This is a genomic window from Parapedobacter tibetensis, assembly GCF_024704835.1.
In the GTDB taxonomy this organism is placed as follows: Bacteria; Bacteroidota; Bacteroidia; order Sphingobacteriales; family Sphingobacteriaceae; genus Parapedobacter; species Parapedobacter tibetensis.
On sequence record NZ_JAMXBE010000006.1, the window covers coordinates 230,685 to 288,355 of the forward strand.

Sequence of the window (57,671 nt, forward strand, 5' to 3'; positions counted from 1 at the left end):
TTTTGATGTCTGTTAATGAGCCGTCGCGTTCCACGATAAACTGCAAGATGACCTGGCCTTTCACACCATGCTCGATGGCATTGACGGGATACCGATAATTTTGCTGTACATACCGGGAAAACGCTTCCATGCCGCCGGGGAATTCGGGCTCGATTTCCACGCGTATAAATGGGAGGTCGTCCGTTGCGGACGATTCGGTAATGGCGGCATCCCATTTGCCGTTACCTACAGGCAGGTCAATATGAATGTCCGCTTCAGGGTTCCCGTCGATGGTTTTGGAACTCGGGTTGGATAGTTTCAGTGCGGCTACCGTCGGAGGTTCCTCCGTTACCAAGTCAGCCCTGACTACCACAGGTTGGGGCATCCGTACTTGGCTGGTACGGGGTGCCGGCGGTACCGCCGCGGGTGGGGGAGATACAGGTGTATTAATTGGTGGGGGAGGGGTCAATTTAACGATATAACCCTCGTCAAATAGGTTTTTGGGGGCATGAATACCGGTATCCGGAAAAAAGCGCTCCTTGAGCAGCGGAATTGATAATGAAATAACGAACACGCTGGAGGCAACAAAAAGCGCCAAGTTGGCGGCTTTTGAGGCGTCTTTACGCAATACATAGGCGCCATATTGCTTGTTGCGCCCCATGAAAATGATATCCAGCCAATCTTGGCTGTAAATATCCTGTTTTGGATAGAACATAACGATAATGATTAAAAGTTGAACAAATACTGGACAAAAACGGCCGTTATGTCTTTCCAATCAGAAAAAAAGTTTCTCTGTTTATCTTATTGATGCAGTGGGATGGCTGATTCCATAATTGATAAACTTAACAGGTTTCCAAAACCTGTTAGGTTTGGGATGTAAAAATTAGTAACATTGCACGAAAAATTATTGGTTTTGACCAACAAGACAAAAAAGATACTGGGCATTGTATTGAAGATCACCATCTTGCTGCTGGTGGTCTGGGTATTGTACCACAAGCTCAATAACCACCGGAACCTGATAGAATTTAAAAGATTGATGCACGACCTTGGCACGGATACCGTGACGATCACGTTATCCGTGATTATGTTTCTGATGTTTGCCAACTGGTTTTTAGAGGCGGTAAAATGGCGGTATCTATGCCGGTACATCGAGCCAATAAGCCTATGGAAGGCCGTCCAATCCGTATTTTGTGGGTTGACCTGGGCGGTTTTCACACCCAACCGCATAGGCGAATATGGCGGACGCGTGATGTTTCTCCGTGCCCGAAAACGCATTTCGGGTGCAGTGGCCATGGGTGTTGGTGCGTTGGCGCAGTTGGTCCTTACAAGTGTGGCGGGATCCCTTAGTATCGCATGGTTTGTCAATCGATTCTTCGATATTGGATTTTGGGCTGGGGCGGGATTATGGCTATTGGCAGGGACGTATGCTGGGTTTTTCCTGATGCTGTATTTTAATGTAAAATGGATTAATACCTGGGTAAAGTACATCGCGTTTTTACGTAAATTCCATCGGTTTTTTGAAGTATTAACCCGCTATACCCGCAAGGAATTGGCGGTGATTTTCCTTAACTCGCTCGCTAGGTTTGTTATATTCACTTCACAGTATTGTATATTGATGCTGATCATCATCCCTGATATCGAATTTCTGCCTATGCTTCTGATGGTGTTCATCCTTTTTTTCGTGCAAGCAGCTTTGCCCACGCTCGATTTGTTCGATTTTGGTGTCAGGAGTGTTACGGCAAGTTATCTTTATGAACATATTACCGATCAAGACATTGCAGTGATGGCCATAGCTTCCTGTATTTGGTTTATAAACCTTATATTGCCCGCCATTTTGGGTTCAGTGTTTGTCTTAAAAATTAATTTCTTTGGCGATACAAATCATTAGTATTTTACTGGCAGTATTCGCGGGAGTGTATATGGTGCTAGTATGCTATATGTGCGCAGGTTGGTTTGCCTTGCCTTTCTTTTCACCGAAAAAAACACCCAAAACCAAAGTCAGTGTGCTTATTGCAGCCAGAAATGAGGAAGCCAATATCGGCCGTACCCTTTCGGATATATTGGCGCAAGATTTTCCCAAAGAATTGTTGGAGATCATAGTAGTGGATGATCACTCCACTGATAACACATCGGCAATTGTACAGTCTTTCGCAGGGCAAGGAGTCAAACTCCTAAAGCTGAATGAATCCGAACCCCTGAACTCGTATAAAAAGAAGGCCATTTCAGAAGCCATTGCCATGGCTACAGGCCAACTGGTTGTGACCACGGATGCTGATTGTCGCATGGGGCGCCATTGGTTAGCGTCAGTGGTTGGCTATGTAGAGGAAAACGACTCTTTCTTGGTTTCCTCCCCGGTCGTCTATTCAGAAGAGAAAACCTTTTTTGAGAAATTGCAAACGCTGGAGTTCCTTTACTTGATTGGCCTGGGTGCTGCTGGCATCGGCAATAGACGCCCATCCACATGCAACGGAGCCAACTTCGCCTACCTGCGTGATGTGTTCTATGAAATGGGAGGATTCAATGGAATCGACCACTTGGCCTCGGGTGATGATGAGTTGTTCTTGCATAAAGTGGCGGCTAAATACCCGGATAAAATTGGTTTTTGCAAGTCGCGAGATGCCATTGTATATACCGATGCAAAAAGCAATTTGTGTGGATTCATTAGCCAACGTAAACGTTGGGCATCCAAGAGTACACACTATAAGAATAAAGAGATTGTTGCATTAGGGGTAACTATTTGGCTGTTTAACTTCTTACTGCTATCATCCGGCATTGCTGCCCTGTTTCTACATACCAAACTATGGTTGGTGTTTACGGTCGCCATTGGATCGAAATTGGTTGTCGAAGTATTATTCTTGTATCCGCTCTGCCAGTTTGCCAAACGAATGGGGTTGCTGTGGTACCTGCCGCTGCTTACCTTTCTCCATATTGTTTATATCGTGTATATTGGAGTGGCCGGCAATATAGGCAAGTACCAATGGAAGGGGCGTAGGGTGAATTGAATGCGGACATATCCGACTGACATAAATAAGGCTGATCGACGCGCTGATATTAGCTGTTTGAACCTGTTGCGTCTGTGTTAATCTTTTCCCTGATTCTTGCCTCCACTTGAGCCACTACTTCTTCTCCAGTAAGACCTGCGGGCTCGATGGGAGGAAGCACTTCCCACGACATGTGCGTGAATGTATTGAGTGGAAAGAAGCCGTAACGAACCATTTGCCATGAATGGTTGATCGCTATAGGGACAACTAAAACGTTGGAAACTTTCTTCAACACGGTGGAGATGCCACCTACATTGAAGGGCTTGATTTTTCCAGTTTTCGCACGCGTGCCTTCCGGAAAAATGAATGCCGACCAGTTTTTGGTTTTCATGTTGTTAGCAAGTTTGAGGATTTCCGCAATGGATTGTTTGGGATCCTTACGATCGATGTTGGCCGCCCCTCCATGCCGTAGGTTGAATGAGATGCTGGGTATACCCTTTGCCAATTCAATTTTGGAAATGAATTTGGCATGGTGTTTACGAAGAAAAAAAATCAGCGGAGGAATATCAAACATGCTTTGGTGATTGGCCACGAAGATGATAGGTCGGTCTGTGGGGAGGTGTTGTTTATTTACAAATTTCACCGTGTTGCACAACACGTAATAGCATGCCAATAAACACCAATTAAGCATATCCACCGATTTTTTATGTGCCCCATATCCCCCAAGTTTTAGGCACAACCATTGTACCGGATGGAACAACACAATAACCAACCCAAATAGCAAATAAAAAAGCGGTGAAAGGATGTAGCCTAAGAACTTTCTCATCTAGTGTAATGTACGACAATAATGTGGTTTTCGGTGCAAAGATATTATTTAATGTCTGATTACCCAATAAGGCTTTGAACGGTAGCGCCGATGTGCAAAAACCGGTCAAAGAGAGCCGCTGAGGTATAGAAAGCGCCTTGTGGTAATTTTCAGCGGGCAAGGTTCTCTTGGTCAAAACTTTTGCGTGTATAGGCCCCCGGCCTCGCATGGTCACCTTCGATGAAACTAAAATTGATTACATGAATGTTTGGAAGCTCGGTATAAGCATATGTAGCTTCCAATAAATACATTTGCGCTCCTGAAGAACCCATTTGCTGTGTGAGGTATTGGGCACCTGGAATCTTAACATAAAGGGTGTCATTCGAAACTTTGTCTATTTCCAGTTGGATTTCTGGGTAATTGGTTAACAATGTCTCCGTGAGTGCGTCAACGCTCAATAATGAACGGTCAAAATCGGAGTTGGTTTCAGCGGTCAACTGCTCAGATTCGTCGTCGAATACAGCGATATAGGGCAATGAAGGTATAGGAACTTCCACCCCCTCGGTAGGAATATCAGCTAGTTTTTCATCAGAGGCAGCATCTTTGGATTCATTCCGGCATGACGATACCACAAACATGGCGCATAGCGCTATGGGCAACAGTCGGGTTATAATTGAAGTTTCCATCTTCCTTATCTGTTTTATGATCAAGGCGTGGTAACCGCCACTGGCAGTACCTTCCCATTGAAAAATCGATGGCCGGTGAGGGCAAAATCGGCAATATACTCACCCATTTCAAATGCGGCCACGGGCGACCTATATTGTGGAAACGCTTTTTCAAGCATTTCTGTTTGCGCCGAACCCAAAGCTAAGCAATTTATTTTTATTGCCCGGTCTATAAACTCTAACGCCAAACATTCTGTAAGTGTATGCATGGCGGCCTTACTGGCCGAATAAGCCGCCAATCCCGGGAATTTCAAACTTCCTTGGAATCCACCCATACTGCCGATGTTGACAATATGACTATCCGGCGGCATCAATGGCAATAGATGCTGGATCATATTCACATGGCCCATGAAATTGCTTTGCAGCATTTCAGAAAAATCGGCTTCCGTTGTTTCTTCAAACGGTTTATTGATCAGTAAACCCGCATTGTTAATCAACACATCCACCTGTCCAAGCTTTTCAACTACATACGGCAAGAGTACGTTTTCATAGTCACCATAAATAATATCAAACGAAAGAACATGAACAGTAGCTTTTGGATTCAATTGCCCGGCGATTTCCTGCAATTTCTGTAGCCCATCCTGTGAACGCGCCAGTGCAACGATCCGGTTTGTGGAAGTATTAGCCAACGCCAGCGCGGCTTCAAATCCTATGCCGCTGCTTGCTCCTGTAATGACGATATTTGCCATGTTTTATCTTTTTTAATCGTTTTCTTCACGTTCATCGGTCATGTCCATCTCCACCTCCTCATTGGTGGGTAGCTTATCTTCACCCAAACCTTGAGGCCGAAAAATGAAGTAGGACCCAAAAACCGCCAATGCGGCCGAGGTGAGGTAAAATAATAGGCTGATCAGTACAGCCAACTGTGTATCCATCTGGAAATATTGTGCACCATATACATAGACCATTTCCCGTGCGCCAAGGCCTCCGACCGTGAAGGGAATCACCGCCACCAACGATGAAAGGAGAAACATAAATAAATAAGGTGAAAATTTTCCTTGAAACCCTAGCGCATACAACAAGAGGATAGCACAGACAACTTGCATGGACTGTACACCTAGTGCTTTGAAGTGTGTAATGATAAAGTGCTGGCTATAGGTTGTAAAATACCTGCGAAGGACGATATAATAGGCTATGGAACCAAGGGCAACAGCAATGATGGGAATCTCATTAGGAATCTGTAACCGGGGGATAAAGATGACCAACGTGGAAATAATAAGGCTTAACGCCCATAACCCACTTAAACGATCGAAAAACACGGCCGATAGAAGTCTGCGCCCCTTGACCTTGAATTTACGACGAAGAAAGTAGATCTTATAGCCATCGCCGCCTACTCCGCCTGGTAAAAACAAATTATAAAACAAACCCAAAAGATATAATTTGAAATTATACCGTTCAGACAATTTCAATCCCATGCCGCTAAAAAAGCTATTCAACCTAGAGGATGCAATCATGATAGACGAGCAATAAGCAAAAAAGGCCAGCACAAGAAAAAAGGGATTTGAGCCCATTATTGCTTGTTTTATGAATTGTAAGAAACTAAGGGGGACTTCATTGGAATCTACGTCGATATCTTCTATCACCCTAGCGTTGTAATCGGATTCAACCTTGCTGAAAACCCAGTACAGCGCTGCGGCAGTGATGCAAATCTTAAGAATTGTCTTGGTTATACGCCAAAATTTTTTACGGACCATGAATGTAATTACGAATGTTATCTGGGCAAATACCTATTAATGATGACGCTTCAAAGGTATGAAAAAGGAGGTACCAATGGTAATCCGTATCAATCAAAGAGGATAGGGTACAGCCGTACATATACGAGGATAACATACATAACCAATAAGGCGGTATTCAAAGACAACATCCAGTTGAGATCGGTTTTTTGGTATTTGTTTCGTAACGTAAGGAAAAGCAAGACAAGGAAACTTAGGAAGAGTAATGCCGGGAATACCAAGGCCCATTTATTGGTAATGTAAAGGAATGTTTGTTCCATAGGTTTTACAGTTTCCTTCTCCAGGATGAATGGTGCAAATGCAAATAAAAGCAGCAGAATAAACAAACGGATCAATAATTTAACCGTAAATTTACTGATGGTATGGTTTTTGGATGGGAAAGTCATATGAAATCTATTATCTTTACAGCACAAAAATACAATTCGCAAACTATACTTCTTATATTATGAACAGATCATCATTCCCCCTTATCGCCATACTATCAAGTTTCTTGGTACTGGTATCATGCTCATCTCAACAAGGAGCCGTGGAGGGTTCACCTTCTGCAGCAGCCTGGCGAAGCGGCGTGAAAGGCCAATGGATATTGCACTCCGTTGACAAGGAAAATTTTCCCTCGGCATATTCTGTCAAAACCGTATTTGAAGAGGCCCCAGCGGAATGTTTTGTAGGCAGTGTTTGGAATCTCCCTAACAACGGAAAAGGAAGCATTACCTTTGATGCGGAGGGGACGCTTTGTGCCCCTGGCGCTGTACGTAACATCGTTTGGTCCGTCTACAACCCCGGAAAGGATAATGGTGAACCTCAATTCCAGTTTAAAAAGATTTATCCGGGAGATAAGGCAAGCAACGTGACCGCAGGCTATCGGTTGGATTTGTCATATGCCGATGCTGAACAAATGGTACTCCGTATGCCATTGAATTTAGATGGTAATTCGGGTTATTTGGTGTTTAACTTTGAAAGGCTTCAGTAATCGTATCGTAAGCATGTACCAAATAATATGACATTAACGAATACAGTAAGATAGATAGATTGTGAACCAAAAATTAATTGACATATGAAAACGAGCATTTTATCATTCCTCTTTATGGCGGGTTTTTCAATGATGGTTTTTGCCCAACAAGACAAAAGCCAACGTGCCAGCCCACCGGACAGTACCATCGTGACCACAGACGATGGCGTTATGATTGCCATCCACTACAGCAAACCCTCTCTGAAGGGCCGCCAATTGGGTGTGGATCTTGCACCAGTTGGCGAGGTATGGCGTACGGGAGCCAATGAGGCCACCACATTTGAAGTGGACAAAGATGTATTGGTGCAGGGGCAAGCGTTGCCGGCTGGAAAATACAGCTTATACTCCATCCCTGACGAGCATAGCATGACCATTATCTTCAATAAAATATGGGATCAATGGGGTACGCGGTATAACGAATCGGAAGATGCATTGCGGGTAATGGCCACTCCATCCGGCAATGGCGAGCCAGTAGAGCAAATGACGATCACTGCCGACAATACAGGTACCGTTACACTGCTTTGGGGTGATTGGAAGGTGCCATTTACCGTTAAGGTAGCCGATTGATTTATTCTTAAAAACCTCACCTCATAGGTTTACCTTCTGAGGTGGCACAGATGCATATATTAGGCCACTGTGCCAGAAAACCTATGGGGTTCCTATTTTGTCAGATGATGATTTTCCTCCACCATTAAAGAAACAAGAAATACGTGAAAGGTATTATTTTAGCAGGAGGATCAGGTACACGGCTGCATCCATTGACGTTGGCGGTAAGCAAGCAACTTATGCCGGTGTACGATAAGCCCATGATCTATTATCCCTTATCCACGCTCATGCTATCGGGCATCCGTGAAGTATTAATTATCTCTACACCACATGATTTGCCGGCTTTCCGAAAATTGCTGGGAGATGGTTCCCAAGTAGGATGTGCATTTTCGTATGCAGAACAGGCCGTACCCAATGGATTGGCCCAAGCCTTCGTAATAGGAGCCGAATTTGTGGGGAATGACGATGTGGCGTTGATTCTTGGTGATAACATATTTCACGGAGAAGGCTTGTCGCGTCTGTTACAGCAAAGTGCTGATTTGCAAGCTGACGGAGGCGTAGTATTTGCCTACCCCGTGTCGGATCCTGAACGTTATGGCGTGGTCGAATTCAATGAGCAGCGGCAGGTAGTGTCCATTGAAGAAAAACCTATACGGCCCAAGTCCAATTATGCAGTGCCGGGATTGTATTTTTATGACAATACGGTGGTTGAAATTGCAAGGGGTATCCAACCGTCTGCTCGGGGTGAATATGAGATAACGGATATAAACAAGGTTTACCTTGAGCAAGGACGATTGAAGGTAGGGGTATTCAGCCGTGGCACGGCTTGGTTAGATACCGGTACGTTTACCTCCCTCATGCAAGCGGGACAATTCGTACAGGTCATCGAAGAGCGCCAGGGGCTGAAAATAGGCTGTATCGAAGAGGTGGCGTACCGCATGGGTTTCATCGATGCCGAACAACTCGAAACCATTGCACAACCCTTGTTGAAAAGTGGATATGGGCAATACCTATTAAACTCAGTGTTGAAGAAGCAAAGGCAATAATTGCTTTCAAGGATAATCGTCCATGGCAGGTATAATAACAGCAAAAACCGCATTAATAACAGGTATAACCGGACAGGATGGCGCCTATTTGGCTGAGTTCTTACTGAAAAAAGGATACCATGTGCATGGTCTGAAAAGGAGGAGCTCCCTATTCAATACCGATCGCATAGACCACCTGTATCAAGATCCCCATGAATCAAACCGCCACTTTACCCTGCATTACGGCGATCTTACTGATGCTACCAACCTCATCAGGGTTATCCAAGAAACACAACCGGATGAAATTTACAATTTGGCTGCGCAAAGTCATGTGAAAGTGAGTTTCGATACTCCTGAATATACGGCTAATGCGGATGGTTTGGGTGCGCTCCGTATATTGGAGGCTATCCGTTTGCTCAACCTTGGAAGCAAATGCCGTTTTTATCAGGCAGCTACGTCCGAGTTGTATGGACTAGTGCAGGAAGTGCCCCAAAGTGAAAGGACACCTTTTTACCCACGAAGCCCTTATGCTGTGGCCAAATTATATGCGTATTGGATAACCGTTAATTATCGTGAGGCCTATAATTTATATGCCTGCAACGGCATTTTGTTCAACCATGAAAGCCCGATAAGGGGCGAAACATTTGTAACCCGAAAAATCACCCGGGCAGTAGCTAGAATTGCGTTGGGGTTGCAGGATAGGCTATTTTTGGGTAACTTATCAGCGCAACGCGATTGGGGGCATGCCAAGGATTATGTGGAGGCCATGTGGTTGATGTTGCAACAGGAGACACCAGAAGACTATGTAGTGGCTACAGGTGTAACGACCACTGTGCGTGATTTTGTGAAGATGAGCTTCGCCGAGCTGGGCATCGAGGTGGAATTCAGTGGGAAGGACGAACGTGAAAAAGGTGTGGTCATTGATGTCGATGAAACGCGGCTTAAGGAACTAAAGATCAATCCTGAACATATAAAATTTGGACAATCCGTGGTTAATGTAGACCCTATTTATTACCGACCAACCGAGGTGGATTTGTTGGTGGGAGATGCCACCAAGGCGCAGCACCAACTCGGGTGGCGACCTAAATACGACCTAGGAGCGCTGGTGGAAGATATGGTGCATTCAGACTTGAAGCTAATGCGGAAGGAAGAATACCTCAAACGCGGAGGATTTGATACCTTGAACTACTTTGAGTGATGCCATCCATGGCGCGACAACCCCAATCACGGTGAACCATGTTGGAACAATTTTTGCATACTTGTACTAGTGAAGTGCAATAGGATTTTGCGGTACATAAATCATGCAAGAAATACATACTATGCAAGAAACAGGTATTGACCCCAAACCTGACGAGATAAGGAGGGACTCCACTAAGATTTATTTTTTTGTGGTCGCCATAGTGGCATTGCTTGCAACCAATGTGTACTTCTATATCAAGTATAAGAATACAGGGGAAAGGGTATATGAGCTGAACAGTGAGAAGGTGAATATGCAGGCCGAAATTGATCGAATTGAAGCAGAATTGGATCGATTAGGCGAAGGTAACCTAGAACTCAGTTCGTCATTGAAAATGGCGCAGGACAGTGTGCGGGCGAGCATTGCTGGACTAAGGGGACGGCTGGCTCAACATAACCTCACCAGGGAGCAGCTATCCAATGCTCAACATGAAATCAACCAATTGAAGCTCGATTTATCGAAGTATTCGCGGGAAATGGATAGTTTGCGGCGCCAAAATGCTAAACTCATATCCGAACGAGATGAGCTGAGACAAGAGATTTCTTCCTCCACCAATCGCTTATCGGAACTCGAAGAACAAAATTCGGATTTGGCGGATAAGGTCAAGACGGCATCAGCCCTTAAGGTTTCCAGCATTAGTATAAATAGCGTTCGCGAGCGCAGCAGTGAGAGAGAAAGCGCGGAGACGCGCGCGCGGAGGGTTGATAAATTCAAAATTGATTTTACCATAGCAGACAATCCATTGGCCGAAACAGGCAGTCAGCATATTTATATACGGGTGATAGACCCTAACGGGAACTTACGCACCACAGACAATGCATTCTTCGATGTTAATGATAACCAAATCCAATATACATATAAAACGTCGATTGAATTCACCAATGATGGAGAATCTTACACCATCGAATGGAAAGACCCTAAAGGTTTCCAAAAAGGCACTTATACCATCTTATTATATACAGATGAGGCGGTCATGGGGCAAAGCAGCGTCGTGCTGAAATGAAAATTGATGTTGCCCATTTCTTCCTCAATGAGCAGCGGTTTGCAGTTGGTTCACATGCGTCATCGAAGGGATAAGTATATAGAATGTTGTCCCTTTGCCTACAAAGGTTTCATACCGTATACTACCTCCCATCCCTTCCACCGCTTGTTTCACAAAAGCCAATCCAAGACCCGTACCTGAGCTTTTAGTGGTAAAATTAGGTTGAAATAATTTCCCCCTTGCATCGAGACTTATACCATGACCGTTGTCCTTGATTGCTATGGATACGTTGTTATCCGTGTCATGGCCTATGGTAATATCAATTCGGCACTTGCGTTTCGCTATTGTTGCTTCAATTGAATTTTTTATCAGATTGTTGAATGACCTCAGTAACTGATCACGATCCCCTTGGATTTTAACGGTTGAGCCTTCGCATAAATTGGAGATTTGTATATCCACACCCACGTTGTTGTTGAACACTTCAACGGCTTTATTGACAATATCCAATACATCCACTTCTTTTAGCTCGGTGTCTGGCATCTTTGCAAATTCCGAAAATTCCGATGCAATATGCGAAAGGCTTTCGATTTGTTCGATGAATGAGGCACTGAACCTCGCAAACCGTTCATCAAATAGGGGGTCCTTTTCTCGCCAAGAGCGCTCCAACTGTTGGATACCAAGTTTTAGCGGAGTCAACGGGTTTTTGATTTCATGTGCCACTTGTTTGGCCATTTCACGCCATGCGGATTCCCGTTCCGAGCGCATGATGGTATTGGCACTTTGTTCAAGAGCGGCAATCATGAGGTTGTATTCCCGGATAAGGCTACCGATCTCATCGTGCCTTTTCCAGAAAATCGGTTCGTTTTGCTTGCCTATGGTGGTTTTGGCAAGGCTCCGTTGAACCAAGGCCAAAGGTGCTGTGATTTTATTGGCAACGAATACCGCAAATAGGCCTAACACTAAAATAACCAATGCATAAATGTTTATTAAGGTGTTGAGGAGTACACCCACGTTTTGATCAAATTCTTGCTGGTAGCTGTAATGAGGCAAACTTAGGAATGCGATCGGCTCATACATTTCGTTTCTGATTGGAGCGAAGGCCGCAATATAATTAAGCCCTCCGATTTGTTCATGCTGGATGAATTCAGAGCGTTGATGATGAGCCATATGCAGCCATGCCTGCGGATGCATATACCGGGAGATAAGCCTAAGGTCATAAATACGGGGTTGTGTAGAATAAATCAATTGCCCATCCGTACCATATAAGTTGAGGTCTGATGCGATGGATTCCGCTATCGTGTTAAATTGTTCATCTGTGGATATACCTCGGTTTATGTTGGTTTCCTTGAGCATTCGTGATTCCAATCTCCTGGCAATGTCTACCACATATTTCAATGTTCCATTTTCTTGCTGTTGTTTGAATTGGCGACTTATACTGAAGAATGTGATGGTGCCGGCTATAATTAAAGTGAATACAACGGCCACCACCATAAATGTCTGTATCCGGGTACTGTACAAGACTTTGTTCGTGAGGATTAAGAAACTCCACCTGAGATTCCGTAAACTGAAATCATTGCCGTTCAACGTTAAAACAAGCCATCGAGCGGTATAGGCTAAGATGGCAAAAAGGAGGAATACGAGGAAAATGAAAGATAACGACGCCAATTGCATCCAGTTGCTTTGTTGCGGTTTACTGAGTACAATTAATGTTCTACTGTTTGGTCGATACATCATATGTCCGAAACCGCCTTCATAACCGAGATGGTGAAAGTTGCGTTGCTTGGATGGATAAGCTTCATCAGACAAGGGATATACATAATTGCCAAATTGGCTCACTAAGTTTCCATCCCGGTAAAATGCGTATGCATATTGCGAAATCAGATCGGTTTGTTGCTGGTCAATCCTGCTATCCGCAAGGATATCTGGATAGGTGGAAAGTTGGCTGAACGACCTGTTCTGTAATTCTATGAGCAGAATGCCCAGTGGCTTGCCTTCTTCCTCAACCGGAAGCTGGGCGAAATATTCGAAGTTGCCATAGCTGCTGTTGCCACGATAGAAATTTTCGGATACCTTGATAGCTCCGGATATGACTTTATCACGATATTCTTCACGTTTGATTGCGGAACTGTGACCGATAGGGCTCCAGGTTGTATCGTATTCGTTGGCAACAAATTCATATTTTGATAGGTAACCGCTCAAATAGGTTCTTTTCAAATGCTCTTCGAGTAATTCGCGATTTTCATCCTTCGATGCCTTGAAGTATTTGATAAGTACGGAATCCTTGACGATTTCCTTTTCCAAATCACGGAACAGTGCGATAGCGTTGGCATCATCTACGGCTTCTAATTTTGAAATGGCCAACTTTTGTTCCTCCTGTTTTTTATAACGTTGTGATTGGCTATGTTCTAACGCTGTTATCGCAGCTAGCAATAGTAAGGTGGATATAAAAATAGCTAAATCGAACTGGCCTTTACGCCCAATATACCAAGTACGTAGCCCAATCAGCACCGCCAATAAAATGAAGGAAAGGGGGAAATTGCCCAGATAGATATATATTCCCGCTATACAAATAGCAATGAAAATTTCAATAAAAAATAGCCGAAGTATATTCGGTATGAGCTTATTGGCAAGTTCTACCAATAAATCAATAAGTAGGAGAAGGCTCATGATGCTGAGACACAATGCAAATATCCCTAACCAGCTGTATATGTTGAGATTAAGGATATTGGCTACATCAAAATTGATGTCCGAATTACTGATAAGGCCAGCGAAAATTTCTGCAATGGAATGGCCCACCAAATAGATTAACAACCCAAATATGAATATGATAACAATGCTTCCGGTCTTTGTATACCCAAAGGCTGGGATTTTCAATCGGTCCTTGAATGCATATACATATCCGATAAACCAGGAAAAAGCAATAATATTGAGTAGAAAACCACCCAAATGGGGGAAAGCAAAGCTGGAAGCAAAATTTCGCGGATTGAAGATGCCAGTATAAAAATGGGAAGCCAGCCAGCCATAGTGGAGATCCAGGTATCTAATCCCAACCAAGCAACAGGCAAATAACAGCACGGAGGACCATACCCAGCCTCGTTTAGCTACCCACATGCAGATAATGTTGAATAGCAGTGTTACTGAAAATCCCGCAAGCATCCACATGGCCAGTTCCAATTTGGAGAAAAAAGTTTCATGCTGCCCATCGCGCAATTTTACGGAAAACAGGTATTCACCAGTTATACTCCTGATGTTGTAAATAAAGCCGTCATCGTAATCCGCTATTTCTAGGTTGTCTGTCTTGATAAGATCCTGTGAAAACGTATTCTGTAAATACACGTTGTTGTTTTGAAAATCGGCTTTAATTGGAATCAAGAATAAGACGGAGAAATTCCCAACGCTTTTTTTTATAGATTCATACCACCCATTTCCAGCCTTTATGATACCGACCCCATTGTTTATACCGGCATCTGTCTTAGGAACGAATTTATCCGTTCCCCAAAACACAAGCTCATTGTTTATGTAGGTAAATGGATAGATGTTATTCTTCTTCGCAAAATAGGCAATGATGTCTTCGGTAAGTTTGACATCGTCCCCGATTGTTTTAAACACATTGAAATGGATCGTATCTTGGAGGAAATTGTTGATGAGCTGCTCTTTTTTATGGAGACTTCGCTGGAGGTTCCGGGCGTCGATAAGCAGCGTTTCTTCGTCGTTGAATGTGAGATTGATGGTAACAGCCGTACCTACAAAACATAATGTCAACACCAATAACAACAGCCTTATTTTAACGACAGTACTCACCTTTTCAAATGTTAATCCATGTAAAAATAGAAAAATCCCCGCAATTAACACCTTGCGGGGATAACAAATCAAAACTCCTAGGGTTTTGTTATAGCGTCAGCCTGACGCGCAAACCTGAGATCTTTATCAATGTGCTTCTTCTTGCTTGAAGAATTTCGCGGTTAGGTATTCGCGGTTCATGCGTGCAATGTTGGTAAGTTTGATGCCTACAGGACATTCAGCCTCGCAGGCGCCGGTATTGGTGCAACTACCAAAACCTTCTGCGTCCATCTGTGCAACCATGGCTTGCGCACGGCTATATCGTTCGGTTTGGCCTTGGGGGAGTAGGGTATATTGTGAGATTTTTGCGGAGACGAACAACATGGCTGACGCATTTTTACAGGCAGCTACGCAGGCGCCACAACCAATACAGGTGGCTGATTCGAATGCCTCGTCTGCCACTACTTTGGGGATGGGGATACTGTTGGCGTCGGGCACACCGCCAGTGTTGACATTGACGTATCCCCCTGCATGTTGGATGCGATCGAATGAGGTTCGGTCTACCGCCAAATCCTTAATAACCGGAAATGCTGCAGCTCTCCAGGGTTCGATGACGATCGTTTGTCCGTCATGGAAACTCCGCATATGCAGTTGACAGGTTGTGGTACCTTGTTTTGGCCCATGCGCTCTCCCATTGATATGCAAAGAACACATCCCACAGATGCCTTCACGGCAATCATGGTCAAAGTAGATGGGGTCTTCTCCTTTTCTCACCAAATCTTCATTGACCACATCCAGCATCTCTAAAAATGACATATCCGGTGATATATCATTGGCTTGGTAGGTCACGAATTTGCCCCTGGTTTTTTCATTTTTTTGACGCCATACTTTCAGCGTCAGATTCATGTTTCCACTCATGATGGTTCTTTTATTTGGGATTTTCGATTTGCATAAATTCGATGATTTGAAAAAAATCTAAAATCTAAAATCTAAAATCATAAATTACTTATAGCTCCGTTGCGTTAATTTCACGTTTTCAAACTCCAATGGTTCTTTGTGGAGCATTTCAGGCAGGTTGTCGCCTTTGTATTCCCATGCGGCCACATATCGGAAATTTTCATCATCACGCTTGGCCTCACCTTCTTCGGTTTGGCTTTCCACACGGAAGTGCCCGCCGCAAGACTCATTGCGGTTGAGGGCATCATCTACCATTAGTTCCCCCAACTCCAAAAAATCGGCCACACGGCCAGCTTTTTCGAGCGATAGGTTCATTTCTTCGTTCTCACCCAATACAGTCACGTCATTCCAAAATTCCTTACGAAGTTCCTGGATGAGTCCTTTGGCTTTTACCAACCCTTCCTCGGAACGCGCCATGCCACAATATTCCCATAGGATGTGGCCCAATTTTTTGTGAATGTCGTCCACCGTTTTGGTACCCCTCAGCGAAAGCATCTTGCGAACATTTTCTTCCACTTCCTTGCGGGTACGTTCGAAATTTGGATGATTTTTGTCCACCGGATCAAAGCCTAACCCAGCTAAATAATCACCTACGGTATAAGGAATCACGAAATACCCATCAGCAAGTCCCTGCATCAGCGCGGAGGCGCCCAAGCGGTTGGCACCGTGATCAGAGAAATTGCACTCTCCCAAAGCGTACAGCCCAGGAACAGTGGTCATCAGGTTGTAATCAACCCATACTCCCCCCATGGTATAGTGTACGGCTGGATAAATGCGCATGGGTTGTTTGTACGGGTTCTCGTCCGTGATTTGGTAATACATGTCAAACAAATTGCCATATTTGGCCCGTACAGTATCTTCGCCCAAGCGTTTAATGGCATCTTTGAAATCCAGGAACACGGCGATACCGGAAGCCCCTACACCTCGGCCTTCATCCACCACTTCTTTTGCATTGCGGGAAGCTACATCGCGCGGAACGAGATTGCCAAATGACGGGTACTTACGTTCCAAATAATAGTCGCGGTCCGCTTCCTTGATGTCGGCTATTTTGATCTCGCCTTTGCGAAGTTTCTGCGCCAGGTCCACGGTTTTGGGTACCCACACCCTCCCGTCGTTACGGAGTGACTCCGACATGAGTGTCAGTTTTGATTGGTGGTCACCGGTTACCGGAATACATGTCGGGTGGATTTGAGTATAGCAGGGGTTGGCAAATAACGCGCCGCGCTTATGCGCGCGCCATGCAGCGGTAACGTTGCAGCCCATGGCATTGGTAGATAGGAAAAATACATTGCCATATCCTCCCGTGCATAGGAGCACGGCATGCCCCTCATGGGATTCGATGGCACCTGTGACCATATTGCGGGTAATGATGCCGCGGGCATGCCCATCGATGGTCACCACATCCAGCATTTCATGCCGGTTATACATCTTCACTTTCCCTTTATTGATCTGCCGGTTTAAAGCAGAGTAAGCACCCAAAAGCAACTGCTGTCCGGTTTGCCCACGGGCATAGAATGTACGCGATACTTGGGCGCCGCCAAATGAACGGTTATCCAAGAGCCCCCCATACTCACGTGCAAAAGGCACACCTTGAGCCACACACTGGTCAATGATATTGACGGAAACTTCGGCCAAACGATGCACATTGGCTTCGCGTGCACGATAGTCGCCGCCTTTAATGGTGTCATAAAACAACCGGAATACGCTATCGCCATCATTTTGGTAATTCTTGGCTGCATTGATTCCGCCCTGCGCAGCAATGGAATGCGCCCGTCGCGGGCTATCTTGGTAACAAAAAGCCTTTACGTTGTAACCCAGTTCTGCCAGTGAGGCTGCCGCCGAGGCCCCAGCCAACCCTGTACCCACTACAATAATGGTATATTTCCGTTTGTTAGCCGGATTCACCAATTTGAGGTTAAACTTATGTTTCGACCACTTTTCGGCCAAAGGCCCTTCTGGTACTTTTGAATCTAACATAATTGCTGTCTATTATATCATTGTGCCCATGTGATAGAAGGGCATCGTGAATAGCTTAGTTGAAAAAATAAAAATACACGGGCAGAGCGGCAAACCCGATGGGAATGGCTATCGCAAATATCCATATACCTAAAAATCGGATAAAAGGTATATATTTCTTGTGGTCTAAGCCCAAAGACTGAAACGCACTCTTGAATCCATGGACAAGATGGAAAGATAATGCTACCATGGATATGACGTAAAACGCCACCAAATACCATTCTTTGAATGCAAATGCCACTTGCTTATATAAATCTTTTGCCTTGATGACTTCTACCTCATCATCGACATACTTCACATAATCGGTAAATTCACCAGCCACCAACTCGGTCACTTTCGTTTCGTTGGTATTCAGATCGGTGCGATACTCAACATAAGGTACTTCATCGTTATGGTATTTCCACCAAAAATTACTCATGTGAGTGACGATAAATACCAACAGTACCGTGCCAAGAATACCCATGTTCCGGGAGCTCCATGCGCTGTTGGCGGAGCCACGGAAAACAGCATATCCTTTTGGCCTCGCCTTCTTATTATGAATAGTTACTACCAAAGCCCAAACGGCGTGGATAACAATAAATGTGTAAAGCAAGTAGGAAATTACTTTGATGGGGGTGAAATGGGTCATGAAATAGGCATAGTCATTGAAGGCCTTGCCCTGATCATTGTAAAATAATTGAAGGTTACCAATCAGGTGGATAACCAGGAATGTACACAAAAACAAACCGGTTAAGCTCATGATTACTTTCTTCCCCAAAGAAGAAGATAACACATGTTTAGATCTACTCATTCTCCTTGATTATTTAATTTTGGTAAGCAAATCTACCAATAGATTTAATATCGGTGAAAGCAAACAAGTAAAATCAGTAATTTAGAACTGTTCTAAGTTTTGAGTGGATTGGAAAAAAATGCCATGCCGGAAGTCGGCATGGCATGGATTGAATACGAAGTTCTGTAATGTGCTAGAATAAGCGGTAACCTATTCCGATAGTCCAAAGATTTACCTTTTGGGGTGCGCTCTCATTTTTGCTCAGCTCGCTTAGTCCATGCTCATAACGCAAGTCCGCACGGAAATTGCTGATGTCGAGCCCAAGTCCTCCTGTTACAGCCCAAGCCTGATTTTTGTAATCATTCACGTTTAGTACGTCCTCTGTGAACGTATCGGCGATACTCTTGTCCACAACAAAAGAAACGACCGGACCGGCAACAATACGCAATCCGGCAGGTCCTAAGCCAATACGCGTGCCCAAAAGCAGTGGTAAATCTAATGAGGTGAAGCTCACTTTACCTTCTTCATTTTCTTGAATCAATTTGGCTTCCGAACTCTTACCCGTTAGATAAAGTTCAGGCTGGAAATGGATGCCGGCACCACCAATGCGTGCCCAAACACCTGCTTGGTAACCCGTACGCGTGCTGGCGTCTAACCAACCCCCATCTTCAGACTTCAAATTTGAGAAATTGAGCCCTGCTTTAACTCCTAACTGAAAGCTTGGCAATAGTTGCGCATTGGCAACAATCACCGTTGCCGATAAGAGGAAAGCAATAATAAAATACTTTTTCATGGTGATAATCATTTTAATTTTTACAATGTTAGCAACTGAGGCAAATCAAGTTTGCCATGAGGATATCCGCAAAATTCAAGCCGAAAATGAAACCCCGTTAAACTTGCACATAAATCCAAGTTTATCTAAGTTTGTACGAAATCATACGATATGGCGGATATCAAAATAAAACCTGGGGAGTGGGACGTGCTGAAAAGCAAATTTAGACGGAAGTACAACCACTTGACCGATGAAGATTTAATATTTAATGAAGGAAAGGAAGACGAACTTGTCGATAGGCTGGCTACCCTTGTTCGGCGCAATCGGGATTACATCGTATTCACCTTGAAGAAGGGGCTTGCCGATTTGGAGGGCAATAGGCTATAGTGCAATGGAAGAAATATCATGGAATGATTTTGAAAAGGTAGCATTGCGGGTGGGTACTGTCATTCAGGTGGCGGATTTTCCAAACGCAAAGAAACCTGCCTACCGAATGCATATTGATTTTGGAGAAGAAATAGGCATCCGCCAAAGCAGTGCCCAGATTACAAAGCATTATGCTAAGGATGAATTGCTGGGAAAACAGGTTATTGGAGTGGTGAATTTTCCGAAAAAGCAGATTGCTAATTTTATCTCAGAATGTTTGATAACGGGATTTGCCGATGAAAATGGGGATATCGTATTAAGCACGGTAGAACGCAAGGTGCCAAATGGCGCTAAGTTGATTTGAAAACTAGCTGACATCTCACATCTCGTAATGAAATACATCAATTTTGAAGATACTGGAGACACTGTTTCCGATGAATTTTTTATGAAAGAAGCGCTCAAGGAAGCACAAAAAGCATTGGAGCAAGATGAGGTGCCAATCGGTGCGATCATTGTACACAATGGCCGGATTATCGCAAGGGGCCATAACCTAACGGAACGGTTGAACGACGTGACTGCACATGCGGAAATGCAGGCATTTACAGCTGCCTCCAACTATATCGGAGGTAAGTATTTGCAGGGTTGTACCTTATATGTCACCATAGAACCTTGTGTAATGTGTGCTGGGGCCGCATACTGGACCCAGATTACCCGTATTGTATTTGGGGCGCAGGACGAAAAAAGAGGTTTTTCGATTTTTGGCAGCAAGGTGTTGCATCCGAAAACAGCTGTGATAGGTGGTGTTTTAGAAGGTGAATGTACAGCTTTGGTTACGTCATTTTTCCGTAATAAACGGATTGAATAATATTTCAAGGTTTATTCTACAAACAAAATGGCTATTATATTCGTTATATTAAATCTCGGCTGCTGTTTTTCAGTGGTTGATGTGAAATCGATAAAGTTGTATTTGTAGACAACTTTATCTAAGTTTGTCTAGTACTTATTTTTAATCTAAAAACAACATATATTATGGCTTTTGAATTACCGGCGTTACCTTACGCCACAGATGCATTGGAACCTCATATTGATAAGGAAACCATGGAAATCCATCATGGGAAGCATCACCAAGCTTATGTAGATAACCTTAATAAAGCCATTGCGGGCACGGACGCGGAAAACCTTTCCATTGAAGAGATCAGCAAGCATATTTCGAAATATCCAGCTGCTGTGCGAAACAATGGAGGCGGGCATTATAACCATTCGTTATTCTGGACCGTTTTATCCCCAAATGGTGGAGGTACACCCTCTGGCGATCTGGCAACTGCCATCGATGAGACTTTTGGGTCGTTTGATGAATTAAAGAAGAAACTACAGGAAGCAGGCGCCACTCGCTTTGGGTCGGGTTGGGCTTGGCTCATTGTTGATGGTTCGGGTAAGCTACAGGTGACATCAACCTCAAACCAGGATAATCCTTTGTTCGACATTGCCGAAACTAAAGGAACACCTATTCTGGGTATTGATGTGTGGGAACATGCTTATTATTTGAGTTATCAAAATAAACGCCCAGCTTATTTGGAAGCTATTTTCAATGTAATTGACTGGGATGCGGTAGCCAAGCGCTACACCGCTGCGAAGTAAAAAAGCAATAAGTAAAAAATAAAAAGGGTGGCGGATATTTAAGGGTATTGCCACCTTTTTTCTTATAGCAACTAGCTAAACAACCATGCAAGCACTTGTTCTCGAAGGCATCGGCCAGTCATTCACATTGAAAGATGTACCTGTTCCGATGTTAGCTGAAAATGAAGCATTGGTAAAAATCAAAGCAGCCGCATTCAACCGTAGGGATTGGTGGATTCGGCAAGGGCAATATTCAGGATTGAAATTTCCAATCGTTTTGGGTTCGGATGGGGCAGGAATCGTGGAAGTAACGGGAAGCGATTACACCAAAGTATGGACAGGCAAGGAAGTGATTATCAACCCATCTATTGCGTGGGGTGACCATGAAGCTTTCCAACAGAAGACATTCCACATTTTGGGTTTGCCGGAAGACGGCACATTCGCGGAGTATGTAAAAGTACCTGTAGCAAACCTGTATGAAAAGCCTAAACACCTTTCATTTGAGGAGGCTGCAGCATTACCACTTGGTGGCCTCACGGCCTACCGTGCATTATTTAGCCGTGCAAGACTCCGAGAAGGAGAAAAAGTACTTGTGGTAGGGATAGGGGGAGGAGTGGCCACTTTTGCTTTACAATGGGCTAAGCATGCTGGTGCGGAAGTTTATGTCACCTCCGGAAAGGGTTCAAAGATTGAACAGGCCATGGCATTAGGTGCCCAAGGAGGCGTGTTGTATACCGATGATAACTGGCCACAACAACTTCTGGAGAAAGCAGGAGGATTTGATGTCATTGTAGATAGTGCGTTGGGGGACGGTTTTGTGCATCATCTTGATTTGGCAAACCCCGGTGGACGGATTGTTTTTTTTGGAGGCACTGCGGGAGATATTCCCGAGCTTAATGCACGTAAGATATTCTGGAAACAACTTTCCATATTAGGTACCACAATGGGATCCGCTGCTGATTTTTCGGAAATGCTGGCTTTTGTGCATGAACACGGTATCAAACCCATTATGGATAGCATACATCCATTGGAAGATGCCGAGGCGGCGTTGAACAAAATGGATACTTCTACCCAATTCGGAAAAATCGTATTGCGAGTTGGGCAGTAAAAGCATATACCTAAAATGGTGTATTTTTGAAATACTTTACGGATAACCCGCCTACCTTTATATTTTTGTATGGAAAAAAAGATGCTATATGTTTAGGAGTATATTATTTTTAGGTGGAGTAATCCTATTCAACGGATGCCTCCAAACCACAGGCTATCACACTTCCCGCGCTACTGTTTTGCCTGATGATGAATATTCATCGTCAGCGGTAGATACAGCCACTTTTGCAGGAGGATGTTTTTGGTGTACCGAAGCCCAGTTTCAGCAATTGGAGGGTGTGGATACGGTTATTTCGGGTTATATCGGCGGCACAGTAGCAAACCCAACATATAAGCAAGTGACCTCAGGTAGGACAGGCCATGCAGAAGCGATCAACGTAGTTTATAGGCCTGATGTGATTGGCTATGAAGGACTGCTTGAAGCGTTTTTCATCGCGCACGACCCAACACAGCTCAATCGACAGGGCAATGATATCGGTACGCAATACCGGTCGGCCATTTTTTACCGCAACGAAACCGAACATAAGAAAGCTGAATATTATATCAACCGATTGAGTGAGGAGAAAGTCTATGATAAGCCAATCGTGACCGCGCTTGAGCCCTATACCACCTTTTATGTGGCTGAAGATTACCATCAAAACTATTTTACCCTCAATCCACAACAGGCTTATTGCCAATATGTGATTGTGCCGAAATTGGATAAGTTCAAAAAGGTATTTAAGGAACGGTTGAAGAAATAACCATCCCTAAAAGTACATATATACTAGGGGCATTTGTCAAACACATCGCTTGAGTTTCTCGAAGAATTCCTTTTCCCTTTTGGCAATGTCCAGTAGTTGATCAGCAAGCCGTTCATATACATCCTCCCCAGATTTGCGATTCTTATAGATTCGAGAGATATCGAGCGCGAAATCGCGCCAGGCATCACCGATGCCGGTCATTTCCTCCGAATGCTGGGTGAGTGCCGGATTATTAAGCAGTGTGCCGGCTTCCTGGAGGAAAGCGGCATAGATAAATCGAAATCCACCCCCACCGGTGCCAATTTCTTCCTGCATGCGGATGAGTTGTCCGAGGTAGTGGTTGGTCTTTTTCAATCCGATTTTTTGGGGCCATTTGCGGATGTTTCGGGCTACCCACCTCATGGCTGCCACACCGACGATAGGGACTGGAGCCAGCATATCGTTGCAGGTCTGTCGGATCCCTTTTTTGATGGCTTTTTCCAAGTCAAAGTTGTCAGGGAGCCTTTCGAGGTAATAGAGGTGCCCTTTTGGGGGGAGTGCCCCTTTTGCGAAGCGAACCCGTTCAAGCTCCTTTTCGGTAAGCATGGTGGGATAATCCATTACAGGATCACTGACTAGGTAATTTTCTGCCTCTTTTCCGTAGATTACTAAGTTATGGGCATTGAAATGAAACCGATATTCATCCGGGAAATAGGTGAGGTGGTAGACACCTACTTGTAAGCCCACGGGAATCCCCTGCCGGAGTTTTTCATCGAGTATGACCTTGGCCCGCTCAGGGGACGAAAAACGTTGGTGGTGTACCTTTATTCCTAGTCGCTTAGCCAGCCGACGGAAAATTTTTCCGGGCATAGGACGATAGCTAAAACCGGGCGCAAAGTTTACCTTAATGAAAGGCAAATAGACAAAGAACAATCCACTGCCAATACCGAAGGCCATGGGTTCGGAAATGGCAATGCCACGGTACTTTAGTAGGTTGGAAATTACCCCATTCTCGCAATGGGCAGATTGGTGGTGTTCAAAATCTATCTTCATGTATTCGGGTTCGGAACGGGAGCTTTTAACTGTTCAATTGTGATGCCAAAGACATCAGCGTACTTTTGAAGGGTTTTTTCCTTCAATTTAAGGAAACGTTTCGGATGGAAATGCCGTTTGACAAACCAACGGTGAATGCCCACATAGCTGGCAAGCAATGCTACGTCCATGCGGTGGAGTTCCATGTAATAAGCAATAGGACTAACCTTTCCGGCCAAGACAGCATGCCCCGTGTCTGCTATCCGTTCTTCAATCAGTTGGAGCGATTCGTTTAGTGCAAGGGTCTTAGCTTCCCAACCTGTACTATGCACTGTGGTATAGCGGCCGTTTTCATCTACAGCATAGCAAAGCTCACTGATGTTTTTCTTGGCAAGGCTTCCGTCGTCCTGCGGCACTTGGTTTTTTTTCATTCTTTTACGTATGCTGGGTTTGCAGCAGCATTTTCATGGTTGCCGACAAGGCAATTGCCCCATTCACTGAAACTTGACCTTGTATGTTGCAAATTTTCAAAAAATCTGAAGTAAAAACAAGTTCCGTTTGCGTGCGGGTTAATAATTTGTCCCCTACAAGGGGAAGCGCCATGACCTCCAAGTCGAGGATGGTGCTGATGACGCCCAGATTATTCTTTTTTTTATTCCAAAGGGGTTCGCCGGGCTTGATAAAAAAATAATTGAGGAAGATAAAGCTTGTTTGGGCAAGATTTTCGAGCATTCCCATTTCGGAAAGCACGCCATGTTTGACGAAAAGACATAGTGGGGTTACTAAAAATCTTGTTTCGGTTTTCAAGCCATCTACGGTTGTCACATGATCCACCATCACCATCGGAGGCCGGTGTGGGATAAGTTCTTCGATGGGTGGGAATGGCGTGGGATTATTCAAGGTCTTTGGCAATGACGGTTCGCATTTCGCCTATAGCGATGGTTTTCTCATTTAATTTTACCTCTCCACGAACAATTGTTACACCGAATAGCTGCTGGAGAATGTGCACGCTGGTATGGAGTTCATCCCCTACACGGGGAAGGTCATATATTTCGAAGTTTTTAATGGATCCGATGTAACCCACAGGAGGGGGAAGGTTGCGTTTAAAATAATCGTATCCTTGGTATAAGGCAATGCTTTGCGCAAAATTTTCGATAATACCCGCTTCGGTGAGCATCCCATCCTTATTGACCAATACATGGTTTTCAGGGATTTTGAATGCGGAAATGATAAGCGTTTTTTCATGCACGAGAATCTTATCAACCAATACAAAAGGCGGTTGTTGCGGAATCAATTTCAGGATGGCTTCTTGTGATGAAACTAGGTTCATATGATCACGTTACTTCCAATAGTGCATAAACATAAGAAAATCTTCCGCTTTCAGGTACAGATAGCAGTATTTTTTCTCCACTTTTGAGTTTCCCGGAATTGAAAAGCTCTTCGAGTTGGATATAGCTGGATGCCGATCCCACGTTGCCAATCTTGTTGAGATTGATAAACCATTTTGCTTCGGGAATGTCGATGTCGGCTTTTGAAAAAGCCTCAGACAGGCGATCCTTAAAGAAATAGGAGGAAATATGCGGAAGAAAATAATCCAAATCTTCCATGGTCACCTGATGCTTATGAAGTACTTCTTGGATACTTTGTACACCTTTAGGGATGATATTTTCTTCCAATAATTTGATATCCTGCTTAATAGCGAAGATCGATTGATCGAGCCATTCTTCTGGGGAGGCGTCGCTCCATGAGTGGAGTTTTCCATTTACTTTAGTGGCTCCGGCATACATGCACGGCTCCAATTCATTGGCATATGAAATCCCATCTACCCAACGGATAGTGAGTGAAATGCCTCGCGGATTAGGTTGGTTGCCCAACAGCATGGCGCCAGCTCCATCGGATAACATCCAACGTAGAAAATCTTTTTCGAATGCAATGATGGGGTTTTGTTCCAGGGCTGCAAGCCGTTCGGATTCGTTATTAAATTTATTAGCACGTAACCATGATGAAACCCGTTCGGAGCCGGTACATACAGCTTGTTTCGCACCCCCACAGGCAATGGCCATAAACGCATATTTCAATGCATTCATTCCCGATGTACAAATGCCTGAAGCCGAATTGAGTTCCATGGGCTTGTTTTGCCACAGTCCATGCACCATGCTTGCGTGTGAAGGCAACAATTGGTCGGGTGTAGAAGTACCACATGATAGGATGTCGATTTCAGTCTTGTCTGCACCGGATATTGCCATTAGCTGATTGATGGCTTGATAGGTCAATTCGGCATTATTGTGTGTGGGCTGCCCATCCTGCCCAATGGCATAATAACGCATTGTGATCCTGTTGTTGCGCAATACAATCGATTTTGCGCGGGATGGGGTACCATTGACAACACCCAACACTTGCTCAATCCGATCATTAGGAATGGGATTATTAGGCAGGTACTTCGATATCGCATTTATATATACCTCTGGCATTACCGGAATTCCTTGAAATTAACAGACTGATAGTACCTCGTTTCTTTCCGTACAATAGAAAGAAAGGGCAAATGTAGTATTAAAAATAATAAACTCACGATAGGAGCAAGAATCCATATTGCAAAAAGCAAATAATAATTGAAAGCTTTGAGCCAAGGTTTGCGTGAGGGATCCATGGGTAGCCCTTTACTGCGGATGATTCGCGACCATTTTGAAAACATTGAATTTGCTCTTTTATCCACAAAGACCAGCAAAGGTTTGACCATAACGGCTTTCAAATCAAGCAATTCTTTTTGAAGGGTTGTATAGTCATTTCGCTTCAGATGTGAACATACTGGATGGCCAAACCTGACGGACTCTTTGATGTCCTTATCAGAAACCCCGGGTTTGGGAAATAGCCCCAAGTAAGAATCTTTCTTGCCTTTCATCATCCAGTGCACGATCGTGATCACACTGACATGATTGAGGTGGCGGTCTACCAATACAATATTGCCTACAAGCGTGGCACCAAGATGATGTAGCAATCCTTTCACTTTCTCCTGTGCCATTACCCACATATTGCGGCAATTGATTACGGTAACGACTGGTTTTCCATCCAATAGCTTCTTTGCAGCCGGGCTTTGCAAAAATGAGTTTATGGGGATAGAAGGAGATAGGTACCACACTTGGTAACCAAGGATGATGAGGTCGTAATCTTGTTGCAGCACATCATTTCCCATCGGGGTCAATTCACAGGGAATTTGGAGAAAGGATTCAGGGAATGCATCGAAAAAGCTGTTTCCGTCCCAAGGGAAAGGGTAGTCATGCATAGGCCGTATCCGATGGAACGTGAGTTCAATTTCTTGGTCGGCCACTAGCGGCTTGAGGATTTGGTCCAGGATTTCCTTTTGTTGCCCGGTTTGGGTATAGTATATGACAAGTACTTTCTTCATCCTTTACGCTTAGGCCTTCCAAAAATCGTAATAATTAAACCATTGCAAAGGATATTTTGCTAAAATTTGTTCGATACTTTTCGTATAAGCGTGGAGCAACGATTGCGCATCGCGATGGTTAAATGTCGCTTTCCGAGCATATAGATGATAGTGTTTATTTCGCTCACGCATTACATATACGAAAAGCACAGGTGTGCTTAGCCTTGAACTGATAAGAAACGGCCCTGCAGGGAACCGGGCAGAATCACCCAATAAGTCGGATGTAAGGGTTTTGGCATTGTCGACAAAACGATCACCCGTAAAGCAGATGATCCCTTTATCGCCTATAACCTTAGTGATTTCGAAAATATGTGACAGGTCATTCTTTACGACAATAAATTCAGTTTTTGGCTTTGCCATGATGCTGGCCAAGTAAGATTTGATTGCCTGTTGTTCCTCATCGGTGGTTACCAGATGGATTTTCTTATCAAACTCACCCATGAAGTATTGGGCTACCTCGAAATTGCCTGTGTGTGCGCTGATGAGGATACCAGCCGTATCATCTTTAGCCAATTGACGGATATGGTGGATGCCATCAAATTCGTATGTATACTTGTGCTCCAATCCAGCAGTGATCGCCACCTTATCGATGAGGGTTTGTCCGAAAACGAAATAATTGAGGTAAGTGTTTACAATGCTACGAATAGGGCCGTTTTTGCGATGAATACGGAAGTAATGGTAGATTGTTTTTGTTTGCCTTGATGAGAAAAAAAAATAATAAAAGGATACAAACACGAGCAATGAGTATGCGATGTTTATCCCAGCGTGCTTAATTAAAAAAATGAATACCTTATAACCAGAAACGGTCCCCCTTGATTTTCCTTCCCACTCAGACATTGGATATCGTTAGGCAATGGCGTGTAGCTTACTGCCTATTAAATCATATAGATTGTTGAAAGTTAATACATTGGTAAAGTCCTTGCTTTCCAGTTTTATGCCAAAATTTGATTCGATGATAACAACCAAGTCCACATAATCCAGGCTATCCAAATCCAACGACTCCTTCAAGTGCGCATCGGGTTGGATGACTTCCGGATCCACTTCAAATTCATCGATTAAGAACTTATTGGTAATATCAATAATCTCGTCCCTATTCATTCGTAAACTAGTATTTATGAGTGTTAGATCTCATCGGCATAAATGAGCTCGTTTCACTCGGTTTATTTTTTAAATGATCCGATACCTGCCTACTGAAATATTTTGCTATTTGCGAATATTGCTTCCTTGCAGGCTCAAACCTAATGTTACTCTATTACAGTTTTTTTACTATCAACGCAGAATTTGTTCCGCCAAATCCAAAAGAGTTTGACAAAAATACATTAAAATTTTGGTTTATGGTAGTTTTTACCAAACTCAGGTTTTTGGCGGTCTCATCCACTTCTTCCAGGTTGATATTTGGCGCAATGAATCCATGCTGGGCCATAAGGAGTGAATAAATCACCTCGCTGGTTCCGGCCATCCAACATTCATGTCCTGTCATGGATTTAGTGGAGCTGACACAAGGAGATCCGCCAAATAACTGATATATGGCCCGTGCTTCATTGGCATCGCCCATTGGGGTGGATGTGGCGTGCGCATTGATGTATTCAATGTCTGCAGGTGTCAATCTTGCTTGTTCCACAGCCATTTTCATAGCCCGTACCGGTCCCTCCACATTTGGTGTGGAAATATGGTCGCCATTGGAAGAAAAGCCATAGCCCAGTATCTCGGCCAAAATGGGTGCGCCCCGCCGTACAGCCGATTCATATTCTTCCAGCACGATCGTGGCTGCCCCGCCGCCCGGCACCAATCCATTGCGGTCTTTATCAAATGGACGAGAAGCCTTGGTAGGCTCGTCTTCCCGATCAGAAAATACACCAAGACCATCAAAACTGGCCATGGCGTATTTATTGGTTTCTTGCGCTCCCCCGCAGACGATACAATCTTGTAGTCCTTGCTTAATAAATAAGTAAGCCAAACCTATAGCATGCGAACCGCTCGCACATGCCGCACTGATGGTCATATTGATTCCACGGATGTGGTAAATGGTGGAGAGGTTCATTGTAACGGAAGAGTTCATTGATTTGAAAATCGCCCCAGAACCTACCAACATGGTGTCTTTTTTCTGTCGAACGATATCTATTGACTCCATCACAGCCTGTGAAACACTATCATTGCCGTATAATAACCCTACGACGTGCTCACGGAAAAAATCATCATCAATATGGGCGTTTTGAAGTGCCTCCCGTGTGGCTACATAAGCGTATTCACTTTCTTCGCCCATGCTGATGCGTTGCCTACGGGAAAGGAATTTGGTAAGATCAGGTTTTGCCACAAAGCCTGTGAGTGCAGAACGGTAACCGAAATCCTTGCGTTCCTGCGAAAATACAATCCCGGATTTCCCTTGGTATAATGAATCTTTCACTTCACTGAGGTTTTTCCCCAATGAAGAATAAATACCCATTCCCGTGACTACTACTCTTCGTTGCATATTTTTTGAGCTTTTAGCAGTTAGCTAACACCTAATAGCCAATACCGATTAAGAATATACTCCCCCATTAATATTAATGACTTCCCCAGTGATGTAGGAAGCCTTTTTGGATGCAAGGAAACACACTAGGTCGGCAACTTCCTCTACTGTTCCAAAACGATTTAAAGGTATTAATTTTTTTAGTTCGCTTTCATCCAGGCCACTGGTCATATCGGTTTGGATGAAACCCGGTGCCACGGCATTCACCGTAATATTGCGTCTGGCTACTTCTTGTGCTAAGGCTTTGGTGGCTCCAATCAAGCCAGCTTTGGCGGCTGAATAATTGGCCTGACCGGATGTGCCTTTAACCCCTGATATGGAAGCGATGTTAATAATGCGGCCATATCGGTGTCGGAGGAGATCTTGGATTAAGGGCTTGGTCACGTTATAAAAACCATTCAAACTTGTATCGATAACCTTTTTCCAATCGTCTTTTTCCATCCACATGAATAATCCATCTCGCGTAATTCCTGCGTTATTGACAATGACTTCAATGACCCCTGTGGGGTGTTGTTCCCTCCACGTAATCAATTGCAAATTGGTTTCTATTTGGTTACTTACGTCAAATTGGAGTACCTCTGCTTCACCTCCGTTTGCAACGATGATGTCTTTGGTTTCTTCTGCTGATTCACTATCCGACCGGTAATTTACCAATATGGGATACCCCAAGTCTTTTGCCAATGCAATGCATACTGCTTTTCCAATGCCACGGGATCCTCCTGTCACCAATGCATACTTCTTTTTTCCCTCCATTAATTCGCTTTTTCGAAGGGTTCCGCATTGTCAAACCATTCATTCCCGAGCACTTGTCCCCGCGTGTCAATAAAGCCCCACATTTTGTTGTGCTTCACCCGTGCCAATCCATTGATAAACCCTTTTTCGTCTCCACCAGTAAGGAATCCCAATAGTGCCACGGATATGCCATATTTATCTTCAATGAGCAATTCGCCTTCGGTATTGATGAAACCCCATAGTTTGTCGATTTTGACAGGGGCCAATCCATCCTTGCTGAAAATCTCAGCGTCCTTATATTGAGGTTCAATGGCCATTTCTCCTTTGGCATTCACATACCCCCATTTCTTGTCGATATATACCGGGGCCAAGCCGTTGCGGAAGGCCCTCGCTTTTTCGAACCGGGGCTCGATAATCCAATTACCCTGCGTGTTAATGAAACCGAGTTTGTTGTCCTTACGGGCATAAGTTATTGTTTCATCGTCAAGGAATGCCCATACTTTGGTAGCTCCTTCTACAGGTTTGAACTGCTTGTCCTTACCAATCACCCCAAAAATACTTCCCTTATTGGCTATGATGATGCCGTTATTGGAGATGTCGATTCCATCGTATTCCACGGATGTGTATACGGAACCATTCGGCGTAACAACGCCCCATTTACCATCCTTACGCACCTTAGCTAATCCACTGACCAGAGGTTTAATCTCCTCATAAGTGGGTTCTATTACAGTGGTTCCTTTAGCATCAATCAGGCCTATCTTGTCGCCCCGGCGGATGAATGCGTAGCCATGCTCAAAATCGTACAGCTTGTCTGACTGGGGCAATTCCGCTACCTGTCCGGATTTATCAATATATTGCCACTGTTTATTGGTCATCACCAGAGCTAGACCGTCGCTGAAGCCTTTTGCGTTGTCAAACCGGGGTTCGATAACAATTTCACCTTTCGCGTTGATGAACCCCCACTTTCTGTCAACCAACACCGCCGCAAGCCCATTTGAAAATGAACCTGCTTTATCATACGTCGGGGCAATGGCCATCGTACCCTTTGTATCGAGGTAGCCGAATTTTTTGTCCTTCCTCACCAAAGCTAACTCCTGAGCAAAGGATGAGGAAACAAACAAACCTAATAAGAAAGTAAATAGGAATCTCATGGCATTAAGGTTTTTAGTTAATCAAATCATGTTCTTTTGCATGGTTTTTTATCGCTATCAAAAAAGGCGACAATACCATATCTTCTTTAAAGATAGGGACAATTGTCCGAATATGTGTATAAACCTTTTTACTTTTCGATGATAAGTGTGCCGAACAATCCAATGCCTCTACGGCTTGGGTCAACGTAAGCAATTGAATGGCGAGCACTTCATAAGCATTATCGATAACTTTCTTGGTGAGCCATGCCGAATTAGCGCCCATGCTTACGATGTCTTGGTTATCCTTGTTATTGGGTATACTGTGGGTATAGATGGGTGAAGCCAGGGTTTGGTTTTCCGCTGTGGTGGAAGTGGCGGTAAACTGGGCACCCTGCATACCGAAATTAAGGCCCAACTTGCCCAAGTTAACAAAAGAGGGCAGGATTTCGTTCAACGAGGAATTGAGCAGGTAATTAAGCTGCCTTTCCATCAGCATGGTTAATTTGGTTGTGGCTATGCGGAGTTTATCCATTTCGAAGGCAACGTAATCGCCATGGAAATTGCCGCCATGATACACACTTGCTGATTCCACATCGATGATGGGGTTGTCATTCGCGGAGTTTACCTCCTCGATAAGGATGTTTGTACAATATTGTAGGGCATCCCATATGGGGCCAAGAATCTGCGGAACGCAGCGGATGGAATAATATTCCTGCAATTTATCTTTAAAGATATTTTCTTCTACCTTACGGCTATACAGGTGTTCGGCCCGTTTACGGATCAATTTGCTGTCTGCGATAACCTCCCTCATCATTGCAGCTACTTGCTGTTGTCCTTGGTGTTTTTTTGCACCATTGAGTGTTTCAGAAAGATGGTCGTCATAGGCACAAACCAATTCATTCATCAATGACGAACAGAGGATGGACCAATTCAGCAACCGCTTGGCATAGATGGCATTGACAATGCCAATTCCCGTCATCACGGAGGTTCCATTGATTAAAGCCAAACCCTCACGGATATGGATTTCCATCGGTTGCAACCCTTCTTGGGCCAATGCTTCAGCGGCCGATGTTTCTTTGCCTTGATAGATAACATTGCCCTCTCCAATCATATTAAGGGCAAGGTGGGCCAATTGGACCAAATCTCCACTGGCTCCCACACCTCCATGTTGGTATATGACCGGCAATACACCACGGTTGAGCAGTTCTTTCATCAATTCCACTACGCTCGGATGTATACCTGAGTATCCCAACGATAATGTATGTAGTCTGGCCAATAAAGCAGATTTTGCATAGATTGGATCTAATATATCGCCCATGCCGGTAGCATGGCTGCGAATGAGATTATATTGTAGCTGGATTTGATCGGCCTCATCGATCCGATATTGAGCCATAGGGCCAAACCCCGTATTTACCCCATAGATAATTTTATCCTTAGCAAAATCCTTGAGAAAAACATGGCTTTGGTTTATTTTATCCGAGGTGCTTTTGGACAAAAGGATTTTTTTGTTTTCAAATAATACCGAGTAAAAATCTGCTAATGCAATCGGATTCGTTAGTTCAATCATTTAAATATGCATAAATAAAGCGGTTGCAAAAATAAGAATATATCCGTTAACTTTGAACCGTCCATACTCCGTTAAATATAATGATTTCAGAACATGTTGATGTTTTAGTGATTGGAGCGGGCCCAGCGGGTGCCGTTGCGGCCTCCATTTTGCAGCAAAAAGGAATTAAATTAAAGGTAATTGAACGTGAGCATTTTCCTCGTTTCGTAATCGGTGAAAGTTTGATTCCGCGCTGCATGGATCATTTTGACGAAGCGGGCTTCATCGATGGCGTAGAGGCCAAAGGATTTGAGAAAAAGTACGGAGCCCGTTTCCTGCGGGGTGATGATGTATGTTGGTTTGATTTCAGCCAGAAGTTTTCTGCGGGGTGGGATTGGACATGGCAGTTGCCCCGGGCCGAATTTGACCAAACCCTTATGGATATCCTACAACGTCGTGGGGTAGCGATTAGCTTTGGCACGACGGTTGAAAATATCGTATTCCAGGGCACAGATTCACTCACCACAGTGTATGATGAGGGAGGAAATCGTAGTGAGATACACGCCAAATTTATTATCGATTGCAGTGGTTATGGCCGCGTGTTACCCCGGCTCCTGAACCTTGACAAACCCTCATCGTTCCAGCCTATGGCTGCTACATTCGTGCATGTGGAAGACGTGCGACGGCCACAGGATAGGGAAGGAACACTCATTACGTTTGATGTGCTTGACCAAAAGGTATGGTTTTGGGTCATTCCGTTTTCGGATGGACGGTCGTCATTGGGGTTGGTTTGTCCGGTGGAACACCTGGATGCTATCGATCAAGGAAATCCGACAAAAACATTTCAACATATCATCCGGCAGTCTGAATTTTACAGCCATCGCTTTGATGGATTAACGTTTCTCTTTGAACCGAAGAAAATCGTTTCCTATGCCAAAGCAGTGGAAAAAATGTATGGCGACGGTTTTGCCGTGGCGGGGAATAGCGCGGAGTTCTTGGATCCCGTGTTTTCTTCAGGGGTCTGCTTTGCAACGGAATCAGGTGCAATAGCCGCAAAATTAGCCGCCAGACAGGTGATGGGAGAGACCATAGATTGGCATAAAGCGTATGAAGAACACATGGCATGGGGTGTCAATGTGTTTCGTTCGTACATACGTGACTGGTATTCGGGCGACCTGCAGAAATTTTTCTTCCATAAGGAAGTAAACGAAGATGTCCGCCGTAAGGTGTGTTCGGTATTGGCGGGATATGTATGGGATAAAGAAAACCCGTTTGTCAAAAAGCATGATAGAGCGGTAAGGGCGGTGACACATTTGCTGCCTTAATTTTAGCCGGCAGTTAGATAACGGTAATAGGCAAATAGTGAAAAGAATAAATCTACAGGGTGTCGTTCTTATCTATGTTGGGGTAGCCTTCGCATGGTCAAGTCTATCGTGCGCGGGGATAAAGCAGATGCCCCAAGTGGATCAATATAGCAGCGATGTAGGCGAACGGACAACGATAGCCTCGCAATTCCATGCCATGCAAGGCGGAAAACTTCGTAAAAATGAACAGGGTTTATGGGAATTGTATGTAGCCGGTGATGCATTGGAACGGGGGCTGATCAACGGCATGCTGACCCAAGAGTTGCTTGATCAGCAGGAGACCGCTTTTGTTTCAAAAATCAAGGAGTTGGTACCATCTGCATTTCACCAACGAATATTACGAGGTTTTCTCAAATTCTTCAACCGAAGATTGATCAACCATGTGCCCGAGGAATACCAAGTGGAGATTTATGGCTTATCGCGCTCCTCATCGGATGCATTTGATTTTATTGCTCCACCGTACCAAAGACTCCTGTATTTCCATGGTGCACACGATATTGGGCACGCCTTGCAGGATTTGGCATTGGTAGGCTGCACTTCCTTTGCGGCTTGGGATACTCATACTGAAGATGGAAAACTGTTGATTGGCCGCAATTTCGATTTTTATGTAAGTGATGCGTTTTCGGAAGAAAAAATTATAGCTTTCATCAATCCCGATAAAGGACACAAATATGCCATGGTTACATGGGCAGGCATGGTGGGAGCGGTATCTGGCATGAACGATAAGGGACTTACTGTAACCATCAATGCTGCAAAATCCAATGTGCCCATGAAAGCCAAGGCCCCTATTTCATTGGTCACCAAAGAAATTTTGCAATATGCGGAGAACATTGAAGAGGCCATTGCCATTGCGAAGCAAAGGGAAGTATTTGTGTCTGAATCCATTATGGTAGGTAGTGCAGCAGATGGCAAGGCTGTGCTTATCGAAGTGTCTCCCAAGAAATTCGGCATCTATGAATTGGCGGATAATGACGACCTATTAATCTGTGCCAACCACTTCCAAAGCCAACCCTATCAATTGGACAAGAATAATTTGCGGCAGCTTGCCAAAAGCCATTCGCAATACCGGTTTGACCGCATGCGTGAACTGATCGCTTCAAACCTGCCGCTAAATCCGGCTTTGACGGCAACGTTCTTACGGAACAAAGAAGGCATCGATGGTGTGAAGCTAGGCTATGGAAATGAAAAAGCCATTAACCAACTCCTTGCCCATCATGCCGTGATATTCCAGCCGGAAGACCGTATCATGTGGGTATCGTCCAACCCTTACCAATTGGGAGAATTTGTAGCGTATGACTTGAATGAGGTGTTCACCCGGTTCCCCACGATGGGGCAAGATACGATGGTGGCGACCAATACCTTGAATATCCCTGAAGATGTATTTATCCATTCGGTTGAGTTTAAAAATTATGAGTCGTTTCGCATAGCGATACGAGAATTAGAAGCGAAGATAGCAACCAAGCAAACCGCTAGCGAGGATGAAATCAAGCGTTTCCAGCATATGAATCCTGATTTTTGGAAAACGCATTTCACTGTTGGTGAATACTATCGCAGTCAAGGACAGTATAGGGAGGCATTAAGGTGCTACCATATGGCACGAAGTAAAGAAGTGACCACTGAACCAGACAAGGAATTAATCGAAAAACGTATCAAAACGTGTGAAAAGAAAAGCAAATGATTCCCATACCAGCCATTGAAAAATTGAGCAGAGCCGATATCAAGCGCTTTCAGGAAGAAAAACTAGGTGAACTGCTAGTTTACCTCCAAGCCCGATCCGTTTATTATCGCAAGGTGTTCAATACCCATCACGTAAATATAGAGACCATCCGGTCCTTGGAGGATTTGGCTTCACTCCCTGTTACCACTAAAAATGACCTTCAACACCATAATTTGGAGTTTCGCTGTGTGGATGCGTCAGCGGTGGCCGACTATGTGACCACTTCCGGAACTTCTGGCGACCCGGTATTGCTGGCGCTCACTGCTGCCGACCTTGACCGCCTTGCTTACAATGAAGCATTGTCTTACCAGTGTGTGGGATTATCACCGCAAAGCACCATTCAACTCACCACAACCATGGACAGGCGTTTTATGGCCGGCTTGGCCTATTTCCTCGGTGCACGTAAGGCGGGGATAGGCATTGTCAGGGTTGGTTCCGGTGTGCCCGAATTGCAATGGGATACCGTAGCACGCGTGCAGCCTGATACCATTATCTGTGTGCCGACTTTCCTATTGAAGATGGTCGAATATGCCGAAATCAATGGTATTGATTTCCAAAATAGCAGCGTGAAAAAGGCGATATGCATCGGGGAATCTTTGCGAAACCCCGACTTCTCCCTCAATACACTGGCGAAGCGCATCCTTGGCAAATGGGACATCCAATTGTTTTCCACCTATGCTTCCACGGAGATGGGAGCGGCCTTTACCGAATGTGAACACGGTGTAGGGGGACACCATCACCCTGAATTGATTATCACGGAGTTTCTTGATGAAAGCAACAACCCGGTTCCAGCGGGCGAAGCCGGAGAGCTGGTTATCACTACGCTGGATGTCGAGGGAATGCCTTTGTTGCGGTTCAAGACCGGCGATATTGTACAGCCCTTTTACGAACCTTGCGCCTGTGGCCGTACCACGATGCGGCTTGGGCCAGTCATCGGCCGCAAAAACCAAATGGTGAAATACAAAGGGACCACGATATATCCCCCTGCGATGGTCGATTTGCTGAACGATTTCGAAGAAGTAGTGAACTATGTGATAGAAATTTACTCAAATGAATTGGGTGAAGATGAAATCACCGTGAAAGTAGGAACCGAGCACGGTACGGAGGAGTTGATGCTGAAGATAAAAGACCGGTTCAGGGCTAAATTGCGCGTGAGCCCGAGGATTATATTTGCCCCTATTCAGGAAATCAACCGGATCAAGTTTCCCGAAAACTCGCGGAAAAGCGTTACGTTTATTGACAACAGGAACATATAGAAAACTTTCAATTATTGGGCATACCGAACAACAATGACCGTATGGCGGAAGGTTTTGCAAAGACTGGTAAAATATTGGCTCAACTCATTGATAAAAAACGTTAGACGCACCGATAGTTCCTTATCGTTAGCGCTAATGAAATGTAGCTTCATTCTTATATTTCACAGTTAACCGTTTCAAATCGGCGATGAATCGGTCGCAGGCTGTTGCTGGCGTTGCCCATGAGGTTACCAATCGGATAGCAGCATGTTGTCCATCAATTTTTTGCCAGGTATGGAATAGGTAGTTTTTGGCGAGTTCATCGATAATCGGATTGGGTAATATAGGGAATAGCTGGTTGGAGCATGGGGGAATCATAAAAGAATACCCTTGGTTTTCGATAGCTGGAACCATTTCTAAGGCTCGATCATTGGCATAAGCAGCAAGTTCAAAGATGAGGTTAGCACGGAATAGTTCACGGAATTGCAGCCCCAAAATTCTTCCTTTGGCGAGCAACGCGCCCTTTTGCTTAATGCTGAATTTGAAACCCTTTTTAAGTTCTGGATGGATAATCACAATGGCTTCGCCCAATAGCCCACCATTTTTGGTCCCACCGATGTAGAATATATCGGTCAATTCAGCAATATCATTTAGTGTTAGGTCATTTCCTATGGCGGTGAGTGCCGAAGGCAGACGGGCACCGTCAAGGAAAAGGTATAATCCATTGGCACGACAGAAATCCGACAATGCAGTCAGTTCAGCCTTATTATAGATGGTGCCCATTTCCGTCGTATTCGAAATGTAAACCATCTTGGGCTGTACACTGTTTACGTTATTAACCTGATTGAGCAGTGGAGTGATGCTAGCGACATCCAATTTACCATCAGATGTATCAATGGCCTCCACCCTGTGTCCGGTAGCCTCAATGGCCCCTGCCTCGTGGAGGTTGATGTGGCCCGTGTGGGCCGAAATTACGGCCTCATACGGTTTCAATACAGCAGAGATGACAATGAGATTAGCCTGTGTACCGCCAGAAACAAAATGAATGTCGGCATGCTGGCCAATTAATTGTTCGTTGATGAGCGTTTTGGCTTCTGCTGAATAACGATCGTTACTGTAGCCGATTTGCTGTTCGAGGTTAGTTTCCTGAAGTGCCTGTAATATATTCGGATGGCATCCTTCACTGTAATCATCCCTAAAGTAGTAAAATGTGGTCATCGTTTTTGCATGCATGAAGCTAATCTGTCTCAAACTTACGTAAAGTCGGAGTCAAATGCAATTTTCAGGCTTCGCTGCGATACTGCTCAATGAGACATACAAATAGGTTGCCTAATTACCGAATAGCACATAGTTAAATCCCAGCATCCCCCCGAAATTGGAATAAAAATCACCAGTGTCAAAAGCCACAGATGCGGTGGCATGCCATTTCGGATTGATGGAATAGGTAAATTCCTGCAAGGAATAGAACTGCTTATGCGGAAATGTGATAAAATCGGTACTTTGGAAAGATCCATGGTTAATGGAGTAGGTGGCCATTGTACGGGCCATCATGTGTTCGCCAACCCGGTATTTCAACCCAATATGGCCAGCCATAATCCGGTTATTGACAATGTTTTTATTGCCAGGCCTGTCCAGTGGGCCGTCCCAATCAAAAGGGTCGATGGGTAAAAACTCAGAACCTTGTACGCGGTTGATGAATAACGAATTACCGATGATACGGTCTTTGTATTCCCATCCGGTAGCGTATATTCCGTTGTTGTAATAACTTTGGCGCTCTCCGCCGTATTTTTCCATCTGTGTGGTATGGAGGAACTCCACCACGATTTTTTGTAGGAACCGATGTTCATCCTTGAAGCGAAGGGTGGCACCCAATAAACGGTCTGCATTACGGATATCCACCCCTGTGCCGCTTTCGATGGGAGTTTGGTTGTACACATTGAGATTGAAGTCTTCCCGTTCAATGTCTACGCCCATCTCAATGAGTCCGCGTTGGGCGCCCGACCGATTGGGCCTGATATTCGGATTTGCATCAGCGTTGAGGCTGCCATCATACGATTCTTTAATCAATAAGACATTTAGGAAACCCTGAAAAGAGCGATCCAATATGAGGTTCCCTCTGTGACCACCCCATTCGGTAAAGTGTTGTAGCCCACCATATGCTTTGAACCAGCCTCGCCCCACACGGCCATAGAAGGTCTTTTCATGGAAATACGCAGCTCTTAAATACCGGTCCTTTCCCATCCATCCGTGGGCAAACGTGCCCTTGACTTGGAAAAGCCCTTTGGTCCATGGCACATCCACATATGTCGGTATGGCCAAACTGATTTTGGGAATCGGTAAGGCATTTCCACTGATACCAAAAGATCCTATAGACAGTTCGGGATCCATCTCACCGGTGGTCTGGAGGAAGCGGCCCACCTTGAATTCCACCGAACGGAACTTAGCTTTTGCATATAGTTCCTTAGCTATTAATTGTCCAAAATGTTGATTGTTATAGAGGTCTACTCCATAGCCAACAGTCAAATTGGTGTTAGCTTGCCCTGCCATCGATGTATCAACTTTCCCCAAGGTGTGGAGGTTATGGATGTAGATATGGGTTGCTGCATCCACTTGTTCATTGCTGATGACACCAAAGCGGTTGGCCGTTAACCAAAGCGGCTGGAAGCCACGGCTTGCCCCTGTAACTTGCGTGCCTACCCCGATTTGTAGCGAATCCGTCTGAGCCATTACCTGAAACGTTACGATAAGGCCACAGCAGGATATGTATATAGGTTTGATTAATTGAACTGAATTAAACAATTTTGTCGGTGTCATAGCTGTACCTTTCACAAAGTTTCCAGTGAGCGTTCGAAGCGCTCCATAATGGTCTGTTTAGACAGTTGTTCTACGGCATACGCCCGTGCATTAGCCCGATATTCCTCGAGATTACCATTAAGCGCCGTGAGCAAGCCAGCTAACAGGTCCTGCTCAGATTCGGGTTCAATAATGATGCCCAAATTATAATCCATTACCACTTCGTACAAACTAGTGCCGGGTGATGCGGTGACCAGAGCACACCCTCCCGCCGCCAGAATACCTGTCAGTTTGGAGGGCATTACAAGATCTGCGGCCGACTTTTTCTGTAGCACCAAATGGATGTCGGCCGTGGCCAACAAGGCAGAAAGTTTTTCATAGGGCTGTAAAGGAAGAAACCTGATATTGGTCAGTCCGGCCGCCAAGGTCAGTTTTTCCAAACGCGGCCTACCTCCACCAGAACCACAAATAACAAAGTGCAGATCCTTGCGGTATTCGAGCTGTTTTGCCACCCCAATGATAATTTCCAATCCTTGCTTTTCACCCAAGTTGCCGGAGTACAGCACAACTTGGTGATCCAATGGTATCCCTAGTTCATTTCGCAGGGATTGTTCAACGGGTAACGGCCGGATCAACGTTTCGTCTACCCAATTTGGAAACATGATGAGCTTCTCAGCATTTATCCCTTTTGCCACAATCTTTTTCTGCATCCCATGGCTTATCGTGGAGACGGCGGTGCTGCTTTTTAGGAGGAAACGCTCCAGGCCAAATAAGATATTCAAAAAGCCCTTATTACGTATCATCCCCAAGTCCTTGGCTGCATCTACTTGGAGGTCTTGGATATGTGTAATGAATTTTGCCCTACGGATTCGTGCATATAGGAGAGGCAGTACAGCCAAGTGGAACGGTGGAGATGTACAGATGACGGCATCATATCGTTTGCGGAACAAGGAAGTGAACCATATAGGGAAAACGGAGGCAACGAAGGAAAATTCGTGCAAAATTCGTCGTAAAGAGCTGACACTTTTTGGCACATATAAGGGACAGCGGTAAATCTTTACCCCGTCACGGTGTTCCGTGTGCCAGTACTTCCCTTTATGGCTTTCATGTACAGACCACTCGGGGTAATAGGGCATAGCTGTTACTACATGCACCGTATGCCCATGACTGGCCAGCCAGGCACCCATCTCACCGGTATACTTCCCGATGCCTGTCAGTTCGGGTGCGTAATTGATGCCATATATCAGTATGCGCATTTGCTCTTGTTTTGAATGGTTCGATGCACTTGGTTATCCTTTGGAAGTCGTATCTTTTTCCATTGTAAGTTCACGTGTTTTGAGCACGATAAAATATTCATAGATGGATTGGAGGGTGGCATATGTAGTGCCGGCGACACCATCAAGAAATGCCCGACGCCCCAATACCATATATAACCATTTAATGAAAGGTCTGCCCGGCATTTTATAGAAAAGCCCTTTTTGGTGGTAGCGCTTTTCAGAAAAATCCTTGCTAAATAGTGCCTTTCTCCATGAAAAAGAAATTCCCTTTCCCATATCCTCCAGCCGCATGGCGGCTTCCATATCCGCATAACCCAAGTGGCGTTGCAACCAATACCGGATGCCTTTGCTGAATGGATAGTGGTCAAGGTATCCAGTAAGCCGTCCCACAGGCCCATCCGGCAGGGATATGGGGTTAACTAACCGTTCATAGCGCATTTTATCCGGTTTGAATAAGCGAAGATAATACGGAGAGATCTGTGCATGTTTGAGCCATTGGCCATTCCACGCAAAATCACGTCGTTGTATTTCGTAGGCAACTGCTTCCCCCTTATCGCCATCAAACGCCGATAACGATTGCCTAAAACTATCCGATACCCGTTCATCCGCATCGATATACAGTACCCATGGGTTTTTGAATGGAATGTTGGCCAGCCCCCAATTCTGGTGTGCCGACCAATTGTCGAATTTGCGTTTGGTGATTTTTGCCCCTGCACCTTCGGCGATTTCTACGGTACGGTCATCACTATAGGAGTCAAATACATGGATATCATCACACCATGTGACCGATGCCAAGCATCCCGGTAAATCTTGTTCTTCGTTTTTTGTCAATATCAATACAGACACCATATTCTTGTTATTTTAGCTTTTATCAATTAGCTTTCAGCTATTGGGCATCAGCTATCAGCAAACAACCTGCTATTTAAAATCATTAATCACTCATCATCCGCTCCTTTATGGGTTTACAGGGATGCCCTGCACATATCGTCCAAGGCGGCATATCCTTGGTAACGACCGATCTCGCCCCGATGACTGCTCCTTCGCCAATGGTAACCCCTGGATGTATGAACGCTTCGGCAGTAATCCATGCACTGTCCTTGATGTATATGGGTTTGGTAAATAGCGGATGCCCCTGTTTTGTGTAATCATGCGTCCCTGTGCAGACATACACCCCCTGTGAAACAACAGCTCGCTTCCCGATGTAAATTTTCCCTTGTGAGTATAGGTTTGCCCCATCTCCCACGCCACACTCATCACCGAGATCAAGGTTCCATGGTGCCCAAATCTTAACGGCAGGGTAAACATGAACACCCTTGCCCACCTTGGCGCCAAATACACGCAATATGAGGGAACGCCATGCATGCAGTGGGCGCGGTGAAAACCGGAAAAATATAAAATAAACCACACTCCATAGCACCCTGGCCAACCTATCGGTGAGCGGGAATGATGCGCCTGTATAAGTGTCCTGATTAACCATATGTTAAGCATTAACTAAAACGTCAGCCATACGTTTGGCCGCTTGTTCAGTGGTGAAATATTTTTGATAAGTAGCTTTTGCTCGTTCACCCATTAAGGTACGTTCTTCGATGCGCAGGGCAGACCAGGCTGTAAACAACCGTAATACTCCGTTTGGTGAGTCTTCCTCCACAATGCCACCTCCTTCTTGCGCTATTTCCTTCCAAATGTTCACTTGCTTGCTGATGAGCACGGGCTTCCCGCAGGCTAAGGCCTCTACCACCGCGATGCCGAAATTCTCTTGGTGACTGGGCAATACGAACGCTTCACAACTGCGGAAGGCTCCCCACTTGACCGCTCCGGTCAGCATACCGGTGAAGACAATATCTGTATCTTCCGCAGCCATCTGTTTGACCACCTGGCCAAATTCGGTCTCCAATCCCGGACCTGCCACCACCAATAAAGGCAGCTCCTGCGTCGTTGTTTTTTTCAGTTCCCGATAGGCCTTGATGAGCAAATCAACCCCTTTCTTTTCATGGATACGGCTCAGGAACAGCATAAAGGGCTTTCCTTGTATTTGGGGAAAACGGCGTTGGAAATCTTGCTTTGCTTGTTCATCGATGACCAACGGTGGGGGAGTGATGCCATAACCAATGTTGAGCTCCCTTTTAGGACGATAGGGTGAAAAAGGAAGTTTGGCCAATTGCAGTTCGGCCTCGCATGTAAAAAGTAGGCCATCGGCCCCGTTGATGACCTTATGCTCCAACAATCTCCAGTAAAGCCAGTTTCTAATTGCTTTCAACCTACGTCCGCTCGCCTGTTGGAAATAGGGATCGAGCATACCGTGAGGCATCACATAGATGGCGGGTACATGTCCATTCTGGTTTGATCTCCGATACCGGGTTATTGCTTTATGGGAGGCATAGCTATGGTATTGCCATAGACCATGTATAATTACCGCATCATAATGATGAATATTGTCGAACAACCAACGTTCCAAACCGGGCTGATACGCCCACGAACCCTTGCCTTGGCCTAAGGCGTGGATGACAAAAGGATCTTTTCCCAAGAAATCTGCTTGGGGGTCATCAAGGCAGGCCACTTCATTTTCAATCCCCAATTGCTGGAGTGCAGGAATGGAGTTGCGTATGCCTTGGCAGGGACCGCCATGCCGTGGATCCATACTCGATATAATACGTAACGTTCTCATCAATTATCGCTCCTTTTTGTTGTTAAAAAACAAACCCTTCTTCACGTGTAAAATATTTATATGTTTTGTCCAAATGTTTCACAAATTTGGTAGGTACACCCGCATATAACCCCCATTCATCATCGTATGCTTTGTTAAGCAATGATTTTGCTCCCAGGACCGAATATGCAGGCAGCTTTGACCCGCCAAGTACAGTTACATTGGTGCCAATAAAGCAATAGTCGCCAATGGAGATGGGAGAGCTGTCCTGCCTATTATGATAGATATCTATTGAATGCGTAAGGAATTGCGATTGGTAGCCGGCTATTGTTACAAATCGACCGATAACGATGCTATTTGTACAATCCAGATGATGCTGTTTCGTAACGGCAGAATGATCTCCGACAATAAGTTTTGGTTCCCGTTGTCCGATTTGATGCGCAAAGTGCTTCGAGTTGGCAGACCCAGGGAATCCCGTAATCCAATTACTCCTTCCAATTGAAGCGTTCATTCCCAGTTCAATATAGTCCAGATGTACGCCTACTGTCAGGTGCCCGATTTTCGAACGTTCCTTCATGACCAACTTCTGGGGAAATACCCATGCCCATCCAATTTTGGCCGTTGGGTGGATTTCATAGCCAAACCAACTAATGAGTAGCTTTCTTCGCAGACTCCAAGGCAAAAGGAAGGAAATGAATTTTTTAAGCATATCTCGTATATTATTCCTGATATAAATTGATAAATTTCTTAATCAGCAGCTTATTATCAAACCGTTTACAGTTTTCAAATCCTTGTTGTATCATTCGTTCTCTAACTGTTGGTTGAAGCAGCTGGAGAAAGGCATCGGCAAACGCATCCTTATTGTATGGATCTGCATGTAATGCAGTTCCGTTACTGATTTCGGGCATGGGTTCGATATTGCTGGCAATAACAGGTGCGCCACAAGCTTGCGCCTCGATCAAAGGCCAGCCAAAGCCCTCACTGAAGGAAGGAAAAACGAATGCCTCACATGCACTATATAAGGCCACAAGCATCTGATGGTCTGGCTTTACCACGGAAATTACACGGTCTTTCAAACCAAGTTTTTCGATATGGCTGGCCAATGCCTGATCGATAGGCTGTCCGGCAAAACAGATAAAGCCATCCCACCGTGTGTCGATCGCATCAATCATATCGACCACCATTTTCCTATTTTTCCTCGGTAATGACGAACCCACATGAAGTATGTAAGATTGGTCTGGTGAGATCTTGCATCTTTCAAGGAATGGTAAACATTCCGCCTTATCCATTGGTTTGAAAGGCGCATTGAAAGAATTGTGGACGACTTTCCATTTTTTTTCGGATTGCCGATGGCCATTGACTGCCAATGTGGTTAATTGGTTCATGGTAAATTGAGATACGCTGGCGAGCCTTTTTGCGTGCGTGAGGTTCTTCAGTATCCATTTTTGGAGGATAATACCCGTTTTGCTGGCTGGACAATACGCATCGGCAAAACCCAATGCCCCGCGTATGGCTAAGACATCATGACAAGTGATTCCACTCCTTGAGGCGGGCAAGGATGCAAGGTAAGGTGCATTCGAATGATCACATACGTGGAAAAACACATTTTTTCTTCTATATTTCGGCTTGAGCAGTCGCAGTTTTAATAGGGTAGGAAAAATAATCCACTTATCTAAATAACCAAGCCATTTGCTTAGCCCTGTAGTCGTAGAAATTCGGCCTTTAGCAAAGAAAACCGGAGGTTTCCACAGCTTGACAGGGATATTTTCGGAAATTAATCCATGGTGGAGGTTAGTTGCGTACTTAGTCATACTCTCCTGTCTATCCAGCGGATAATTACCTATCAAGATGATTTGATCTATTTCCATTTCACAAATTAGCTTTTTAAACGATTTAGAATGGCGGCACAAATATCCTCGTTGCCTACTTTCAGTTGTTTAACTTTCTCATTTCCAGCTTTACGGATACGCTCTCTTTGTTGGTCGTCTGATAAGATTTTTCTGCATACCTCAATGCATTCTTCTTCATCATTCCAGAAAACAGCTTCCTCGTTTTCTTTATACATATTGAGATGAACGGATGTCCGCTGCGCACAAAGCAAACCACCGGCATAGGTAGTTTCGACAGATCTACGGGTATGTAAATCCCTATTACCATGTGATAGCATCCCAATACAGATTTTAGCACCTTGCATGGCCGCTACATAATCCCTACCACCAAGCGAACCACCCCGGTGGTACGCTTTCAACACATTCCAAAGCGGTGACTTGGACCAACGAGTACCCCAAATGCTGACAGGTAGGCCGGCACTGACCAGTTTCAATAGGAATTCATCACGCTTCTCATTGCGCATCCATGTACCGATAAAGGCTACTTCAGACTTGAACTCGGCTGGTATATCCTCAGGACTATTAAACGGCTTATGGGCTATTTCATCATAAGACATGTGTAATCTTAAAATATCACCGGCTCCATGTTTACGTAACTCGTTTTCGGCTTTCTCCAACCGAACAACGCACAAATTATAATATGGCAACGCTTTCAATAAGGAATTGAATCGGCGCCCATCGCGTTTTCCAGTTGGATCATCATTGTTGTATAGAATAATGGGGCAACCAAGGGTTTTTAGGATCTTGATGCATTCAGGGCCAAGGAGTTCACCACTGTTTACCCATATCGTATCCATACCATCTACTCCGTCTATTATCTGACGTATCCAATTGCTTATTTTGGATTGGAGAAATCGGTACCCGGTGCGGTAGTGAAACGGTGATAAGTATTTTGAAGCCAATACTGTGGCTACGGACTTGTATGGGTCATGCACAACAACTTCATGACCTAACCGTACTAATGCCGTAGCCCTATGGTGGGACGTTGTATGCACGTCGTTGTTCCCTATATAAAGAATCTTGGCCATATCAGGATTTTGAGGTTACGATTTTTGGATACGGGTTCTTGCTAAGAACCCGTTTGAAGTCGTTGACAGAACCCAATAAGAGCCCTCTGCCGACTGTAGTCTGGCTAATAAGGTAATAAGCAATCAGACAGACACTGATGACTATTACCAAGCGTATATAAGGGTTGTGCATTGACAAATATGTGTTTGCGGAATATTGCAGCGGCTGGTGAAGGTACATGATGATCATAGACCCCTTGCTCAATTGAGTAAAAGGCTTGGACGACCACGATCTTTTTTCCAACATTTTGGCGATGTAGGTAAGTGCCACAATAGCGAAGATTGCAGAGACGAACGTAATAATGGGGATTCCATAGAAATTGGTTTTGATATTATAGCTGTTACCCGGATAACTGAGCGAAACCAGCAATATGAGGAGTAAAATCATATAGTAGTAGCTATTGAGTCCCATAACATATTTTTTGTATAGGTAACCAACGTAGAATATCGGAGCTGCGGCAAATACTGCGTTGAGGCTCCATGGTAGCCACACTTTTGGGAAAATCTCGCTATTTATATAACTGATCGCTAGAGAAATGGCCATGATTATGATGACTCTTTTTTCCGAATAGCGATTGAGTAACAGGTTCATCAATTGTTGAACAAAAAAGAGACAAGTAATAAACCAAAAAACAGCAGTCCATCCGAACAGAAACGGACCACCGATTAAGGGCCTTGCTATGGCTTCTATCCAAGTGTCATTTCCTTTATGTACATTCATAATTGCTTGAGGGGTGTAAATAAGGAATAGAAAGCATATATAAGGAACCAACAGGTGTATGATTTTTTTATACAAATAGCCTTTCCAATCTGGCGATGGTTTAAAAAGAAAGCCAGCCACAAACAAGAATAGCGGCATGCGAATCAACCCAAATGACTCGGGTATGATTCCTCCAATATGGCCAGCCACCACAATGATGATACCTATGCCCTTCAACGTATCAATCCAAATCTGTCTATCTGATTTAATATTTACATCCATGATTGTTCACTATATTACTTCATGAAACGAGTTAAGAGCCTTGCACAAGCGCTAATCATCCAGTATAGGAGTACCATCTGTATCCAACCCCGTATGATATACGCGAATATATTCATCACATTAGTGGAGATGGAAGACAAGGACAGGAACATGAAAATACTGGTTATCGACAACAACCCAGCAAGGCTGATATAGGTGCGTAGCCGTGTAGGGGAGGTTATGGTAACCGTCCTTACGAATAAGTCCAATAAATAGTATACTGGAATCATCGCTAATCCCAATATCAGAAGGTACCACCAACCAAAGGAAGCCATTCCCACACCCGAAAATTGCCCCACACGCAAACCGCCTCTCAAATAACTTTGGTTGGAAAGGGCTAACAAGTAGTCTGCGGAGGAATAAGGTAAAATTTTTGATTTATCTATTTCAAGACCTATGAAATCCAGTATAGGTTGTGGAAAGACAATCAAAAACCGCTGGATACTATATTGTCTCATGAGCGGACTTACGCCCTCTAATTGTTCAGCATGCCTAAGACATAGGTCATTGAATTTAAGATTGCAGAATCTCGCTAGAAATATGTTGTCAAAGTAATGCTCGTCCCAATCTGTAGAAATCGCGCTTTGTGACGCCTTGTTTTTATAGTCTCGTAATGCATCCTTATCTTGGTATGCTTCCAAGGTCAATTCAATCAATTGCTGGCTAGAAACACTGCCACGCTGTCCGCGCACTACCACCATGGCCGTGCCAAGGTCCGATAGTGGCCCAGTAATGATATAAAATACCAATAATCCCAGAAGAAAATTCCTTGGTGTGAATATCTTGTAATTGAATTTTCCCATTAGCAACCCAAGAAAATAACCAATACCGATGGAAGTAAATCCCATCATGAAGGCACCCCGACTATTCCGACCGATACTGATAATAAAGAGGAGGACCGTGTATATTAATAACTCATAGATGATGCGCTTGCGGTCGGCGTGTTTATTGCCGAACATTCTGCTTAATGGGATAAAATACGGAGCATACGCAAAGGGTACAAGCCCTTGAATTACGGCGTTACCTCCACCAGATTCCCCATCGTTACCACTTCCCTTCACGATGAAATGGATAAAAAACATCGATGCCAACCCGATGAAGCCTATAACCCAAATCTGACGGTCTGATGGTTGTTTGTATAAATGGAGGCGGGCCAACATACGCTGGATTTTCAATTTTGAGTTCGGCTTGCGTTTTTGGACGTATACGTAGCCTTGATGGCATAGAATTAATACAATAAACGAACTCAATGAATGGGTAAATACGTCATAAGGTACTTCTAAATTATACACCAACGGTTTACCCTCTAATAGTGTGAATAGTATAGGTAGGTAAAATTGGGTAATCGAAAAACCTATAATGAGGAACGTGGAGAGCGTAAAGCGGGAAAGCAAAGATCTTGTAAGTACAAAAGAAGTGGTTATATGCCAAGCCACCAAAACACAAATAACTGCAAAAATATTTTTGGCGCTTCCAAAAAACACGCATTGCAGTACTGCGGAAAGTATTATGCCATACCAACTCCATTTGATAAATAACCCCAGAAACCCGCCTGTCCTTGTACGGACCGTAGTGTTCGTCCTTTTGAGAATGGGGGATAGGGGAATGGTATGTTGCTTTCCTAACTGCATAAGCTATCACTGATTTGCCAACAACGACTTAATCGTTCTTACATAATTGGCTCCGTACTGATCCCAACCACCTAACGACTTTACTTTTTCCAATGCGTTTTCTCCCATTTGGTCTCGTAATAGCGGTTCATCTGCCAATCGCTGCAACCGTACTTGTATTGCTTCTGATGAGCGAATTGGAATGACAAATCCTTCTCTTCCATCGGTGATCATGTCTTCCGATCCGGTGTTTGGAGTAGCAATAATTGGACAGCCACAGGCCATGGCTTCACCTTGTACCAACGCCAAACCTTCCTCAATACTCGATAAAGCGAATACATGGGCTGAACTGTATATGCTGGGTAGTGATTCATTGGCGACTTGACCCAAAAAACGTACATGATCCAACGATTCATGACCCAATAGCAACTTAACTTCTTTGGATACTTGGCCAATTACCAGAAATTCCTTGTTCGGATGTGAAAACTGTTGGAATGCCCGCAACAGATAAATGAACCCTTTCCGAAGCGTAACCGCACCTACCCAAAGCACCGTAAATTTATTCTTTTCTGGATCTTGCAGCCGACTGAACCGTTCCAAACGAGCACCGTAGATTACTTTCCGAACTTTATTTTCCGGCACCCCAAGGGATAGAAACGATTGCCTGACAAACTCCGAAGGCACGGTTATCGCATCCGCCTGCTGATACTCATCAAGCTCCTTTTCGATGATTCTTTTATCAATCCCTTGGTAAGTCAATCCCCATTTTTCGTATTCTTCCTTTAAGATGTTGTCTTGAAATGTAATATGCGAAGATCCCCTATCACAGATATATTTGCCTCCAAGAGCCTGGGTTTTTCTGCCCGCATGCAAACCTGTTGACGATAACGACACAGTTACTCCGGGATTCTTCAACGACGAAGCGACATGTTTGTCAAGGGAATCATGTGCAATCCATGAAAGTTCTTCAGTTAACCAAGATGATTTCCGAATTCCCTTGTTCAAGAGAAACATATACGGTGTATGGAACCAAGGGAAATTTTTAATTTTTCCCTTGGGAATGCCCTCTTCATCACGCAGTTTAAATTTAGGATAACCGGTATATATGTTATCCAATAAATTATGCTTTTCCAACTGCCTGGCTAAATGGAAATGGTGGAACCTGCCAATACAAATTTGAGTTACCTTCATCTATTATCGTGTTGGTATTTATTAGCGTTCAATTTTTTTTAAAACGTTTTTTTAACTGACTGAAACCTTTGACTACATATCTTTCCTTAAGTACATAGGATAGATATGCGCAATATTCAATGATTTTGTGCGTACGTGACCGTTTTTTCCATTTGCTGTATACTGGATGGACCTTATGCTCAATCAACTTACTCCAGGCAGCACTACAGGCTTCAAACGTATAATCCTTTGCTATATCCCTGGAGTTGGCTATCAAAGCGGCATATAGCGACGGATCATTTTTCAATGTGATAAGATTGGCTATAAGCTCCGGCTCCTTGGAAACCCGAATGTAATCGTGGCCGGGCTTACCATTTTGCTCAAAGGCAGAATCGACCCCTCCAACAAATGGGATGCCTGCCAACCATGCATTTGTCATTTTTGTTCCGGGTTTATGGTCGAACCGCCTTTCCGAAAACTCCCTAATTCCTATTGCGATGTCAACAGTTGAATAATCGGCTCGGTCAGAAAAATCGGTATTATATAAAAAGTTTAATCCTTCGTTTTTAAGTGTTTCGAGTGTAGTGGAACTTAATTTAACGGTATTAGCTGGAGAGCCAAAAAAAGCAACATTTGAAATTTCATCCCGATGAGAATCCCGAGGTCTTAACCCGGGTTGCGGGTGATGCTTTATCCAAACTGATTTGGCGTTAATTTGGGTTTTATTCTGTACAACTTGCAGGTGTGCAAATGGCATGCTGCGGTAATCTGCACGTAGATAAACCGTAAAGAATTTGTGTGGTTTAATACCCGCAGCCATTACGCCATAATAATGAACGATATTGATGGCACCCTCCTTGTAGGTATAACCTACAGATATATCGTGTCCTGCGAATTTTAACATCCGATATACAGCCCATGTCCAACTGTATCTGGAGCAAAGTTCCTCGCCATTGTCCCATTCAGTATCCACGAAACCTGAGATGGAATAGTCTTTCCGTCGATTGATTACGATATGGATGGGGGTTTTTATCATTGTTTACTTTGATTTGCTGTATGTCCAGATTTCTCCCCACATTTTTCTATTAATTGCTTTAATCTCTTGCTTTTTTTCCAACAGATGTTGCCTTATAGCTGCATTTCTGCTATCGCCAAGGAAAGAAACCGTTTTTTCTACACTTTTTTCAAAATCATTATGGAGATCCAACACCATTTCGGATTGTCCAAAATCGTTAAACAAGAGCTTATATTTATGGCTCCAACTTGTCGCTAAACAAGGGACACCCTGTGTTAATGAACTCGCCACACCATGAAACCGCGAAGAGATAACAGCATACGATGCTCCAATGACACCCTTGATTTCTTTGGAATTTAATCCAGAAATAATAGGTAAGGAAAGCCCTAATTCATCATTGATTTGCTTGCATATGGCGAGGTCGCCTACGCCCTCGTGGTTCAACAAGAAAACTTCTTGACCTTTCTCTTTTGCGGCATCACAAACTTTCTTTACGAATTGAAAATATTGTTTAGGCTGTAAAGGCGAATGCGTAAACATTTTTTTGTTAGGGATAATGCATATCCTGTTCTTAATGAAATCATACTTGCTCGGTAAAGCACCATCCATTAATCCCGTAAAGTCGGTATACTGCCACACTTTATCGCTAGCAACACCTGCGCTCAGTAAATACTGCTTTGATGTTGGTTCCCTGGCGATTAATAAATCGACGTAATGGTTTAATATGGCAGCGCATTCTCTACCATTTGATGTTTCGAAGGGGCCAAAGGCTTGCGGAAGCAAAATAATCTTTGTCCCATGTTTTTTCAGCGTCTTATAATATTTTTCTAACCTGGTTAAGAATTTGCCACTGTGGTTCCATTGGTCAGAAAATTGGAAACCACCAGCGTCCAATAACAAATGGATTTTTTTAGCGGGATGGTACACGGAAAAGACGTCATAGTCATGTTTGAGGTTGAACCTTGAAAGGATTGCCTTGGGGTAACGCCAAAATGTCAACCAAAATCTTCTCTTGATAGCTAAAGTAGTATCAATCTGGTCGACCGACCCAGCTGACGAATTATATACCACGCTGGCATTTGGATAACGATGTTCAATTTCCTTCAAAATCGAATAAAGCATTAATTCAGCGCCTTTATTCACGGTATTGGTGCCATCAATTTGAATTGTCATTATACATTATATTTAATTACGTTTATGGGATGTTTTTTGATAGAAGAAGGGATGCCCCCTTTGGGATCTGCATATCCAACCGAGATTGCCATTACACAGCGTTCCCAAACGTTCAAGTGGAGGAAGTCTTTTAAGGCCTTGTTCCGTTCAGGGATATCACCCCAATTAATCATGCATGATGATAGTCCCAAGGTTTCAAGACTTAGTATGAAGTTCATGGCTGCCAGGGATCCGTCGATATAAATAACGTGCTTATCGCGGACATCGAAGTAGTAGCTCAAATCACCCACAACAAAAACCATCATTTGAATTTGATCTGCAAAGGATTCTGTACCGATAGGTAAACGCGATGCAGTTTTCAACAGTTCTGGGTCATCTATGATTCGAAACATAAAAGGTTGCCTATTACAAGCACTTGGGGCCTGCAAGGCAACAGCAACCGCTTTTTCGACCAACTCTCTTGGAACTTGTTGTTGGAGATAGTACCTAACCGATCTTCGCTTGATATTTAAATTAAGAAAATCAGTATGTGTTATCGTGTTTGGAGCGCGTTCCTCAGCTTTAAAGGTCCGATGGTTCGCTGGTTCTGAATCCTTTGCGCTTTCTAAAAATAAGGTTTCCGCTTGTTTTATCTTGGGCGTACTTTGTACCGTTTGGAAATATTGATTGAGTATGCCAAATGCCCATTGGGCGCTGCTTTTATCATGTCCTAAGGATGCAATTTTCTTAAATTGAACAACAGTTTCATGGATGTAGGATTCTGCAAAGTATGGCCTGGGATTTGGCGTGATCAATCCCTTTTCTATACGGTGGATATTCCGTCTTAATGTACTGATATTCCCCGAGCTGGAACTCGACTGATACATTTTTATACCTCGGAAAACCGCTATACTCTCGTCCTTAAACCTAGTTGTTATGAACAAATAATAAACGCTCTTCCCAATCGAAGAATTTTTGATTGTTCGAGCTACTTTTGCTCTGAACTTTCCTGGCAATAATTTCATATTTATGAGATTGATTTAATAACCATCAACTAACATTTACGACCTTTCCTTTCCGCAAGCCTTTGAATTGGTTGAATTGATTGATGATTTCGTCTTTCATCAACATCCAAACAGCACCTATATATGCAGCACCGACAACGGCAATGCATAGGATCGTATGCCAACCCATGATTTCCGATAGGACATAACCCATTGCCCCTGCGATAGCCGATGAAATCATCGGTACTTTCATGGCCTTTAAGAATTGGCCAGTACTGATTTGTAGGCTTAGCAGGTACTTAAATGTATACTGCGCTATAATAACCGCGATGATTTTGTTAAATAAAACCGCGAAGGCAGCGCCAATGACCCCCCAATTGACAATAAAAATATATAACGATGACATAAAAATGATGCCTTTGAAAACTTGTAATTTAAGCTCCAGTTTGGGACGACCCAGTCCACGGATTAAGACCGTGTTGCTATTTACCATCATGTGGAAGAATACAGAACAAGCCAGTATTTTTAACGGGGCTATGGAATCCTCCCATTTGTCGCCAAAAAAGAAAATCACAATATCTCTTCCAAATAAGAGGAAGAGTACCATCAACGGGTAAACGGCGATGCTGTTATATTCAATTACTTTCAAATACCATCCTCGGATAGCTGTTGGGTCATTCTGTTTCTTGCTATAGAACGGATACATCACGCTGTTCATCACAGACATGATTTTCGCCCTGAAAGAATCGGTCAGAACGAAAGCCAACGTATAAGCACCTAAGAGCTGGGCACTAAGCAATTTGCCAATGAGCAGATAATCGATATTATTGATGAGGTAACTAACGATATTGGTGCCCGTTGTATAAATGCCAAAACCGAATATATCCTTGAAGGCGACTTTATCCCAAATTAATTTAGGGAGCCATTTTGTTTTACGAAAATATTGGGGTGCAGCCATCAAAATTGTAATTACCGGCATTAGCGCCAGCGACCATACGCCCGCACCCAAGTATGCCATTAACAAGGCAATGAGGCCCGCAACGATACTGGAGATATTCTCAATCTTAGAGATGCTTTTGAAATCCATCCGCCTCACTAATTGAGCCTTGTTGACCAGATTGATCGGGCTAAGCAGAATTCCAATACTGATAATGGGAATAAGCGTTCTTAATATGTCCTGTTTATAAAAAATGGCAGCAAAAGGAGCAATGATGAACGCCATGATAATAAACAGGCATACAGACAAACCTACCCCCGTAGAAAAGGCGGTATAAAAATGTACAGGCTTTACATCTTCTTCACGTTTCTGAACCAATGCGGCCCCGATGCCTAAATCCGTCAATACTTGAACAAAGCCGGTAAACACCGTTGCCATCCCAACTATGCCAAATTGCTCGGGGAACAAAAGTTTAGCAAGCAGGAGCTTAACAATGAATGAAAAGGATTGTTCGACAATCATTTTCACACTGCTCCAGAATATTCCTTGTGCAACTAATCGTTTATCGTTGTCCATTTACAAGTTCGAATGATTACCCAATCAAATGCTCCCATTGTGTCTTATTGTCTTTACGGAAAATCTCCAGATCTGAAGCAACCATCTCGCTGCATAGTGATGCGAGATTATATTTGGGTTCCCAACCCAGTTTGGTTTTTGATTTCGTAGGATCCCCGATCAATAATTCCACTTCGGTGGGTCTGAAATATGCGGGATCCACAGACACAACTTCCTGCCCTATGGTTAAGGCAAAATCAGGATTTGATACCGATTTGATAATCCCTTTTTCTTCCACCCCTTCGCCCGTAAACTCCACTTCCGCACCTACTTCACGAAAGGCCATTTTTACAAAATCCCTCACTGCGGTGGTGACGCCTGTAGCGATGACATAATCTTCGGGTTTTTCCTGCTGTAGGATCAGCCACATGGCCTCTACATAATCTTTGGCGTGCCCCCAATCTCTACGCGCACCCAGGTTGCCTAAAAACATTTTCTCCTGCAATCCCAGTGCAATTGCTGCCACGGCGCGGGTAATCTTGCGTGTCACGAACGTTTCCCCACGTAATGGACTTTCGTGATTAAACAGGATGCCATTACAGGCAAAAAGATTGTAGGCCTCCCGGTAGTTGACCGTAATCCAGTAGGCATATAATTTGGCCACTGCATACGGGCTTCGAGGGTAAAACGGCGTGGTTTCACTTTGCGGAACTGCTTGTACCAACCCGTATAATTCAGAGGTGGAGGCCTGATAAATCCGGGTTTTGCTTTCGAGTCCCAGTATACGGATGGCTTCCAGAATGCGCAGTGTACCAATACCATCTGCGTTGGCCGTATATTCCGGGGTATCAAAACTCACTTTCACATGACTCATCGCCGCTAAGTTGTAGATTTCATCCGGCTGGGTCTCCTGGATGATGCGGATCAGGTTGGTGCTATCCGTCATATCGCCATAATGCAGTTTAAAATATACGTTTTCTGCATGTGGATCCTGATACAGGTGGTCTATCCGATCCGTATTAATTAGCGAAGAGCGGCGTTTCACTCCATGAACCATGTATCCTTTTCCTAATAATAATTCGGCAAGATAGGCTCCATCCTGTCCGTTGACGCCTGTGATTAATGCTGTTTTCATATGCTGTGTTGTTATGTTGTGGGTATTAGGTATTGCAATTCATTTAACGCATGGCAAATTCATTTCTTAAAAAATCCTGGTAGGCCAAGGCGATGCCCTCTTCGAGGGTGGTTTTGTGTTGCCAGCCCAACCGGTGTAATTTCAATACATCCATCAGTTTGCGGGGAGTACCATCGGGCTTACTGGTATCAAATACCAGTTCACCTTCATAACCGACCACCGCTTTAATCAGCTCGGCCAACTCCCGGATACTGAGGTCCTCCCCGGTGCCAATGTTGACCAATTCCCGTCCGCTATAGGTATCCATCAGGAATACGCAAGCTTCTGCTAAATCATCGGCATAGAGAAACTCGCGTTTGGGAGTGCCGCTGCCCCAGATGGTTACCGAAGAGGCCCCTTCCTGTTTTGCCTCATGGAAGCGACGGATCAGCGCCGGCAGCACATGCGAATTCTCCGGATGGTAATTGTCACCAATCCCATATAGGTTAGTAGGCATTACGCTGATGAAATCATCCCCATATTGATCATGGTAAGCTTCGCAGAGCTTGATGCCCGCTATTTTTGCGATGG

General features: G+C 44.3%; 57 protein-coding genes (2 of these 57 cut by a window edge). 16 read left to right on the top strand and 41 right to left on the bottom strand.

Annotation, left to right across the window (positions count from 1 at the left end; all coding sequences use genetic code 11):
- Window positions 1-694, bottom strand: the 5' portion of a protein-coding gene (locus tag NF543_RS12395) for an energy transducer TonB (protein WP_257668447.1). 143 nt of this gene lie to the left of the window's left edge; the window shows 694 of its 837 coding nt (coding positions 1-694); its start codon is at window positions 692-694; its stop codon lies beyond the left edge, outside the window.
- 198 nt (window positions 695-892) lie between these two features.
- Between NF543_RS12395 and NF543_RS12400 the strand changes: the two genes are divergently transcribed.
- A complete protein-coding gene (locus NF543_RS12400; protein ID WP_257668448.1) occupies window positions 893-1,867 on the top strand; it encodes a lysylphosphatidylglycerol synthase domain-containing protein in 975 nt (324 codons plus the stop codon).
- A complete protein-coding gene (locus NF543_RS12405; protein WP_308378796.1) occupies window positions 1,848-2,981 on the top strand; it encodes a glycosyltransferase family 2 protein in 1,134 nt (377 codons plus the stop codon). The genes NF543_RS12400 and NF543_RS12405 overlap by 20 nt, the downstream gene beginning before the upstream one ends.
- Before the next feature lie 49 nt (window positions 2,982-3,030).
- Here the strand turns inward: NF543_RS12405 and NF543_RS12410 are convergent, their stop codons facing one another.
- From NF543_RS12410 to NF543_RS12430, 5 genes are all read right to left on the bottom strand, one after another.
- On the bottom strand, window positions 3,031-3,786 hold the full coding sequence (locus NF543_RS12410; protein WP_257668449.1) for a lysophospholipid acyltransferase family protein: 756 nt from the start codon (window positions 3,784-3,786) through the stop codon (window positions 3,031-3,033).
- A gap of 149 nt (window positions 3,787-3,935) precedes the next feature.
- Window positions 3,936-4,451, bottom strand: a complete 516-nt coding sequence (locus NF543_RS12415) for a hypothetical protein (protein ID WP_257668450.1) — start codon at window positions 4,449-4,451, stop codon at window positions 3,936-3,938.
- A gap of 20 nt (window positions 4,452-4,471) precedes the next feature.
- Window positions 4,472-5,179: an SDR family NAD(P)-dependent oxidoreductase gene (locus tag NF543_RS12420; RefSeq protein WP_257668451.1), complete on the bottom strand. Its 708-nt coding sequence runs from the start codon at window positions 5,177-5,179 to the stop codon at window positions 4,472-4,474.
- Between the two features lie 12 nt (window positions 5,180-5,191).
- Complete coding sequence (locus tag NF543_RS12425) at window positions 5,192-6,184, bottom strand: lysylphosphatidylglycerol synthase transmembrane domain-containing protein (protein WP_257668452.1); 993 nt, start codon at window positions 6,182-6,184, stop codon at window positions 5,192-5,194.
- 89 nt (window positions 6,185-6,273) lie between these two features.
- Window positions 6,274-6,609: a hypothetical protein gene (locus tag NF543_RS12430; RefSeq protein WP_257668453.1), complete on the bottom strand. Its 336-nt coding sequence runs from the start codon at window positions 6,607-6,609 to the stop codon at window positions 6,274-6,276.
- A gap of 59 nt (window positions 6,610-6,668) precedes the next feature.
- On the opposite strand from NF543_RS12430, the gene NF543_RS12435 reads away from it, so the two are divergent.
- The 5 genes from NF543_RS12435 (at window position 6,669) to NF543_RS12455 (ending at window position 11,043) form a co-directional block, all read left to right on the top strand.
- Window positions 6,669-7,193 (top strand): hypothetical protein, encoded by a 525-nt coding sequence (locus NF543_RS12435; RefSeq protein WP_257668454.1) that lies wholly within the window; start codon window positions 6,669-6,671, stop codon window positions 7,191-7,193.
- Between the two features lie 84 nt (window positions 7,194-7,277).
- Window positions 7,278-7,799, top strand: coding sequence for a DUF2911 domain-containing protein (locus NF543_RS12440; protein WP_257668455.1), 522 nt, complete (start codon window positions 7,278-7,280; stop codon window positions 7,797-7,799).
- A 143-nt stretch (window positions 7,800-7,942) separates the two neighbouring features.
- Entirely contained in the window at window positions 7,943-8,824 is an 882-nt protein-coding gene (gene rfbA / locus NF543_RS12445) for a glucose-1-phosphate thymidylyltransferase RfbA (protein WP_257668456.1), read from the top strand.
- Window positions 8,825-8,846: 22 nt separating this feature from the next.
- On the top strand, window positions 8,847-10,001 hold the full coding sequence (gmd, locus tag NF543_RS12450; protein WP_257668457.1) for a GDP-mannose 4,6-dehydratase: 1,155 nt from the start codon (window positions 8,847-8,849) through the stop codon (window positions 9,999-10,001).
- Between the two features lie 103 nt (window positions 10,002-10,104).
- Window positions 10,105-11,043, top strand: a complete 939-nt coding sequence (locus tag NF543_RS12455) for a DUF8428 domain-containing protein (RefSeq protein ID WP_257668458.1) — start codon at window positions 10,105-10,107, stop codon at window positions 11,041-11,043.
- Between the two features lie 24 nt (window positions 11,044-11,067).
- Here NF543_RS12455 and NF543_RS12460 read toward each other — a convergent pair whose 3' ends face one another.
- The 5 genes from NF543_RS12460 to NF543_RS12480 form a co-directional block, all read right to left on the bottom strand.
- Window positions 11,068-14,823 carry a sensor histidine kinase gene (locus tag NF543_RS12460; RefSeq protein ID WP_257668459.1) on the bottom strand — a complete coding sequence of 1,252 codons (3,756 nt, stop codon included), beginning with the start codon at window positions 14,821-14,823 and terminating at the stop codon, window positions 11,068-11,070.
- Window positions 14,824-14,949: 126 nt separating this feature from the next.
- A complete protein-coding gene (locus tag NF543_RS12465; RefSeq protein ID WP_257668460.1) occupies window positions 14,950-15,720 on the bottom strand; it encodes a succinate dehydrogenase/fumarate reductase iron-sulfur subunit in 771 nt (256 codons plus the stop codon).
- A gap of 84 nt (window positions 15,721-15,804) precedes the next feature.
- On the bottom strand, window positions 15,805-17,736 hold the full coding sequence (locus NF543_RS12470; RefSeq protein WP_257668461.1) for a fumarate reductase/succinate dehydrogenase flavoprotein subunit: 1,932 nt from the start codon (window positions 17,734-17,736) through the stop codon (window positions 15,805-15,807).
- Window positions 17,737-17,791: 55 nt separating this feature from the next.
- Window positions 17,792-18,565, bottom strand: a complete 774-nt coding sequence (locus NF543_RS12475; protein ID WP_257668462.1) for a succinate dehydrogenase cytochrome b subunit — start codon at window positions 18,563-18,565, stop codon at window positions 17,792-17,794.
- A 172-nt stretch (window positions 18,566-18,737) separates the two neighbouring features.
- Window positions 18,738-19,337 carry a porin family protein gene (locus tag NF543_RS12480; RefSeq protein ID WP_257668463.1) on the bottom strand — a complete coding sequence of 200 codons (600 nt, stop codon included), beginning with the start codon at window positions 19,335-19,337 and terminating at the stop codon, window positions 18,738-18,740.
- 150 nt (window positions 19,338-19,487) lie between these two features.
- Here NF543_RS12480 and NF543_RS12485 point away from each other — a divergent pair, with 150 nt between their 5' ends.
- The 6 genes from NF543_RS12485 to msrA all read left to right on the top strand — a co-directional run bounded on the left by NF543_RS12485 (window position 19,488) and on the right by msrA (window position 23,146).
- Window positions 19,488-19,703 carry a CsbD family protein gene (locus NF543_RS12485; RefSeq protein WP_257668464.1) on the top strand — a complete coding sequence of 72 codons (216 nt, stop codon included), beginning with the start codon at window positions 19,488-19,490 and terminating at the stop codon, window positions 19,701-19,703.
- A 4-nt stretch (window positions 19,704-19,707) separates the two neighbouring features.
- Window positions 19,708-20,046, top strand: a complete 339-nt coding sequence (locus NF543_RS12490; RefSeq protein ID WP_257668465.1) for a tRNA-binding protein — start codon at window positions 19,708-19,710, stop codon at window positions 20,044-20,046.
- A gap of 27 nt (window positions 20,047-20,073) precedes the next feature.
- A complete protein-coding gene (locus NF543_RS12495) occupies window positions 20,074-20,547 on the top strand; it encodes a nucleoside deaminase (protein ID WP_257668466.1) in 474 nt (157 codons plus the stop codon).
- Window positions 20,548-20,711: 164 nt separating this feature from the next.
- Window positions 20,712-21,320: a superoxide dismutase gene (locus tag NF543_RS12500; protein ID WP_257668467.1), complete on the top strand. Its 609-nt coding sequence runs from the start codon at window positions 20,712-20,714 to the stop codon at window positions 21,318-21,320.
- Between the two features lie 85 nt (window positions 21,321-21,405).
- Window positions 21,406-22,407 (top strand): zinc-binding dehydrogenase, encoded by a 1,002-nt coding sequence (locus NF543_RS12505; protein WP_257668468.1) that lies wholly within the window; start codon window positions 21,406-21,408, stop codon window positions 22,405-22,407.
- An 88-nt stretch (window positions 22,408-22,495) separates the two neighbouring features.
- Window positions 22,496-23,146, top strand: a complete 651-nt coding sequence (msrA, locus tag NF543_RS12510; protein ID WP_257668469.1) for a peptide-methionine (S)-S-oxide reductase MsrA — start codon at window positions 22,496-22,498, stop codon at window positions 23,144-23,146.
- A 36-nt stretch (window positions 23,147-23,182) separates the two neighbouring features.
- Here msrA and darH read toward each other — a convergent pair whose 3' ends face one another.
- The 12 genes from darH to flxA form a co-directional block, all read right to left on the bottom strand.
- The gene (gene darH / locus NF543_RS12515) at window positions 23,183-24,178 is read right to left on the bottom strand and encodes a BtrH-related acyltransferase DarH (RefSeq protein ID WP_257668470.1); all 996 of its coding nucleotides are present in this window, start codon (window positions 24,176-24,178) and stop codon (window positions 23,183-23,185) included.
- The gene (gene DarG / locus NF543_RS12520) at window positions 24,175-24,588 is read right to left on the bottom strand and encodes a flexirubin biosynthesis protein DarG (protein WP_257668471.1); all 414 of its coding nucleotides are present in this window, start codon (window positions 24,586-24,588) and stop codon (window positions 24,175-24,177) included. The genes darH and DarG overlap by 4 nt, the downstream gene beginning before the upstream one ends.
- 4 nt (window positions 24,589-24,592) lie before the next feature.
- Window positions 24,593-25,057, bottom strand: coding sequence for an ApeP family dehydratase (locus tag NF543_RS12525; RefSeq protein ID WP_257668472.1), 465 nt, complete (start codon window positions 25,055-25,057; stop codon window positions 24,593-24,595).
- Window positions 25,050-25,487 (bottom strand): hotdog family protein, encoded by a 438-nt coding sequence (locus NF543_RS12530; RefSeq protein ID WP_257668473.1) that lies wholly within the window; start codon window positions 25,485-25,487, stop codon window positions 25,050-25,052. Before NF543_RS12530 ends, NF543_RS12525 begins: the two co-directional genes overlap by 8 nt.
- 4 nt (window positions 25,488-25,491) lie before the next feature.
- Window positions 25,492-26,628: a dialkylresorcinol biosynthesis protein DarB gene (gene darB, locus NF543_RS12535; protein ID WP_257668474.1), complete on the bottom strand. Its 1,137-nt coding sequence runs from the start codon at window positions 26,626-26,628 to the stop codon at window positions 25,492-25,494.
- A complete protein-coding gene (locus NF543_RS12540) occupies window positions 26,628-27,560 on the bottom strand; it encodes a hypothetical protein (RefSeq protein WP_257668475.1) in 933 nt (310 codons plus the stop codon). The genes darB and NF543_RS12540 overlap by 1 nt, the downstream gene beginning before the upstream one ends.
- Before the next feature lie 9 nt (window positions 27,561-27,569).
- Window positions 27,570-28,436 carry a lysophospholipid acyltransferase family protein gene (locus NF543_RS12545; protein ID WP_257668476.1) on the bottom strand — a complete coding sequence of 289 codons (867 nt, stop codon included), beginning with the start codon at window positions 28,434-28,436 and terminating at the stop codon, window positions 27,570-27,572.
- 9 nt (window positions 28,437-28,445) lie between these two features.
- Window positions 28,446-28,697, bottom strand: coding sequence for a phosphopantetheine-binding protein (locus tag NF543_RS12550; protein ID WP_257668477.1), 252 nt, complete (start codon window positions 28,695-28,697; stop codon window positions 28,446-28,448).
- Window positions 28,698-28,851: 154 nt separating this feature from the next.
- Complete coding sequence (locus tag NF543_RS12555) at window positions 28,852-30,069, bottom strand: beta-ketoacyl-[acyl-carrier-protein] synthase family protein (RefSeq protein WP_257668478.1); 1,218 nt, start codon at window positions 30,067-30,069, stop codon at window positions 28,852-28,854.
- A 48-nt stretch (window positions 30,070-30,117) separates the two neighbouring features.
- Window positions 30,118-30,861 carry a flexirubin biosynthesis SDR family reductase FlxB gene (gene flxB, locus NF543_RS12560; RefSeq protein ID WP_257668479.1) on the bottom strand — a complete coding sequence of 248 codons (744 nt, stop codon included), beginning with the start codon at window positions 30,859-30,861 and terminating at the stop codon, window positions 30,118-30,120.
- Window positions 30,861-31,991: a WG repeat-containing protein gene (locus NF543_RS12565; RefSeq protein ID WP_257668480.1), complete on the bottom strand. Its 1,131-nt coding sequence runs from the start codon at window positions 31,989-31,991 to the stop codon at window positions 30,861-30,863. Before NF543_RS12565 ends, flxB begins: the two co-directional genes overlap by 1 nt.
- A gap of 13 nt (window positions 31,992-32,004) precedes the next feature.
- Entirely contained in the window at window positions 32,005-33,537 is a 1,533-nt protein-coding gene (gene flxA / locus NF543_RS12570) for a flexirubin biosynthesis tyrosine ammonia-lyase FlxA (RefSeq protein WP_257668481.1), read from the bottom strand.
- 80 nt (window positions 33,538-33,617) lie between these two features.
- On the opposite strand from flxA, the gene NF543_RS12575 reads away from it, so the two are divergent.
- The 3 genes from NF543_RS12575 to flxY are packed head-to-tail and all read left to right on the top strand — an operon-like array spanning window position 33,618 to window position 37,853.
- Entirely contained in the window at window positions 33,618-34,841 is a 1,224-nt protein-coding gene (locus NF543_RS12575) for an NAD(P)/FAD-dependent oxidoreductase (RefSeq protein ID WP_257668482.1), read from the top strand.
- Between the two features lie 37 nt (window positions 34,842-34,878).
- Window positions 34,879-36,558 (top strand): C45 family autoproteolytic acyltransferase/hydrolase, encoded by a 1,680-nt coding sequence (locus tag NF543_RS12580; protein WP_257668483.1) that lies wholly within the window; start codon window positions 34,879-34,881, stop codon window positions 36,556-36,558.
- On the top strand, window positions 36,555-37,853 hold the full coding sequence (gene flxY, locus NF543_RS12585; RefSeq protein WP_257668484.1) for a flexirubin biosynthesis putative acyl-CoA ligase FlxY: 1,299 nt from the start codon (window positions 36,555-36,557) through the stop codon (window positions 37,851-37,853). The genes NF543_RS12580 and flxY overlap by 4 nt, the downstream gene beginning before the upstream one ends.
- Before the next feature lie 132 nt (window positions 37,854-37,985).
- Here the strand turns inward: flxY and NF543_RS12590 are convergent, their stop codons facing one another.
- From NF543_RS12590 to fcl, 18 genes are all read right to left on the bottom strand, one after another.
- Complete coding sequence (locus NF543_RS12590) at window positions 37,986-39,050, bottom strand: threonine aldolase family protein (protein WP_257668485.1); 1,065 nt, start codon at window positions 39,048-39,050, stop codon at window positions 37,986-37,988.
- A 111-nt stretch (window positions 39,051-39,161) separates the two neighbouring features.
- Complete coding sequence (locus tag NF543_RS12595) at window positions 39,162-40,559, bottom strand: capsule assembly Wzi family protein (RefSeq protein ID WP_257668486.1); 1,398 nt, start codon at window positions 40,557-40,559, stop codon at window positions 39,162-39,164.
- Window positions 40,560-40,657: 98 nt separating this feature from the next.
- Window positions 40,658-41,881: a WcaI family glycosyltransferase gene (locus NF543_RS12600; RefSeq protein WP_257668487.1), complete on the bottom strand. Its 1,224-nt coding sequence runs from the start codon at window positions 41,879-41,881 to the stop codon at window positions 40,658-40,660.
- Window positions 41,882-41,914: 33 nt separating this feature from the next.
- Window positions 41,915-42,751 (bottom strand): glycosyltransferase family 2 protein, encoded by an 837-nt coding sequence (locus tag NF543_RS12605; protein ID WP_257668488.1) that lies wholly within the window; start codon window positions 42,749-42,751, stop codon window positions 41,915-41,917.
- An 82-nt stretch (window positions 42,752-42,833) separates the two neighbouring features.
- Window positions 42,834-43,379 carry a WcaF family extracellular polysaccharide biosynthesis acetyltransferase gene (locus NF543_RS12610; protein WP_257668489.1) on the bottom strand — a complete coding sequence of 182 codons (546 nt, stop codon included), beginning with the start codon at window positions 43,377-43,379 and terminating at the stop codon, window positions 42,834-42,836.
- Window positions 43,380-43,382: 3 nt separating this feature from the next.
- The gene (locus tag NF543_RS12615; protein ID WP_257668490.1) at window positions 43,383-44,567 is read right to left on the bottom strand and encodes a glycosyltransferase; all 1,185 of its coding nucleotides are present in this window, start codon (window positions 44,565-44,567) and stop codon (window positions 43,383-43,385) included.
- Window positions 44,568-44,589: 22 nt separating this feature from the next.
- Window positions 44,590-45,255 carry an acyltransferase gene (locus NF543_RS12620; protein ID WP_257668491.1) on the bottom strand — a complete coding sequence of 222 codons (666 nt, stop codon included), beginning with the start codon at window positions 45,253-45,255 and terminating at the stop codon, window positions 44,590-44,592.
- Window positions 45,256-45,265: 10 nt separating this feature from the next.
- The gene (locus NF543_RS12625) at window positions 45,266-46,414 is read right to left on the bottom strand and encodes a glycosyltransferase family 4 protein (protein ID WP_257668492.1); all 1,149 of its coding nucleotides are present in this window, start codon (window positions 46,412-46,414) and stop codon (window positions 45,266-45,268) included.
- An 8-nt stretch (window positions 46,415-46,422) separates the two neighbouring features.
- Entirely contained in the window at window positions 46,423-47,463 is a 1,041-nt protein-coding gene (locus NF543_RS12630; RefSeq protein ID WP_257668493.1) for a CgeB family protein, read from the bottom strand.
- 1 nt (window position 47,464) lies between these two features.
- Window positions 47,465-48,484: an acyltransferase family protein gene (locus NF543_RS12635; RefSeq protein WP_257668494.1), complete on the bottom strand. Its 1,020-nt coding sequence runs from the start codon at window positions 48,482-48,484 to the stop codon at window positions 47,465-47,467.
- Between the two features lie 14 nt (window positions 48,485-48,498).
- Window positions 48,499-50,154 carry a hypothetical protein gene (locus NF543_RS12640; protein WP_257668495.1) on the bottom strand — a complete coding sequence of 552 codons (1,656 nt, stop codon included), beginning with the start codon at window positions 50,152-50,154 and terminating at the stop codon, window positions 48,499-48,501.
- A gap of 6 nt (window positions 50,155-50,160) precedes the next feature.
- On the bottom strand, window positions 50,161-51,324 hold the full coding sequence (locus NF543_RS12645) for a glycosyltransferase family 4 protein (protein ID WP_257668496.1): 1,164 nt from the start codon (window positions 51,322-51,324) through the stop codon (window positions 50,161-50,163).
- A 28-nt stretch (window positions 51,325-51,352) separates the two neighbouring features.
- Entirely contained in the window at window positions 51,353-52,339 is a 987-nt protein-coding gene (locus tag NF543_RS12650; protein ID WP_257668497.1) for a glycosyltransferase, read from the bottom strand.
- Window positions 52,340-52,342: 3 nt separating this feature from the next.
- Window positions 52,343-53,491, bottom strand: coding sequence for a polysaccharide pyruvyl transferase family protein (locus tag NF543_RS12655; RefSeq protein ID WP_257668498.1), 1,149 nt, complete (start codon window positions 53,489-53,491; stop codon window positions 52,343-52,345).
- The gene (locus tag NF543_RS12660; RefSeq protein ID WP_257668499.1) at window positions 53,491-54,495 is read right to left on the bottom strand and encodes a nitroreductase family protein; all 1,005 of its coding nucleotides are present in this window, start codon (window positions 54,493-54,495) and stop codon (window positions 53,491-53,493) included. Before NF543_RS12660 ends, NF543_RS12655 begins: the two co-directional genes overlap by 1 nt.
- Window positions 54,496-54,520: 25 nt before the next feature.
- Complete coding sequence (locus tag NF543_RS12665) at window positions 54,521-55,987, bottom strand: lipopolysaccharide biosynthesis protein (RefSeq protein ID WP_257668500.1); 1,467 nt, start codon at window positions 55,985-55,987, stop codon at window positions 54,521-54,523.
- 16 nt (window positions 55,988-56,003) lie between these two features.
- Window positions 56,004-57,101: a GDP-mannose 4,6-dehydratase gene (gene gmd / locus NF543_RS12670; RefSeq protein ID WP_257668501.1), complete on the bottom strand. Its 1,098-nt coding sequence runs from the start codon at window positions 57,099-57,101 to the stop codon at window positions 56,004-56,006.
- 43 nt (window positions 57,102-57,144) lie between these two features.
- Window positions 57,145-57,671, bottom strand: partial view of a GDP-L-fucose synthase gene (fcl, locus tag NF543_RS12675; RefSeq protein WP_257668502.1) — the 3' portion only. The gene runs 412 nt beyond the window's last position; the window shows 527 of its 939 coding nt (coding positions 413-939); the start codon falls outside the window, past its right edge; the stop codon is at window positions 57,145-57,147.

What these genes read in the sequence shown, in the direction of transcription:
- NF543_RS12410 (WP_257668449.1), bottom strand. Translation starts at nt 3,786, where the DNA reads ATGAGAAAGTTCTTAGGCTACATCCTTTCACCGCTTTTTTATTTGCTA.
- NF543_RS12415 (WP_257668450.1), bottom strand. Translation starts at nt 4,451, where the DNA reads ATGGAAACTTCAATTATAACCCGACTGTTGCCCATAGCGCTATGCGCC.
- NF543_RS12420 (WP_257668451.1), bottom strand. Translation starts at nt 5,179, where the DNA reads ATGGCAAATATCGTCATTACAGGAGCAAGCAGCGGCATAGGATTTGAA.
- NF543_RS12425 (WP_257668452.1), bottom strand. Translation starts at nt 6,184, where the DNA reads ATGGTCCGTAAAAAATTTTGGCGTATAACCAAGACAATTCTTAAGATT.
- NF543_RS12430 (WP_257668453.1), bottom strand. Translation starts at nt 6,609, where the DNA reads ATGACTTTCCCATCCAAAAACCATACCATCAGTAAATTTACGGTTAAA.
- NF543_RS12435 (WP_257668454.1), top strand. Translation starts at nt 6,669, where the DNA reads ATGAACAGATCATCATTCCCCCTTATCGCCATACTATCAAGTTTCTTG.
- NF543_RS12440 (WP_257668455.1), top strand. Translation starts at nt 7,278, where the DNA reads ATGAAAACGAGCATTTTATCATTCCTCTTTATGGCGGGTTTTTCAATG.
- gmd (WP_257668457.1), top strand. Translation starts at nt 8,847, where the DNA reads ATGGCAGGTATAATAACAGCAAAAACCGCATTAATAACAGGTATAACC.
- NF543_RS12455 (WP_257668458.1), top strand. Translation starts at nt 10,105, where the DNA reads ATGCAAGAAATACATACTATGCAAGAAACAGGTATTGACCCCAAACCT.
- NF543_RS12465 (WP_257668460.1), bottom strand. Translation starts at nt 15,720, where the DNA reads ATGAGTGGAAACATGAATCTGACGCTGAAAGTATGGCGTCAAAAAAAT.
- NF543_RS12470 (WP_257668461.1), bottom strand. Translation starts at nt 17,736, where the DNA reads ATGTTAGATTCAAAAGTACCAGAAGGGCCTTTGGCCGAAAAGTGGTCG.
- NF543_RS12475 (WP_257668462.1), bottom strand. Translation starts at nt 18,565, where the DNA reads ATGAGTAGATCTAAACATGTGTTATCTTCTTCTTTGGGGAAGAAAGTA.
- NF543_RS12480 (WP_257668463.1), bottom strand. Translation starts at nt 19,337, where the DNA reads ATGAAAAAGTATTTTATTATTGCTTTCCTCTTATCGGCAACGGTGATT.
- NF543_RS12485 (WP_257668464.1), top strand. Translation starts at nt 19,488, where the DNA reads ATGGCGGATATCAAAATAAAACCTGGGGAGTGGGACGTGCTGAAAAGC.
- NF543_RS12490 (WP_257668465.1), top strand. Translation starts at nt 19,708, where the DNA reads ATGGAAGAAATATCATGGAATGATTTTGAAAAGGTAGCATTGCGGGTG.
- NF543_RS12495 (WP_257668466.1), top strand. Translation starts at nt 20,074, where the DNA reads ATGAAATACATCAATTTTGAAGATACTGGAGACACTGTTTCCGATGAA.
- NF543_RS12500 (WP_257668467.1), top strand. Translation starts at nt 20,712, where the DNA reads ATGGCTTTTGAATTACCGGCGTTACCTTACGCCACAGATGCATTGGAA.
- NF543_RS12505 (WP_257668468.1), top strand. Translation starts at nt 21,406, where the DNA reads ATGCAAGCACTTGTTCTCGAAGGCATCGGCCAGTCATTCACATTGAAA.
- msrA (WP_257668469.1), top strand. Translation starts at nt 22,496, where the DNA reads ATGTTTAGGAGTATATTATTTTTAGGTGGAGTAATCCTATTCAACGGA.
- darH (WP_257668470.1), bottom strand. Translation starts at nt 24,178, where the DNA reads ATGAAGATAGATTTTGAACACCACCAATCTGCCCATTGCGAGAATGGG.
- DarG (WP_257668471.1), bottom strand. Translation starts at nt 24,588, where the DNA reads ATGAAAAAAAACCAAGTGCCGCAGGACGACGGAAGCCTTGCCAAGAAA.
- NF543_RS12530 (WP_257668473.1), bottom strand. Translation starts at nt 25,487, where the DNA reads ATGAACCTAGTTTCATCACAAGAAGCCATCCTGAAATTGATTCCGCAA.
- darB (WP_257668474.1), bottom strand. Translation starts at nt 26,628, where the DNA reads ATGCCAGAGGTATATATAAATGCGATATCGAAGTACCTGCCTAATAAT.
- NF543_RS12540 (WP_257668475.1), bottom strand. Translation starts at nt 27,560, where the DNA reads ATGAAGAAAGTACTTGTCATATACTATACCCAAACCGGGCAACAAAAG.
- NF543_RS12545 (WP_257668476.1), bottom strand. Translation starts at nt 28,436, where the DNA reads ATGTCTGAGTGGGAAGGAAAATCAAGGGGGACCGTTTCTGGTTATAAG.
- NF543_RS12550 (WP_257668477.1), bottom strand. Translation starts at nt 28,697, where the DNA reads ATGAATAGGGACGAGATTATTGATATTACCAATAAGTTCTTAATCGAT.
- NF543_RS12555 (WP_257668478.1), bottom strand. Translation starts at nt 30,069, where the DNA reads ATGCAACGAAGAGTAGTAGTCACGGGAATGGGTATTTATTCTTCATTG.
- flxB (WP_257668479.1), bottom strand. Translation starts at nt 30,861, where the DNA reads ATGGAGGGAAAAAAGAAGTATGCATTGGTGACAGGAGGATCCCGTGGC.
- NF543_RS12565 (WP_257668480.1), bottom strand. Translation starts at nt 31,991, where the DNA reads ATGAGATTCCTATTTACTTTCTTATTAGGTTTGTTTGTTTCCTCATCC.
- flxA (WP_257668481.1), bottom strand. Translation starts at nt 33,537, where the DNA reads ATGATTGAACTAACGAATCCGATTGCATTAGCAGATTTTTACTCGGTA.
- NF543_RS12575 (WP_257668482.1), top strand. Translation starts at nt 33,618, where the DNA reads ATGATTTCAGAACATGTTGATGTTTTAGTGATTGGAGCGGGCCCAGCG.
- flxY (WP_257668484.1), top strand. Translation starts at nt 36,555, where the DNA reads ATGATTCCCATACCAGCCATTGAAAAATTGAGCAGAGCCGATATCAAG.
- NF543_RS12590 (WP_257668485.1), bottom strand. Translation starts at nt 39,050, where the DNA reads ATGACCACATTTTACTACTTTAGGGATGATTACAGTGAAGGATGCCAT.
- NF543_RS12595 (WP_257668486.1), bottom strand. Translation starts at nt 40,559, where the DNA reads ATGGCTCAGACGGATTCGCTACAAATCGGGGTAGGCACGCAAGTTACA.
- NF543_RS12600 (WP_257668487.1), bottom strand. Translation starts at nt 41,881, where the DNA reads ATGCGCATACTGATATATGGCATCAATTACGCACCCGAACTGACAGGC.
- NF543_RS12605 (WP_257668488.1), bottom strand. Translation starts at nt 42,751, where the DNA reads ATGGTGTCTGTATTGATATTGACAAAAAACGAAGAACAAGATTTACCG.
- NF543_RS12610 (WP_257668489.1), bottom strand. Translation starts at nt 43,379, where the DNA reads ATGGTTAATCAGGACACTTATACAGGCGCATCATTCCCGCTCACCGAT.
- NF543_RS12615 (WP_257668490.1), bottom strand. Translation starts at nt 44,567, where the DNA reads ATGAGAACGTTACGTATTATATCGAGTATGGATCCACGGCATGGCGGT.
- NF543_RS12620 (WP_257668491.1), bottom strand. Translation starts at nt 45,255, where the DNA reads ATGCTTAAAAAATTCATTTCCTTCCTTTTGCCTTGGAGTCTGCGAAGA.
- NF543_RS12625 (WP_257668492.1), bottom strand. Translation starts at nt 46,414, where the DNA reads ATGGAAATAGATCAAATCATCTTGATAGGTAATTATCCGCTGGATAGA.
- NF543_RS12630 (WP_257668493.1), bottom strand. Translation starts at nt 47,463, where the DNA reads ATGGCCAAGATTCTTTATATAGGGAACAACGACGTGCATACAACGTCC.
- NF543_RS12635 (WP_257668494.1), bottom strand. Translation starts at nt 48,484, where the DNA reads ATGGATGTAAATATTAAATCAGATAGACAGATTTGGATTGATACGTTG.
- NF543_RS12640 (WP_257668495.1), bottom strand. Translation starts at nt 50,154, where the DNA reads ATGCAGTTAGGAAAGCAACATACCATTCCCCTATCCCCCATTCTCAAA.
- NF543_RS12645 (WP_257668496.1), bottom strand. Translation starts at nt 51,324, where the DNA reads ATGAAGGTAACTCAAATTTGTATTGGCAGGTTCCACCATTTCCATTTA.
- NF543_RS12650 (WP_257668497.1), bottom strand. Translation starts at nt 52,339, where the DNA reads ATGATAAAAACCCCCATCCATATCGTAATCAATCGACGGAAAGACTAT.
- NF543_RS12655 (WP_257668498.1), bottom strand. Translation starts at nt 53,491, where the DNA reads ATGACAATTCAAATTGATGGCACCAATACCGTGAATAAAGGCGCTGAA.
- NF543_RS12660 (WP_257668499.1), bottom strand. Translation starts at nt 54,495, where the DNA reads ATGAAATTATTGCCAGGAAAGTTCAGAGCAAAAGTAGCTCGAACAATC.
- NF543_RS12665 (WP_257668500.1), bottom strand. Translation starts at nt 55,987, where the DNA reads ATGGACAACGATAAACGATTAGTTGCACAAGGAATATTCTGGAGCAGT.
- gmd (WP_257668501.1), bottom strand. Translation starts at nt 57,101, where the DNA reads ATGAAAACAGCATTAATCACAGGCGTCAACGGACAGGATGGAGCCTAT.